The organism is Cellulosimicrobium arenosum (genome assembly GCF_014837295.1).
Lineage (GTDB): Bacteria > Actinomycetota > Actinomycetes > Actinomycetales > Cellulomonadaceae > Cellulosimicrobium > Cellulosimicrobium arenosum.
Map to the genome: position 1 here is coordinate 57,672 of NZ_JACYHB010000011.1, position 57,671 is coordinate 115,342.

A 57,671-nucleotide genomic window follows, 5' to 3' on the forward strand; every position below is an offset into this window, starting at 1 on the left:
CCCGCCGCCCGCGAGGTTTCAGACGTCCGCCACGCCGCTGAGAGCGCCGGGGACTCGTGCGAGGATGGTCCTCATGTTCGCAACCCTTCACACGTCCGCCGGTGACATTCGTGTCGAGCTCCTGCCGAACCACGCCCCGAAGACGGTGGCGAACTTCGCCGGTCTCGCCTCGGGCTCCAAGGCCTGGACGGACCCCCGCACGGGCGCCGAGCACTCCGAGCCGTTCTTCGACGGCCTGATCTTCCACCGCGTGATCAAGGACTTCATGATCCAGGGCGGATGCCCCCTCGGTACCGGCACCGGCGGTCCCGGGTACACGTTCGACGACGAGATCCACCCCGAACTGCAGTTCGACCAGCCCTACCTGCTGGCCATGGCGAACGCCGGCCTGCGCCGCAACCCCGTGACGGGCGCGTCCGAGGGGACGAACGGGTCGCAGTTCTTCATCTCGACCATCCCCACCCCGTGGTTGAACGGCAAGCACACGATCTTCGGTCGTGTCGCCGACGACGAGTCGCGCGCGGTCGTGGACGTGATCAACGAGACGCCGACCCGCCCGGGCGACCGTCCCGTCGAGGACGTCGTCATCAGCTCGGTGACCGTCGAGGACTGACCATCTCCCAGCCACCGTCGCAACCGCCCTACGGATCGGCGGGGCCGCAGGGCGGTCCCGCCGCCGCGCCCGTGTGCCCCCGGCACCCGGACCGTGTGTCGTACGTGCGGTGCCAGCGCTGCGGTCGTCCGGTGTGCCCGGAGTGCCAGCGACCCGCCGCGGTGGGGGTGCAGTGCGTCGACTGCGTGCACGACGCCGCACGCCGCGTCCCGCAGCAGCGCACCTCCCTGGGGGGCGTGGTCCGGGGCGGCCCGCCGGTCGTGACCTACACGATCATCGGGCTGTGCGTCGTGAGCTGGGTGCTGCAGCTCGTCACGGGCGGCGACTGGACCCGGCTCTGGTGGTTCGCGCCGGTGATCGGTGAGCAGGAGCCGTACCGGTTCCTGACGTCGGCGTTCCTGCACTCACCGAGCCCGCTGCACATCCTGTTCAACATGTACGCCCTGTGGATCACGGGGCCGTTCCTCGAGCAGATGCTCGGCCGGTGGCGCTTCGTCGCGCTCTACCTGCTGTCGGCGATCGGCGGCTCCGTCGGCTACCTGCTGCTCGCGGGCGGGCCGCTGAGCGAGACCTGGTACCAGCCGGTGGTGGGCGCCTCGGGTGCGGTCTTCGGTCTGTTCGGCGCGATCCTGCTCGTGCTGCGGCGTACCGGCCGCAACGCCATGCAGATCGTCGTGCTCATCGCGATCAACTTCGCGATCGGCTTCTTCTTCTCCGGCATCGCGTGGCAGGCCCACCTCGGCGGGCTCGTCGTCGGGCTCGTGCTGGGGGCGGCCTACGCCTACGCGCCGCGAGAGCGGCGCACGCTGGTGTCTGTCGCGGTGACGAGCGTCGTCGCCATCGGCCTGGTGGCCGCGACCTGGCTCACGTACGCGACCGTGCCCCAGGTCCTCGGCGGCTGAACGCCCGCCGACCGACGCCCGCCCCCACACTTATCCCCAGGGTTACTCACAGGTGTGGAACTACACCGGTGGAACTCGGGTCACTTCCAGCGGGTGGTGAGCACGAACCCCGCGATGATGAGGGCGAACCCGACGGCCAGGTTCCAGTACTCCAGCGCCGGGATCGGCAGCTGCCTGGACCCGCTGAGGTAGAACAGGACGATCCAGGCGAGCCCGAGCAGCATGAGCGTGAGCATGGTGGGCACCAGCCAGCGCGGGTTGCCGGTCTCCGCCCTGGGCTCGCGGGGGGCGCGGGCGGCCTTGGCCGGCTTCTTGCGGGACTTCGACTCGGGCACGAGTAGGGGCTCCTGTCCTGGTGAGGTCCCTGCCGCCGTCTCCCGCGGTCGCGGGACTGCCGTCGTCGTGCAGGAACCGTGCATGGTGTGGGTACGTCGCGGGCGGCCCGGGGAGGGTTGTCCGCCAACGACATTCGTCGTCTAGCGTAGTGGGCGCAGAGACTACGCTGTACATCCGCGTGCGCGCACGCGCACGCGCGCCCCGATCCGCGGGGTCGTGGGCACAGGATCGTCGGGAAGGAGACCGCACCGTGAGCGAGACGGATCCGGTCCCCGCCGGCCCGCGGCAGCGACCGCGTCGCCTCCGATCGACCCTCACGGTGGCCCTGGTGCTCGCCCTCGCCGGTCTCATGTTCACCGCGAACGCGCGGCTCGCTCGGGGCGAGGAGTCCCGGCACCCGGAGAATCTCGCCCAGCTGGTCGACCGCGAGTCGGGTCGCGTCGAACGGCTCTCGGGCACCGTTGACTCGCTGAACGACGAGATCGAGACGCTCTCCGCGCCGTCGGGGCCGGTACCGGCCGTCGACAGCGACCAGATCATGCGCACCGCGGTCGCCGCCGGCACGGTGCCGGTGAGCGGCCCCGGCCTGTCGGTCGCGCTCGACGACGCGCCGCGGGACGGGAGCCACCCCGAGGGGCTTAGCGCCGACGCGCTCGTCGTCCACCAGCAGGACGTGCAGGCCGTCGTCAACGCCCTGTGGGCCGGCGGGGCCGAGGCGATGACGCTGCAGGGCCAGCGCGTCACCGCGACGTCGGCGTTCCGCTGCGCGGGCAACATCCTGCTCCTGCACGGACGCGTGTACTCGCCGCCGTACGTGGTCGAGGCCCTCGGCGACCCGAGCGCGATGCGGGCGGCGCTGGACCGGTCGGAGAACATCCAGATCTACCAGCAGTACGTGGACGCGGTAGGCCTCGGCTGGTCCGTCCAGGACGACGACGACATCGACATGCCACGGTACGAGGGGGCGCTCGAGCTCACGTACGCGCGTCCGGCCACCGGGACGCCGTCGTGACCACCGCTCCCCTGCCCACGGTGCGCCACCGGGCGCCGTCGGGCCGCCGCGGCGGGGGTGCGTCCGCGGTCGTCGGGGTGCTGGGCGAGATCCTCATCACCCTCGGTGTCCTGCTGGGGCTCTACGTCGTCTGGCAGCTGTGGTGGACGGACGTGCAGGCGGACCGGGTCCAGGCCCAGACGCTCCAGGAGCTGGACGCGCCGACGCCCGACGCGGCCGACGTCGCGGTGCAGGTGCGCCGGGACGACCCTCCCGTCATGGAACCTCCCGCGGCGGGCGAGGTCTTCGGCACGCTGCAGGTCCCGCGCTGGGACGACGCGGTGATGCCGATCGCCGAGGGCACGGACAAGCGCGAGGTCCTCGACAAGGCGGAGGCCGGGCACTACCCGGAGACCGTCATGCCGGGCGACGTCGGGAACTTCGCTCTCGCGGGCCACCGCATGACGTACGGCGCGATCTTCCACCGCGTCGAAGAGCTGGAGCCGGACGACCCCCTCGTCGTGCAGGCGGGCGACGTCTGGTACGTGTATCGGGTGACCGACATGCGCGCCGTCCAGCCGTCACAGGTCGAGGCCGTGGCGCCCGTCCCGTGGGAGCCCGGCGTCGAGCCCACCGAGCGTCTCCTGACGCTGACCACGTGCCACCCGATCGGCCTCAACTCGTTGCAGCAGCGGTTCATCGTCAACGCGCGGCTCGACTACTGGCTCCCCGTCGCGGACGGGACCCCGCCCGACCTCGTCGGGCAGACCGCACCGCCGGCAGACGAGGAGGCGAGCTGATGTACGGCGCCCTGTGGCGTGCGCTGCCCGGCCCGGCCTGGCTCCGGGTCCTGCTGCTCCTGGCCCTCGCGGCGGCCGTCGTGCTCGCGTGCTTCGAGTGGCTGTTCCCCGTCGTGGCCGAGCACATGCCCTTCAACGACCCGAACGTCCGCCAGGCGGCCCACGTGGTCCCGTCCTCACCCCCATCCCTCCAGGAGGTCCTGAGGTGACCCGCATCCTCGTCGTCGACAACTACGACTCGTTCGTCTACACGATCGTCGGCTACCTCGACCAGCTCGGGGCGCAGACGGTCGTGGTGCGCAACGACGCCGTGTCGGAGCCGGACGCCGACGGCCGCTTCCACGACACGGACGGCACGCCGTTCGACGGCGTCCTCGTCTCCCCCGGCCCCGGCACGCCGAAGGAGGCCGGGCAGAGCGAGCAGGTCATCCGGGCGTGCGCCGCGTCCGCGACGCCCATGCTCGGGGTGTGCCTGGGCCACCAGGCCCTCGCGGAGGTGTACGGCGCGACGGTCACCCACGCCCCCGAGCTCATGCACGGCAAGACGAGCCTCGTCGAGCACTCCGGTGCGAGCGTCCTCGCCGGACTGCCCACGCCGTTCACCGCGACGCGCTACCACTCGCTCGCCGTGGTGACCGGTACCGTCCCTGCCGTGCTCGAGGTGACGGCCGAGACGTCGACCGGCGTGATCATGGCCGTGCAGCACCGCGAGCTGCCGCTCCACGGCGTCCAGTTCCACCCCGAGTCCGTGCTCACCGAGGGTGGGCACCGGCTGCTCGCCAACTGGCTCGAGGCCTGCGGCCTCGAAGGGGCCGTCGAGCGTTCGGCGGGCATGGCTCCCCTCGTGCGCCAGTAGGCGGACCCGCACGCCCCACGATCAGCTCCACGCCCCACGATCAGCTCCACGCCCCACGATCAGCCCAGGGGCGTCCGAGACGCGGCGTCAGCCGTTGCCCCCTCCGTTGCCGCCGCCGCCGTTCCCCCCGCCGTTCCCCCCGCCGTCGTCGTCTCCGTCGTCGTCGCCGGGCGCGGGCCCGGTCGACACGATGAGCGAGACGGGCGACCCGACCTCGAGCTCGGCGCCGCCGCCCGGGTCCGACCCGATGACGACGCCGGCCGGCCACTCGTCGGAGGGCTGTGTCTGGCGCGTGCCCTCCGTGAGGTTCGCGCCGCCGAGCATCTGCTTCGCCTGGTCCTCGGTCTTCCCGACGAGGTCGGACGGGACGTTGGTCGTCTCGACGGCCGGTGGGATGGCGACATCGATCGCGACGCTCGACCCCTGCGCGACCTTCCCGGCCTCCGGCCGTTGCGCGATGACCGTGCCCTCGTCCTCGTCCGACTCGACCTCCTTGACGTCCGCGGTCAGCCCGAGGTCCGAGATCTGGCCCTCGGCGTCCTCACGCGTGGATCCCACCAGGTCGGGCAGGGACACGTTCCCGGACGACACGAAGAGCGTCACGGTCGACCCGGTGCTGACGCTCTCGTCCGCGGCCGGCTCGGTCTTCGTCACGAGGTCCTGCTCGACGTCGACGGAGTCCTCGCGCTCGACGTTGCCGGCGGTCAGGTCCAGCTCCTCGAGCGCCGCCCGTGCCTCTTCCTGCGTCTTGCCCTGCAGGTCGGGGACCCGGACCGAGTCCGGTCCGCCGGAGAAGTAGACCGACACCGTGGACTCGAGCTCGGCCTCCTCACCGCCCTCCGGGCTCTGCCGCGTGAACGTGTCCTCGGGCTGGTCGGAGTCGGGGTCGACGAGCTGCTCGTACTCGAAGCCCTCGGCCTCGATCTGCTGCTTCGCCTGCTCGGGCGTGACGTCGGCCGCGAGGGTCGGGACCGTGCCCGTCGTGGGCTCGTCCGGCTCCTGGTTCAGCAGGATCATGGCGATGATCGCCGCGATCGCGAGCACCGCGACCGCGATGAGGGTCCACATCAGGCCCTTGCGGCTCTTGCCCTGCTCCTCGTCCTCGCCGGGTTCCTCGCCCGGCGGGACGGCCGGGGCCGCCGTCGTCTCCCACGGGTTGGCCGGGCCCATCACCTGCGTGGCCTGGACCGCGGTCGGCTGCATGTCCGCCGCCGCGACGGCGCCCAGGCCGGCCGCGGCCATGGCGACACCGAGCGCCGGTGCGTTGACGTAGCCGCCGCGCACCGCGCTCTCGAGGTCGGCCCGGAACTCCGCGGCGTTGGAGTAGCGGTCCGTGCGGTCCTTCGCGAGGGCCTTGAGCGTGATGCGGTCGAGGACCTCGGGGACGTCGGGCGCGAGGGCGCTCGGCGTCGCGGGCGCCTCGCGCACGTGCTGGTAGGCGACCGCGACCGGGGAGTCCCCGATGAAAGGCGGCCGACCGGTGAGCAGCTCGTACAGCAGGCAGCCGGTCGAGTACAGGTCGCTGCGTGCGTCGACGGTCTCCCCGCGCGCCTGCTCGGGCGACAGGTACTGCGCGGTGCCGATCACGGCCTGGGTCTGCGTCATGGTCGCCGCGGAGTCCGCGACCGCCCGCGCGATGCCGAAGTCCATGACCTTGACAGCGCCCGTGGGGGTGATCATGACGTTCGCGGGCTTGATGTCGCGGTGCACGATCCCGGCGTGGTGCGAGTACTCGAGCGCCGCAAGCACGCCCGCGGTGATCTCGACGGCCTCGTCGATCGGCACCGCCTGGCCGTCGCGCAGGATCTCGCGCACCGTGTGGCCCTCGACGTACTCCATGACGATGAACGGCACGTGCACGGGGGTGCCGGCCGCGTCGGTGTGCACGTCCTCGCCCGTGTCGTACACCGCGACGATCGCCGGGTGGTTCAGCGACGCCGCGGCCTGGGCCTCGCGCCGGAACCGGGCGAGGAACGACGGGTCGCGCGCGAGGTCCGAGCGCAGGATCTTGATCGCGACGGTGCGACCGAGACGGGTGTCGTGACCGATGTGTACCTCGGCCATGCCACCACGGCCGATGAGGTCACCGACCTCGTAACGCCCGGAAAGCACTCGGGGAGCGTTGTCCACAGCTCATTCGTCCTTCGGAATAGTCGGAACCGCACGCGCGTCCGCGCGCGGCACGTCTGGCGATATCATCCCATCCGCGTGCGCGTCCCCCGCCCACGCAGGCAACGATGTCGTCACGATCCCGGCTCCGTACGATGCGTCGGGAGCGGCCGAGAGGGCGGAGTCGGAGCCGCCGCGGGCCGTGAGGGTCGCGACGACGAGCACGACCAGCAGGCCGAGGAGCGCCACGAGTGGCCAGGTCAGGCCACGCGGGAGCCCGCCGAGCCCGCCGAGCCTGCGCCCCGTCGTGGTCGACGTGCGCCCGCCGTCCTGCCGGGCCCGCCCCGAACCGGCCTCCGCCCGGCGCCGCTCCGCGCGTGTCTTCGGGACCGCGGGGGCGGTCGTCGGGCCTCGTTCGCCCCTGGCTCCTGACGCCGGCCCGGCGCCGCGAGGTGCGGATCGGGCCGGCGCCGGGCGCCGGGTGCGCGACGGCCCGTGCATCTCCCGGCGCGGCGGATAGCTGCGCGGTCCCGCTGCGGAGCCGCTCTCGTCGTCCCCGTGCCGTTCGCCCGGGGTGGGACGTTCCCAGGGCAGCGCGGGGCCGTGGGTGGTCTCGTGCGGAGACGGCGGAGCCGAGGTCTCGTCCTCGTCCTCCTGCTCGGGCGTCGCGCGGACCGTGGTCGGGATGACGATCGGCGTGATGACGGGGGCGACGTCGTCGGCGGGACCCGGCCGGGCGTGCAGACCGGCCGGACCGGCCGCTCCGGCCGGACCGGGAGGTGCGGGAGGCGGTGGCGGGCTGCTCTCGGTGCGGGCCCGACGGGCGCGGCGACCGCCGACGGCGACCGTGGCGGACCACGGGTCGCTCGTCAGGCGCTCCGCGATGGTGTCGAGCACCTGCGCGAGCGCCGCTGCCGTGCGCGGGCGCTTCGTCGGGTCCTTCTCGAGCATCGCCATGATGAGCTCGGCGAGCTCGTGGTCCACGGAGGACGGCAGCGCGGGCACCTGCTCGTTCACGTGCGCGACGGCGATGTCCACCGGCGTGGAGCCCGTGAACGGGCGGTGCCCGACGACCGACTCGTACGCCACGATGCCGAGCGCGTAGACGTCCGAAGCACCCGTCGCAGCCTGACCGACGGCCTGCTCGGGCGACAGGTACTGGGCCGTGCCCATGACCATGCCCGTCGCGGTCATGGGGACCTGGTTCGCGGCGAGCGAGACCCCGAAGTCGGTGATCTTCACCGTCCCGGACCGGTCGATGAGGATGTTGCCCGGCTTGATGTCGCGGTGCACGACGCCCGCGACGTGCGCGGCGTGCAGACCGCGTGCCGTCTGCGACAGCAGCGGCAGCAGCCGCGCGGGCGGCAGGACGGGCTCACGCTCGAGCAGGTCCGCCATGGGCTCGCCGAGCACGAGCTCCATGACGAGGTAGCCGGAGCCCTGCCGCTCGCCGTAGTCGTACATCTGCGCGATGTTCGGGTGCGACAGCGCCGCGCTGTTCCGCGCCTCGGTGCGCAGCCGGTTGAGGAAGTCCTCGTTGCCCGCGTACTCGGCGCGCAGCACCTTGACCGCGACCTCGCGACCGAGCGCGTCGTCGGCCGCGACCCAGACCTCGCCCATGCCGCCCACGGCGATGCGGCGGACCAGGCGGTACCGGTCCCCCAGCGTCAGCCCCCTCACCGGCTTCATCCGTTCAGCACCGCTTCCATGACGGCCTTCGCGATGGGGGCGGCGACCGCACCCCCGGTGGCCTCGCTGCCGCTCGAGCCGCCGTTCTCGACGATCACCGCGACCGCGACCTGCGGGTCGTCCGCGGGGGCGAAGGACGTGAACCACGCGTGCGGCGCCTCCCCGGGCACGTTCTCTGCGGTGCCGGTCTTCCCAGCCACCTGTACACCAGGCATCTGAGCAGACGTACCAGAGCCGTTCTGGACCACGCCGAGCATCATCTGGGTGAGGTCCTCGGCCGTCGAGCTCGACACCGACGTGCGCAGCCGGCGGGGGTCGGTCTTGCGGACCACGTCGAGGTCGGGGTTGCGGACGGTCTCCACGGTGTACGGCGCCATCTGGACGCCGTCGTTCGCGATCGCCGCCGAGACCATCGCCATCTGGAGCGGGGTCGCACGCACCGCGCCCTGACCGATCCCGGCGCGCAGCGTGCCGCCCTCGTCGGACTCCTCGGTGTCGTTCGTGGGGAAGTGGCTCGCCGTCACGCGCATGGGGATCGTCAGGCCGTCGTCGTCGAACCCGAAGTCCTCGGCCTGGTCGCGCAGCGCGTCGTCGCCCAGCGTGACGCCCAGGTCCGCGAACGCGGTGTTGCACGAGATGCGCAGCGCGTCCGCGAGCGTCATCTCACCCGACGGCGAGCAGCTGATGCCACCGAAGTTCTGCATCGACTGCGACGACTGCGGGTAGGGGATCGTGTCCGGCGCGGGGATCACCGTCTCCGGTGTGTAGTCCCCGCTCTCGAGCGCCGCGGCGGACGTCACGAGCTTGAACGTCGACCCCGGCGGGTACGTCTTGCCGCGGATCGCGCGGTTCGACATCGGGTCGCCGTCTGCGTTCGACAGCTCCTGGAACGCCGCGCTGGCCTCGCCGCTGTCGTGCGACGCGAGGGTGTTCGGGTCGTAGCTCGGCTTCGAGACCAGCGCGAGCACACGACCGGTCGCGGGCTCGATCGCGACGACCGCACCGCGCTGGTCCCCCAGCGCGTCCCACGCCGCCTGCTGCGCGGCGGGATCGATCGTCAGCTCGACCGACGCGCCCTGCGGCTGCTCGCCCGTGACGAGGCCGGTGAGCCGGTCGAGCCACAGCGAGCTCGCCTCGCCGCTGAGGTAGTCGTTCTCCGCCGACTCGATCTCCGACGTGCCGTTGACGACCGAGAAGTAGCCCGTGACCGGCGCGTACAGGGGGCCGTCGGTGTATGAGCGCTGGAAGCCGAACGGGTCGTCCACCGGAGCGGACGACGCGACCGCGTCGCCCGCCACGACGATCGGGCCGCGGTAGTTGTCGTACTCGCGGTAGATCGTCCGGACGTTGCGGGGGTCGTTGTCCAGCGTCTCCGCACGGAAGAACTGGATCCACGTCGTGGAGACCATGAGCGCGAGGAACATGACGAGCACGACCGTCGCGACGCGACGCAAGGGGTGGTTCACCGCGCACCCCCGGGCTGGTCGTCGTCGGACGGGCGGGCCACGACCTCGGTCGGCTGGTCGGTCGCGTGCCCGTGGCCCGTGTCCGTGCCTCCGCCGTCCACGGAACCGACACGTCCCCCGACGGCGGTGGGTGCGTCGTCGGGCATCGCCCCGGCGTGGACGGCGCCCCCGCCGGGGACCGCGACCGGCTCGTGCGCGCGGACTCCGCCGGGCGCTACCTGGCCGCGCACGGGCAGGGACGACGGGCGGCGGGCGTTGTCGGAGATGCGCAGCAGCAGGGCGACCACGATCCAGTTCGCCAGGAGGGACGAGCCGCCCTGCGCGATGAACGGCATGGTCAGGCCGGTGAGCGGGATGATGCGCGTGATCCCGCCGACGACGACGAAGAGCTGCCACGCCATGACGAACGCGAGGCCGCCGGCGAGCAGCTTGCCGAACCCGTCGCGCACCGCGACCGCGGTCCGCAGGCCGCGCTCGACCAGGATGAGGTAGGCCAGCAGGATCGCGAGCAGGCCGGTCAGGCCCAGCTCCTCGCCGAGCGAGGCGTAGATGAAGTCCGACTGCGCGAACGGGACGAGTCGCGGGTAGCCCGCACCCCAGCCGGTGCCGAACAGGCCGCCGTTCGCGAGCCCGAACAGGCCGCCCACGAGCTGGCCTGAACCGCCGGGGTCGCGCCCGTAGACCTCCGCGTCGAACGGGTGCAGCCACACCTCGACGCGGGCCTCGACGTGCCCGAACATGACCGTCGCCGCGACCGCTCCGACCGCGAACAGCAGGAGGCCGATGACGACCCAGCTCACGCGCTCCGTCGCGATGTACAGCATCGCGACGAACAGGCCGAAGAACAGCAGCGAGGTGCCGAGGTCGCGCTCGAACACGAGGATCGCGAGGGACACGAGCCAGACGATGATGATCGGACCCAGGTCGCGCAGGCGGGGGAGCTGCAGCCCGAGGATCTTCGGACCGGCGAGCGCGAGGGTGTCCCGGTTCGTCACGAGGTACCCGGCGAAGAAGATCGCGAACGCGATCTTCGCGAACTCGGCGGGCTGGAGCGAGTAGCCGAAGAGGTTGATCCAGATCTCCGCGCCGTGGATGTTGACGCCCAGACCGGGAACCAGCGGGAGCGCGACGAGCACGATGCCCACCACCATCGCGGTGTACGTGTACCGGCGCAGCAGCCGGTGGTCCCGCACGAGCCAGATCACGACGAACGCGACGACCATGCTGATCGCCGTGAACTGGAGCTGGCCCGGCGCGAGGTTCTGGTCGCCCCCGGTGACCTGGGACCCGAGGTCGAGCCGGTAGATCATGGCGAGGCCGATGCCGTTGAGCGCGATGACGACCGGCAGCATGACCTGGTCGGCGTACGGCGCGAGGACCCGCAGCAGCACGTGGGCGGTGAGGCCGAACGCGGCGATCGCGCCCCCCACGAGGTAGAAGTGCTCGGGGAGCGCGTCCGTGAGCTGCAGGCCCACGACCGCGTACGCACCGATCCCGATCGCGAGCGCGAGGACGAGCAGGCCGAGCTCGGCCCCCCGTCGCGGCCGTCGTTCGTCGGTGTCCACCGTGGTCATCAAGAGCTCTCGTCGTCGGCAGCGTCCGCGACGAGCCGCTCGGCCCGCGCCCGGGCGTCGTCGAGCGAGTCGGCGGGGATCGTCGTCTCGAGGCGGTCGACGACGTACCCGGGCAGGTCGTCGACGAGCGTGCCGGAGAGCTCGATCGGTGTCGAGAGCGTGACCGGTCCCGCGCTCTCGGGGATGCCTCGGAACACGGCGACCTGGCCGTCGGACACGCCCACGTAGTACTGCTGCTGCGTCCACCGGTAGCCGGCCCACCCGGCCGCGCCGAGCCCGAGGACGATGAGCAGCACCGCGACGACGGTGACCCAGCGGCGTGGCGGACGCCCCGGCCGCACGTCGTCGTCGACTCCCCCGGCAACCGTCTCGTCCATGTCGCCGGGCTCCGTGCCGTCGGCGGAGCCGCCGGGGACCTCGTCCGTGCCCTCGCCGGGTTCGGGGGCGGACGCGCTCGCCGCCCCCGCCGCGACGGGGACCGTGGGCAGGTCGTGGTCGGTCGTCGCCGCGGACCCGACGATCTCGATCTCGACGGCCGGCTCCGCGCCGTCGGGCACCGCGTCGAGGTCCACGACGTCCGCCACTACGACGGTGACGTTGTCCGTGCTGCCGGCGTGCAGAGCGAGCCGCAGCAGGAGGTCGGCGCACTCGTCGACGTCCGGCGTGCCCGTCATGGTCTGGGCGATCGTGTCGGTGCCGACGAACCCGGAGAGCCCGTCCGAGCACAGCATCCAGCGGTCGCCGACCTTGGCCTCGCGGACCGACATGTCGGGGGTGAGATCGATGTCGAAGTCGCCGAGGACCCGCATGACGACGTTGCGCTGCGGGTGGGTGTCGGCCTCGTCCGGCGAGATGCGACCCGTGTCGACGAGGTGCTGGACGAACGTGTGGTCCGTCGTGACCTGGGCCAGCTCGCCGTCGTGCAGCAGGTACGCGCGAGAGTCGCCCAGGTGCGCCATCACGAGCGTGCTGCCCGTGCGCAGGATCGCCGTCACCGTCGTCCCCATGCCGGCGAGCTGCGGGTCGGCCTCGCTGGCCCGGACCAGGTCCTGGCGGGCCTGGTCGATGGAGTGCTCGAGGTCGGTCAGGGCGTCGTCGGGACCGTGGTCGGTCGTGTCGAGCGGCGCGATCGCCGCGATCGCGAGCGAGGACGCGACGTCTCCCCCGGCGTGCCCGCCCATGCCGTCCGCGACGACGAGCAGGTTGGGCCCGGCGTACCCGGAGTCCTGGTTGTTGGACCGCACGAGCCCGACGTCGGAGCGCGCGGCGTAGCGCAGGGCGATGTTCACGTGCGGCTACCTCTGCAGCTCGACGACGGACTGACCGATGCGGACCTGCGTGCCGGGACCGAGCGCGACCGCCTGGCCGATCCGCTGCTCGTCGACGTACGTGCCGTTCGTCGAGCCCAGGTCCTCGACGTACCAGCCGCCGTTCTGCGGGAAGATGCGGGCGTGCCGGGACGACGAGTAGTCGTCGTCCAGCACGAGCGTGCAGCTCGGGGCGCGGCCCATGAGGATGGCCGACCCGCCGAGCGGGATCGTCGTGCCCGTCAACGGCCCGGCGGTCACCACGAGCCGGGTGGGGCCGGCCGGCTGCTTGCCGCGCTGCGGCTCCGGGGCGGGACGCGGAGCCGGTGCCGGGGTCGCAGCGCCCTTGTCGGCCCGCTTGTCGCGACGCGACGCCGTGCGCGTCCCGTAGAGGTCACGGCGCAGCACCCCGATCGCCGAGAGCACGAACACCCACAGCAGCACCAGGTAGCCCAGCCGCAGCAGGGTGAACGTGAGATCGGTCATGCCGGCCGGATCACCACTCCTCGTCGTTGGACGCCCCGGTCCAGAACATGATGCGTGTACGCCCGATGGTCAAGGAGTTCCCGTCCAGCAACGTCGCGGCCGGTACCTGGTGGCCCTCGACGAAGAGACCGTTCGTCGAGCCCATGTCGCTCGCGATCACGCCGTGCGCCGTCACGCGGATCTCCAGGTGGCGGCGCGAGACGCCCGGGTCGTCGACGACGATGTCCGCCTCCGAGCCGCGGCCGATCACCGTGACCGGGCCCGTCAGGAGGTAGCGCTGGCCGTCGATGTCCACCAGCGGGTGCCGCGCGCTCGGGGCTGACGACGTCGCGGGGGCCACGTTGCCCCGCACGCTCGACGACCGGAGCTGGAAGCGGCCCACCGCGAGCGTGTCGACCTGCTCGAAGCTCACGCTCACCGGGCCGACGAACGCGTAGTGCTGCGACGCCGCGTACTGCGTGACGTTCGACGCGAGCTCGTCGGCGAGGGTCTCCGCACCCCACGCGTCGACCTGGCCGAAGTCGTCCGGCGACAGCTCGATCGTGAACTCGTTGGGGACGACCGTGCGGTCGCGGTCGACGACGGCGGCGCGGTCGTCGACCTCGCGACGCAGCGCGCTCGCCAGCTCGACCGGCTTGACCTCGCTGCGACCGACCTTGGCGAACGCGTTGTTGACGACGCGCTCGACGCCCTTCTCGAAGCGGTCCAGGACTCCCATGCCACCTCCTCCCGATCGTGCTCGCGCGGAACCTGCAGACACACGTGCAGGCAGACTACCTAGATCGTAACGATCCCGTCGGCGGCGGTGGGGCGATTCGTGGCGGGATCCGGGTCCGATCCGGGGCTCGACGTGGCGAACCGGCGGTGAGGTTGTGAACGCTCGCGCCCGGCCCGGACGATTCCGACCCGGGTGGCCGTGCATGCTAGTCTTCTGCGGCACGCGCGAGTGGCGGAATAGGCAGACGCGCACGGTTCAGGTCCGTGTGCCCGAAAGGGCGTGGGGGTTCAACTCCCCCCTCGCGCACGTGAAGAGGGTTTCGACTTCTGAGTCGGAAGACCTTCGGAAAGTCCCGGTCAGGTTCTCCTGGCCGGGACTTTCTGCGTCCCAAGGCCTGTGCGGAGCGGTGGACGACGACGTTCGACGGCTCTGGGCGGGGCCGGCCAGGGTCCAGGGGGTGCTTGGGGTGGGTTGGGCGGTGCGCGGAGGCGTCTGAGGGCACGTCAGAGCGTTGCGCGGGCTGTGGTTCGGTGCTTGGTGTCGCTGCCGCGTGTGCGCGAACCTGTCGTGGTGTTCAGTGCGAAGCGGATTGATCCCCTTCGCCTGGTGGGCCGCGGCGGTGTCGCCGCAGTGACCGGGTACTTCTGCCGAGGGGTCGGCTGTCCGCGGGTTCGTTCAGCTGTTTTGCCCAGGGGCCGGGTTCGTCGTGGCTGGTGTGCCAGCGGTGGAGCTCGATGGTGTTGTGGCGGTGCGGTAGATCGCGAGGAGCAGCGCGGTGGCGTGGTGGTCGAGGATCTGGGACTGCTGCATGGATAGGTGACCGGGCGTCTCACTGAGCTACAGTGATCATCACTGAACTACAGTGATGGCTGCACTGACGTGAGAGTGATGGTGCTCAATTGGAGACGAGTCAGGGCCCGCTCGACGAGGTGGTGGCGCGACTGCGCGTAACATCGACCGACCTGGCGCAGATCGAGGTGAAGGCTGCCGGCGGCGGGCTTCCCAAGGACATCTGGCCGACGGTCAGCGCGTTCTCGAACGCGGAAGGCGGGCTCATCATCCTGGGCCTGGACGAGAAGCATCGTTTCGCCGTGGTCGACGGCTTCGACGCGACCGCGATTCGGGAGGCGGTCTCGAACGGCTTTCGGCCGCGCCGGAGTGACGAGGGTGCTGGCCCGGTCACTCCACGTCCCATCGGTTCTGTCGACATCGCCGTCGTCGACGATGCTCCGGTGGTCGTAGTCGATGTCGAAGCGCTGCCAGCGGGGCAGAGGCCCGCGTTCGTGACAAGTCAGGGCAAAGAGGCCGGAACCTACGAACGGGTCGGCGACGGCGACCGGCGCATGAGCACGTACGGGGTCTTCCTCCTCTCGACGAATGTCGAGCAACCGCGCGTCGACTCCGAGCCGGTACCGGGTGCCACCCTTGGCGACCTCGAGGGCGCTCTGGTCGAACGCTTCGTTGCCAGACTTCGTCGTCGTCGTCCGCGGTCGGTGGCTGGCCTGGCTTCGGTCGAGGACATTCTCGAGCGCCACAACGTCCTGGCCAGCGACGGTGCAACGCCGACGTTGGCTGGGCTGCTCGCCCTGGGGCGTTACCCCCAACACTTCGTGCCGCAGGCCATGGTGACGTTCGCCGTCTATCCGGGAACTGCCAAGGACGTGTTCGTCGGTGAACAACGCATGCTCGACCGGCGGGTCATCGAAGGACCGATTCCTGCCATGGTGGAAGACGTCGTGCGCGCCGTGCTGCAGAACATCCAGGTCCGACGGGTCGTCGCCGGCGCGGGTGCCCGTGACGAACCGGAGATCCCTGAGCTGGCGATCCGTGAGGCGATCGCCAATGCTCTGACGCACCGCGACTACAGCCCGTGGGCGCTCGGTGACCAGGTCCGCGTCGAACTGTTCCCGGACCGCCTCGAGATCGCCAACCCCGGCGGGATCTGGGGTGGGCGCCGCGTAGTCGACCTCTTCAGCGGAACCTCGCGCTCCCGCAACGCGGTCCTGTCGGCGCTGCTTGCGGACGTGCCCATGCTCAACTCCGAGGAGGCAGTGTCGGAGAACGCCGGCTCGGGGATTCCTGCCATGACTGGTGCGCTCGGCCGCTCTGGCTTGGCGGCACCGCGCTATGTCGCACACGTCACGGACTTGACTGTCGTTCTCGATCGGCACGGACTCCTCAGCCCCGAGACAGGCGATTGGCTCGCCTCCGTCGGCGCGACGGACCTCGACGCAGATCTGCGTCGCACGCTGGTCCTCGTCCACCGCGGCTATGCCGTCGACGACCAGGTGCTGCGTGCGCAGTTGGCGATGGACTCGGCGGACGCCAAGCAGGTCCTTCGACGCCTGGTCGACGACGGTTGGCTGCAGTTTCCGCGTCGTACGGACGGGGCCTACCGACCTGGACGCCGCCTCGACGGTGTGCTGCGCGACCAAGTTGCCCTTTTCCCCCACGCTGACGTGCGTGGGCATGCGCCGGGAAGCATCGACGACAGAATCGTCAACGCCCTTGTCAACGAGGGCCAGCTCTCTGTGCGCGCGATCGCGGAACGCCTCGACACTACGGTCGGGGCGTTGCGACCGAGGCTACGAGTCCTCGTCGCAGAAGGCGTACTCATTGCGACGGCGCCGCCCACCAGTCGAAACCGCGAGTATCGGCTCTCGTCCCGCCGCTGAAGGTGTGCCTGGACGATCGATCTGGGTGTGCCTGGCACTGCGGCCCTCCGAGTGGAGCCACTGGCCAGCGAGTTTCAGGAACCATCCACGTGAGGCTGTTCTCGGTTTCGAGAGCAGCGAACTTCGACAAGTCCCGGCCGGGATGCTCCGGCCGGGGCTTTCGTCGTTTCTGGGTGGTTCGTGCGGTCCTGCGTGGTCTCGCGGCGAGGTGATGCGGCCACCTGCTCGAGTCCTTCGTCGTCCAGGAGGCGATCCGGCAGACGACTTGGATGGATGACCCAGTCTCGGCCGGGTACTGGCGCACCAGGGACGACATCGAGGTCGATCTGGTCCTGGAGCGGCACGACGGTGCGGTCGTCGCCATCGAGGTCAAGGCAGGCGATCACGTCAAGCGGACGCAGCTCTCGCCGCTGGTCGCCCTGCGGGATCGCCTGGGATCTTCCTTCGTCGCCGGGATCACGTTCTACACGGGCGCTACGGGATACGAGGTGGACGACCGGATCCACGTGCTTCCGATCGAGCGACTCTGGACCTGACCTCTCTGCGGCGATCACGGCGGTACGCGCGAAGCGGGTGTGCGTGGCCGTCCCTCGGAGGTGTGCCCGGACTCTCCTTGGTGGTCATCTGGCCGAGGGGTCCACGCCACTGCCAGAGAGGCCCGGACCTCGCTGCGAACCATCGAAGGACGGCACGCCCCACGGCCTGTGCTCGGAGCACGTTCCGCCTGATGGGGTCAGTGCTGGGCGGCGACCATGTTCTCGATCTCCTCCAGCACGAGGTCTGGGCGGTCCTTCGCGACATCGTGCGAGCTGCCGTCGGCGGTGACCAGCGTGCGGCGGGGTCCGTCCTGCACGAACGACGCCGCGGCGTCCTTCCAGCGCTGGACGTCCTCCGGGGATCCGTCGAACGGAGTCTTCTCCGAGACGATGACCGTCGCCGGGACCGCGTCCGGCCAGGTCGCCTGGTGGAATGCGGTGCTCGTCGCGACGAAGCTCTCCGCGGTGGACAGGAGCTGGCGGTTCTGCGGGTTGTCCGGGTCCTCCTGGGCCGCGTCGAGCTGAGGCTGGCTGAAGGCCACCAGGCGTTCGATCTGCTCGTCGGTGAAGAAGGGAGGCAGGTTGGCGTCGACCAGGACCGCACCGGAGAGCAGCGCCGGGTTGTCCTGCGCGAGGTACGTCGCGATCTGGCCGGCCTGGGAGTGGGATACCAGGGTCACATCGTCAGTGACCCCCAGCTGCTCGAGGCCGGACTCGAGATCGCTGACGGCGCTCTCGACCTGCCAAGGGCCGGGCACGACCTCGCTCTGGCCGAGCCCGGCCCGGTCGTAGGTGATGACCGTGGCGCCTGTGGCCTCGTGCAGCTCTGGGACGAGGTCCTTCCAGTAGGAGGAGTCCTCGCCGCCGCCGGAGTCGAGGACGACGGTAGGGCCGGTTCCCTCCGTGACGTAGAACGCGAGGTGGTGACCGTCGTTGTCGATCATGTGCCGCGTCGCCTCCACCGGCTGGCCGGTCTCGTGCGAGGCGGACTGCGAAGCCGCAGATTCGGACGCCGCCCCCGGACCCGTGCAGGCGGTGACGGTGCCCGCGGTCAGAGCCAGGAGGGCGAGGGCGGACAGGGGCAAGGCCAGCGACCGGTGAGAGATGGTGCGGGACATGAGGATCCTTCGTTTCAAGGGAAGTCAGCGATATCCATCCTTCGGTGTGTCGCTCCGGCACGGAATCCGGCTGGCACACGAGTCGGCAGTGGGGCGGTCACGGGTGCGATCGGGGGGTTGTCCGCCGTCGTGCCAGGTCAGGCATGCACCGTCGAGAGGCGATTCCCGGTGCTCGTCCCTACGGCAGGTCCCTGGGCTGAAGAACCCCGTCCCCGCCGCCGAACATGCCATGGCGGCCCGTCCGGTCGTCCGGACGGGCGCTCACCGCATGTTCGACGGGCACGATGGCATGTTCGACGTGCCGGCAGATCGCCGTTCGGTGAGCCAGATCGTGGCCAGCCAGGTCTCGACCCCGGCCAGCACCACGAGGGCATCGGGATCGTGTCGACCCAGCCCATCGACGGCGAACGCCTGCGGTTCACCGACCTGCAGCGGCGCATCGCCGGCATCTCGCAGCGCATGCAGACCCGGACCGTGCGAAACCTCGAACGGGACGCGCTCGTCACCCGGACCGCGCCTCAGTCCTCACCGTGACGTGACGGAGATCCCCAGGTCGACGGCCCGCGAAGGTCCCTGCATGGCCACGAGGGGCACCTCGCGCGTCGCGAGCCGCAGGTCGTGGAGCTCCCCGTCCTGACCGACCTCGAGGCTGGTGGTCGAGCCGTCGGGCCGCGACACGGTCACCGTGTCGCCGGGGGACACCACGGTGCGTCGGACGGAGGCGTCCGGGGGAGCGTCGTGGCTCTCCCACCAGGTCGACGGGTGCCAGGTGCTGGTGACCGGCGGCAGTCTGGGGACGTCGGAGACTCCCACGATGCCGACCCCCTTCGTCGTGATGGTCGCTCTCGGTACGACCGCTGTATCAGGAGAGTGGTTCTGGAGGCCCGATCTGTGACAGGCCGAGCGTCATTCACCCCGGGGGAGAAGGATCGTGCATACATAGCACCACTAGGACTGGTGCTGCTATGGTCGTCATACCTAGCGGAACAAGGTATGGAGCTGCCGTGCACATCGACAAAGACCTCGTGGCCGCCTCGGCCACCCCGCTCGTCCTCGGGATCCTGGCCGACGGCGAGTCGTACGGCTACGCCATCCTCAAGCGCGTCGACGCGCTGTCCGGTGGCCGCATGCAGTGGACGGACGGGATGCTCTACCCGCTGCTCCACCGCCTGGAGCGGCTGGGGCACGTGGAGTCGTCCTGGGGGACGTCCGACGTCGGGCGGCGGCGCAAGCACTACGCGCTCACCGCCGCCGGTCGTGCGGCGCTCGCGGAGCGCCAGCTGCAGTGGAGCGTCGTCGCCGACGCGCTGCGACAGGTCTGGCAGGCCACCGAGGACGGGCTGCGGCCGCCGCGCCCCGCCGAGGGACTCGCCTGATGGCCGCGTCGACCCCGGGCGCCGTGCCGCACGCGGAGCTGGAGGTCCAGATCGGCCGGTGGCGCGACTACGTGCGGCGGCGCGAGGCCATCTCCGCGGCCGACGTCGACGAGATGGAGGACCACCTGCGCGAGCGGGTCGCCGACCTCACCGCGTCCGGGCTCGACGACGAGGAGGCGTTCCTCGTCGCCGTGCGACGCATGGGCAACCTCGACGCCGTCTCGCGGGAGTTCGCCGTCGAGCACTCCGAGCGGCTGTGGAAGCAGCTCGTCCTCGTCGCGGAGCCCGCGGACGGTGGGACGCGGTCCTGGCGTGAGCTCGCGGTCGTCCTCGGGTGCGCGGTCGGGGCCGGGGTGGCGGTCAAGGTCGGGAGCTTCCTGCTCGGCGACGACACGGCCTTCCTGCGCAACGTCGCACTGCTCGTCCTGCCGTTCCTCGCCGGCTACCTCGCCTGGAAGCGACGCGTGACCTGGCAGGTCGGCGTGGCGCTGCTCGTCCCGGTGGCGGTGCTCGCGACCGTGCTGAACGTCTACCCGTTCGCGCCGGACGGGTCGACCGCGCTGCTCGCCGCGATCCACGCCCCGGTCGTCCTGTGGGCGGCGCTGGTCGGCGTCGCGTACGTCGGCGGGAGGTGGCGGTCGGACGGGCGCCGCATGGACTTCGTCCGCTTCACCGGCGAGCTCGCGATCTACTTCGCGCTGCTCGCCCTCGGTGGGGGAGTGCTGCTCGGGCTGACTGCCGGCGTCTTCACGCTCGCCGACCTCGACCTCCAGCCCGCCCTCGAGAGCTGGATCCTGCCGTTCTGCGTGCCGGGCGCCTTCGTCGTCGCGGCCTGGCTCGTCGAGGCCAAGCAGGACGTCGTGGAGAACATCGCCCCCGTCCTGACGCGAGTCTTCACGCCGTTGACTATCGTCATGCTCGTCGCCGTGCTCGGGGTGCTCCTGAGCGGCGGGTGGGTCGTCGACGCGGACCGCGAGCTCCTCATCCTCATGGACGCGATCCTCGTGCTCGTCGTGTGCCTGCTGCTCTACTCGATCTCGGCACGGGACCCGCTCGCACCGCCCGCCTCCTTCGACGTGCTGCAGCTCGGCCTCGTCGCCGTGGCGCTCGCGGTGGACGCGGTCGCGCTCGTGGCCATGTTCTCCCGCATCGCCGAGTTCGGCGTCAGTCCCAACAAGGCCGTGGCCCTCGGCCTCAACCTCCTCCTGCTGGTGCACCTGGTCCGGTCGGCGGCGCTCGCGACCGCCTTCGTCCGACGGCGGCGCCCGTTCGACCCGCTCGCGCGCTGGCAGACGCGGTTCCTGCCGGTCTATGCGGTGTGGGCGGGGGCGGTGGTCCTCGTCGTCCCGCCGGTCTTCGGGTTCGCCTGAGCTCGGTCGACGACGCCGCACGGGCGGAGCGTCGACGGCGGGATGGGCACACGCCGCCGGACGACACCCGTTGTGGCGTCGTTCTGTGAGCGTTAACATCGCAACGGTGGACCGTTGCGGACGATGACTGTCCGCGGCACGGCCACCGGAGGCCGAAGGCCCTGACCACTCACGAATCCCCGACGACGAGGACGGCGATCGAGTTGAGAACAGGCAGCACCCAGAAGCGTGCGCGAGACGCACGGAAGCCCGGCCGGCCGCGCCGTGCGACGGCCGCGGTGGCAGTCGCCGGCCTGGTGGTCATCGGGCTCGCGATCAGCTTCGTGCCGGCGGCCGGCGCGGCTGAGGACGCGGACGACGACCGTGGCGCGAGCGAGATCCTCGCGACGATCGAGATCCCTGGCGCAGACGACGTCCGCGGGAACGTCTCCTTGCCGACGTCGGTCGACGGAGCCACCGTGACGTGGACGTCGTCGGACCCGTCGGTGGTGTCCGACGAACCGGAGGGACAGATCGCCGCCGGTGCGGTGACGCGGCCCCCCGCGGGGAGCGACACGGTCGACGTGACGCTGACCGCTTGCGCGACGGTCGACGGCGAGGAGGGTTGCCGCGACATCGTCCTGGCGGTCAGACCGTCACCGGGAGAGCTCGCCGAGACCACGGGTTACGGGATGGTGACCTTCCAGAACTCGGACTCCGAGAAGATCTACGGTGCGGCGAGCGTCGGTAACGACGCCTTCACCTGGGACGCGGTGAACGAGGGCGAGCCGCTGTTCACCTCCGACCAGGGCTCGACCGGTCTGCGCGACCCGTCGATCGTGCGCTCGCCCGACGGTGACCGGTTCTACCTCGTCGCGACGGACCTGTGGACGCAGGACCCGAACTTCAAGGGGTGGGGCTGGGCGCAGACGGGCGGCAGCAGGTCCATCGAGATCTGGGAGTCGGACGACCTGATCCACTGGTCCGACCAGCGGCACGTGCAGGTCAACACGTCGCCCGAGACCGGGATGACGTTCGCGCCCGAAGCCATCTGGGACCCGGAGATCGGCGCGTACGTCGTCTACTGGAGCTCCGCCATCTACGCCGACGGCACGTACTACACCGAGGACCTGGACGACCCGAACCGTCGTGACACCGACATCGAGTGGTGGGGGAGGAACGTCACCTACTACGCGACGACGCGCGACTTCGTGAACTTCTCCGAGTCGAAGGTGATGTACGACCGCGGCGGCAGCGACGGCGCCTCCTGGGACTACGGGTACGGGAACCTGGACCCCGTCATCACCTACGACCCTGACGACGACTACTACTACCGCGTCGTCCAGGACCGGTCGGACCACCGGTTCGAGAAGCTCTACGACGACTGCGCCCAGGACACGACCGACCTCTACATGGAACGCGCACGGTCGATCCTCGCCGAGGCTCAGGACTGGGAGCTCATCAAGGGCTGCTTGACCATCGACGCGGTCAACGGCGCGGGCCTGGGTACCGCGCGCTACAACGAGGGCGCGAACCTGATCAAGACCAACCCCGACGACGTCAACGGTCAGGGCTTCTACATGATGGCCGACGGCGGCTGGACCGAGACCGACGGGACCCGGCACACCGACCTGCAGCCGTACTTCGCGACGGACATCGCGAGCGGGAACTTCGAGGTCGCGACCGACCGCTGGAGCCCGCCGAGCCTGCAGGGAGACCGGAGAGCCCCGCGGGCCTCGCACGGAAACGTCTTCGCGCTCACGGCTGCCGAGCACGCCGCCTTCCGAGGAGCGGAGCTCGACTCGCTCGCCCTCACGTCCTTGCCCGACCGGACCACGTACGAGCCCGGCGAGGCTCTCGACACGACGGGTCTCGAGGTCGAGGCGACCTACGCCGACGGGTCGACGGGGGTGGACGTCGCCGAGGGGTTCGGTGGCTACACCGTCTCCGGCTACGACCGCGACGCCGTCGGGAAGCAGGAGCTCGTCGTCTCCTACACGGTGGGTGACGTGACCCGGACGACGAGCTTCGAGGTGCTGGTCGGCGAGGCCGGATCCATCGACCTCGCGGTCCAGGCCTCGGCACGCTGCCTCGCGGGGAGGGCCTACGTCGCGGTACGCGCGACCAACGGCGAGGACGTGCCCGTCGACGTGCGGCTCGCCACGCCGTACGGCGAGAGGACCTTTGCCGACGTCGGACCCGGGCGGAACGCGTACCAGTCGTTCGCGGTGCGTGCGGACTCCGTTCCTGCGGGCACCGTCACCGTGGACGGCGCGGCGACGATCGCCGGCGAGGAGGTGACGACGACGTCCGAGGTCGAGCTCGACGGGCTGGACTGCGCCTGACACCTCTGTCGAACCGTGAGGCCCCGCTCAGGTGGGCTTTCCCCTGGGCGGGGCCCGCGACGGTCCGTCTCCGGTCGTGCGTGCTGCTGGTGCCGGGCCTCAGTTGATCGGCGCGCTCGACGCGCGGGTCACGACGCGGCAGGGGAGGTCCTCGATGCCGGGGCGGACCGTGCCGTCGATCGCCGCGAACAGGCGCTGCGCCGCGACGCGCCCCAGGCGCTCGAGGTTCATGTCCACGCTCGAGAGCTGGGGGCGCGCGTTCGTGCTGAGCACTTCCCAGTTGTCGAACCCGATCACGGACACGTCGCCGGGCACGTCCCGGCCGAGCTCGCGGAGCGCGTCGAGCACGCCGCGTGCGATCTGGTCGCTGCCGCAGAAGAACCCGTCGACGTCGGGATGCTGCTCGACGACCATGCGGGCCGCGCCGCGCCCCCAGCCCTCGCTCCACGAGCCGAGGTACGCCTGCCCGCCGGCCATCTCCAGCCCGGCGGCGTCGAGCGCCGCGCGAGCGCCGGCGGCGCGGTCCTGTGCCGCCTTGTAGCCCGGGTCGCCGGAGACGTGGGCGATGTTCCGCCGCCCGCACGCCAGCAGGTGCTCGACGGCGAGCCGTCCCGCCCCGACGTTGTCCGCGGTGATCGAGTGGTCCGCCGGGTTCTCGGACGGCGCGTAGGCGTAGACCACGGGGACGGGGATCTCGGAGCTGAGGGGCGGCCGCGGATCGGTCCGGGAGCCCACCACGATCAGCCCGTCCACCCGGCGCGAGAGGAGCGCCTGCACGTGGTGCTGCTCGCGGATCGCGTCGCCCCGCGCGTCGCAGAGGAACACGGAGACCCGGCCGGCACCGAACGCGTCCTCGGCACCCATGAGGACAGGGATGGAGAAGCGACCCTCGAGGTCGCTGGTGAGCAGCCCGACGGTGCCCGTGCGGCCCTTCAGCAGCCCGCGGGCGAGGGCGTTGGGGGCGAACGAGAGCCGCTCGGCGGCCTCCAGCACGCGCAGCCGCGTCTCCGCCTTGACCTGCGCGCGCCCGTTGATCGCCTTGGACGCGGTCGCGATCGAGACGCCGGCGAGGCGCGCCACGTCGGTCAGCGTCGCGGTGCGCGGCGTCGCGCTCCCGCCCTGGGTGGTCATGAGGTCCTGCCCCCTCCTCGTCCGCGAGCGCGGACGCGCCGGAACCGGTCTGGCGTGATGGAACTGTAACCCGTCGTAGCGCTTGACGGCGTGCGCAATCCTGCCATACATTCAGAAAACCTTTTCGGTGGGTTTCAGCGATGACAGCCGCGGAAGGGTAGGGAGGCCGGGTGCACCGGCCGAGCTACGACAGGTGGACCGAAAGCAATTCGGCCGCTCGGCACGGATGCCGGGTGGGGCGCAGAAGGCTCGACGACGAGTGCGAGGAGACGCAAGATGACACACCACCGCAGGACGTCGGCGACGAAGGCCGTGGCCTCGACGCTGGTGATCGGCCTGACCACCCTCGGGCTCGCCGCGTGCGGCGGCTCCGGGGACGACGGCGACGGCGGCGACGACGGCGGTGGCAGCACCGCCAGCAGCCCCGAGGGGGTCGACGACGGCAGCACCCTGACGATGTGGACGCGCGCGCCCCTGGAGAAGCAGGCCAACCTGCTCGTCGACGCCTACAACGCGAGCCACGAGAACCAGGTAGACCTCACCATCGTCCCCAACGACGACTACGTCGCGAAGGTCGGCGCCGCGGCGGGCAGCGACGGTCTCCCGGACCTCTTCGCGGCCGACATCGTGTACGTGCCGAACTGGGTGCAGCAGGGCCTGTTCCAGGACATCACCGGCAACATCGACGGGCTCGACTACGCCGACACGATCAACCAGGGCCACCTCGACGCGGGCACGTACGAGGACGCGGAGTACGTGCTGCCGTTCGTCCTCGACGTGTCGATGATGTTCTACAACAAGGACCTCTACGAGCAGGCGGGTCTCGACCCGGAGCAGGGGCCGACGACGCTCGAGGAGTTCGGCGAGCAGGCCAAGGCGGTCGACGAGATCGGCGGCGGGGTCGACGGGACCTTCTTCGGCGGCAACTGCGGTGGCTGCCTCGTCTTCACGTGGTTCCCCTCGATCTGGGCCGCGGACGAGGACGTCATGAACGCCGAGGGGACCGAGTCGCTCCTCGCGAGCGACACGGCCAAGGACGTCTACGCGGTCTACAAGGACCTCGTGGACTCCGACGCCGTCGGTGCCGGCACGCGCGACGAGACCGGTGCGACGTGGGTCGCTCCGTTCCAGGAGGGCAAGGTCGGCGTCATGCCGTACCCGGCGACGCTCCTGTCCACGGCCGACGAGACGATCGACGTCGGCGTGGTCCCGATCCCCGGCCCGGGTGGCGGCGGCTCGACGTTCGTCGGCGGTGACGGTATCGGCGTCTCCAAGGACTCCGAGCAGTCCGACCAGGCATGGAACTTCCTGCAGTGGATGATGTCGGAGGAGGCGCAGGTCGATGTCCTGGCCAAGGACGGGAACGTCGTCTCCCGCTCGGACCTCACCGACAACGAGTACGCGGCGGCCGACCCGCGGGTCCAGCTCATCAACGAGACCGCGGCCGAGGGTCGTACCCCGGTGGCGCTCAACTTCCAGCAGGCGTTCAACGCGCCGAGCAGCCCCTGGCTGACGCTGGTGCGCAACGCGGTGTTCGAGGACGGCTCGAGCATCGACGCGGACAACGAGGAGATCACCGCGATCCTCTCGCAGTAGACGACCGCAGCTCCGGCGCCCGCCGTCGCCCGCCGCACAGCGGCGACGGCGGGCGCCGCGCAGGCAGTCCCCGCCACGTCCTCGTCCCGTTCCTGGAGTCCGTCATGTCCGTGCAGCTCCCGCTCTCGAGCGTCGCCACCGCGGCGGGGACGCCCCCGCCGTCGGCCCGTCGCCGACGCCGGCCCGGCCGCCACCACGCCCTGAGCGGCTGGGCGTACGCCGCCCCCACCGCCTTGTTCGTCCTCGTCCTGTTCGTCCTGCCGGTCCTGCTCGTCGGGCAGATGTCGGCCTCCGACTGGCCGCTGCTGTCGGGCAACCAGGGCGTGAACTTCCCCGACAACTTCCGCGACGCCGTCGACAACAGGTTCTTCTGGGACTCCGTCGTCTTCACGATCAAGTACACGGTCATCGCGACCGTCCTGCTCATCGGCCTGGGCCTCGGGCTCGCGCTGCTCGTGCAGGAGTCGACGCACTGGAAGAGCTTCCTGCGCACGGCCGTGCTCGTGCCGAGCGCGCTCGGTCTCGCCTCGGCGTCGCTGCTCTTCTACGCGCTGTACTCCCCGCAGGTGGGGCCGATCTCGCCGTTCCTGGAGCGTCTCGGCATCGTCGACGGCCCGGTCTCCTTCCTCGGCTCGCCGGACGGCGCGCTGTGGTCGACCGTGTTCCTCGTCGTCTGGCGGTTCGCGGGCTTCTACATGCTCCTGCTCATGGTGGGCCTGCAGGGGATCCCGCACGAGGTGTACGAGGCCGCGCGCATGGACGGCGCGAGCCGCTGGCAGACCTTCTCCCGCGTGACCCTCCCGCTGCTGCGCCCGTCGCTCGCGCTGTGCACGATCCTGTGCGTCACCGGCTCGCTGCTCGCGTTCGACCAGTTCTACATCCTCACCAAGGGCGGGCCCGACAACAGCACGATCACCGTGGTCCAGCTCATCTACAACGTCGCGTTCCAGGGCCAAAACGACCTCGGCGTCGCCGCCGCGCTGTCGATCATCGTGCTCGGCGCCCTCGTGCTCATCAACATCGCGCAGATCCGTGGCATGCGCGCACCCGAGGAGAAGTGACATGACCCTCGCCCCCAACGCACCCAGCGCCTCCGGCGCGCCCGACAGCTCGTCGTCGGGCACCGGGACCCCGACGGCCCCGCCTGCGGTCCGGCGCCGGGCCCCCGCCCCGCGCGCCCGCATCGCGGGCATCGCGACCCGCACGCCCTTCTGGGTGCTGACCACCGGTCTCGCGCTCGTGTTCCTGTTCCCGCTGATCTGGGCCGGGGTCGCGTCGTTCTCGCCGCAGGCCGGGTCGAACCAGGTGGACGGCTGGGGCTTCGGCAACTACGTGACGCTCGCCAACTACCAGGCGGGGATCGCGCAGTACCTGTGGAACTCGACCGTCGTCTCCGGGCTGACGGTCCTGTTCACGCTCGTCGTCTCCACGCTCGGCGGCTACGCGTTCGCGCGCTTCAGGTTCCCGGGCCGCAACCTGCTGTTCCTCCTGACCCTCGCGATCCTCATGGTCCCGTACGCGACGCTGCTGATCCCGCTGTACGTGCTGCTCAACGAGATCGGCCTGCAGAACTCGCTGCTCGGCCTGTCGCTCGTGCTCGCCATGTTCCAGCTCCCGTTCGCGACGTTCATGATGCGCATCTCGTTCGAGTCGGTCCCGCGCGAGCTCGACGAGGCCGCGCTGGTCGACGGGTGCTCGTCGTTCGGTGCGTTGCGTCGCGTGCTCCTGCCGGCGGTCAAGCCGGGACTCATCACGGTCGGGCTCTTCGCCTTCCTCACCGCGTGGAACGACTTCGTGGCACCCCTCATCCTCATCACGGACTCGGACAAGGCGCCCCTGCCGCTGGCCGTCGCGAACATGCGCCAGCAGGTCATGGGGATCGTCGACTACGGCGCGACCGAGGCCGGCGTCGTCGTCCTGGCCGTGCCGTGCGTCGTCCTGTTCCTCGTGCTCCAGCGCCACTACGTGCGCGGGTTCATGTCCGGGGCGCTGAAGGGATGACGACCGACCGTGCGGCGCAGCCGCCGACCCCCTCCACCCACCCTGCGGCGGCCACCGCCGACCTCGACGACCGGAGCGGCCAGCCCGCCTCCGGAGGTGATCCCATGACCATGACCCCGACCGCCCCTCCCCGCGGGCGTTCCTCCTCCCGGCCGGCCCCGGACGTGACGACTGGCCGCCCCGTCGTCCCGTCGTCCGGCCGGCTCGCGCCGCTCGGGCTCGCCGAGGTGCGCATCACCGACGGGTTCTGGGCCCGCCGGCAGGAGACCAACCGCACCGCGACGCTCGCGCACATCGAGCACTGGCTCGACCGGGAGGGCTGGCTGGCGAACTTCGACGCCGCCGCCCAGGGCGGGCTGCCGGCCTCCCGCCGGGGCCGGGAGTTCTCCGACTCCGAGATCTACAAGCTCCTCGAGGCCATGTCGTGGGAGCTCGGCCGCAGCCCGGACGCGGAGCTCGAGGCCCGGTTCCACGCGATCGTGCGCCGCGTCGCGAACGCCCAGGAGCCCGACGGGTACCTCAGCACCATGTTCGGGCGACCGGGCCAGGGGGCGCGCTACAGCGACCTCGAGTGGGGGCACGAGCTGTACTGCCAGGGCCACCTCATGCAGGCAGCGGTCGCTCGGGCCCGCACCGGTCACGCGGACGACCTCCTCGTGCAGGTGGCCCGGCGGTCCGCCGACCACGTGTGCGAGACGTTCGGGCCCGACGGGAACCAGGGCGTGTGCGGGCACGCCGAGATCGAGGTCGCCCTCGTCGAGCTCGGGCGCGCGCTCGACGAGCCGCGGTACGTCCGCCAGGCGGCGCTGTTCGTCGAGCGCCGGGGGCACGGGACGCTCGCGGACATCGAGTGGGGCCGCTCCTACTACCAGGACGACGTGCCCGTGCGGGACGCGACCGTGTTCCGCGGCCACGCGGTCCGCGCCAACTACCTCGCCGCCGGCGCGGTCGACGTGGGCGTCGAGCAGCACGACGACGACCTCCTCGTCGCGGTCGCACGTCAGTGGGAGCGCACGACGGCGGCCCGGACCTACATCACGGGAGGCCAGGGCTCGCACCACCAGGACGAGGCGTTCGGCGAGGACTTCGTGCTGCCGCCGGACCGTGCCTACTCGGAGACGTGCGCGTCGATCGGGTCCGTCATGGTGGCGTGGCGCCTGCTCCTCGCGGAGGGAGAGCCGCGCTACGCCGACGCGATCGAGCGGGCGCTCTTCAACGTCGTCGCGACGTCCCCGGCACCCGACGGGCACGCGTTCTACTACGCGAACACCCTCCACCAGCGCGTCCCCGGCGAGACCGCGTCGCCGGACGTGGCGAGCCGCCGCGCCGAGTCGTCGCTGCGCGCCCCGTGGTTCGAGGTGTCGTGCTGCCCGCCGAACGTGGCGCGGACGTTCGCCAGCCTCGCGGCGTACGTCGCCACGGTGGACGACGGCGGCGTGCAGGTCCACCAGTACGCGACGGGCGAGATCCGGGCGTCGCTCCCGTCGGGCGCGCCCGTCCACCTCGACGTGCTGACCGGGTACCCGGTCGACGGCCGGGTGCGGGTCCGGATCGTCGAGGCGCCGTCCGACCGCTGGGCGCTGACGCTGCGCGTCCCGTCGTGGTCGCCGACGGCGGTGCTGTCCGTCGACGGGCGTGAGCGGCGGGTGCCCGCCGGATCGGTGGCCGTCCCGGACCTGCGGTCCGGGAGCGTCGTCGAGCTGGAGCTCGACATGACGCCGCGCTTCGTGCAGCCCGACGACCGGATCGACGCGATCCGAGGGTGCGTCGCGGTCCAGCGCGGGCCGGAGGTCCTGTGCCTGGAGTCGGTCGACCTGCCGGGCGGCCGCGACGTCGCGGACCTGCGCGTCGATGCCTCGGTGCCTCCGCGCGAGGAGGACGGTCGCGTGACGGTGCGGGGCGTCGTCGTCGACCACCCTGCGCGCGACGCGTGGCCGTACGTCCCGGCAGACGACGCGGGGCGCACGAACGGGCGTGCCGGTACGGCGGGTACGCCCGCGGTCGAGATCGACGTGCCGCTGGTCCGCTACCACGACTGGGCGAACCGTGGCCCCTCGACGATGCGCATCTGGATGCCGGTGCGCTGAGGCCCGCCGCTGTCTCGTGCCCGGCCCTGCCGGCGGCGGTGCAGGCGCGGTACGTCGGAGTCTGGTTTCGTTGGAAACTGAGCGGAACTGTGCGGTGGAAAGGCGACTTCTGCCTTGCGCACAGCAGAAGTAGGCGTAGCGTCGACGGCAGTGCGCAATGGGGCGACTGCTGTCCGCACGGCGCACTCGGCCGCTTCTCGGAGCGTCCGTTTTCACGACCGGGGCTGGTCGGAACCCGTGGCTCACGGATGCCGGCCCGGCGTACCGACGCCGTTACGGGGGAGTCCTGGTCCTCGACAGACGTCAAGGAGGACACATTGTTCAGACGTGCCAAGGTCGGCCGCAGGCTGACCCGAGGTGCCGCCGCAGCGTTGTCCGCTGTGGTGCTGGTACCACTCACCTTCAGCGCGGCAAGCGCTCACCCCGGACACGACGAGGCCGACGGCGAGGTGGCCGCGGCCGCAGCCGAGGACGTGGACTGGAACGACTACGAGAAGACCCTGCTCAGCAAGAACACGGGCGAGCCGATCGACCTGGCCGTGCTGCCCGACACGCGGGTCCTGCACACCGCGCGCGACGGCGTCGTGCGCCTGACGGACACCGCGACGGGTCGCACCACCCAGATCGCCGACATCGACGTCTACGCGAACTCCGAGGACGGGCTGCAGGGCATCTCCCTCGACCCGGACTTCGAGGAGAACAACTGGGTGTACATGGTGTACGCCCCGCGCGTCATGTCGGGCACGTCGCCGTCCGGGGTCGAGTACCCGGAGACGACCCCGCAGGGCAGCGCGCCGAACTCCCTGCCTGCGGGCGAGGACGCCAGCTACTGGGACCAGTGGCTGGGCTACAACCAGCTCTCCCGCTTCACGTGGGACCCGACGACCGACGCGATCGACCTCTCCACCGAGCGCGAGATCCTCAAGGTCGACGCCCAGCGCGGGCAGTGCTGCCACGTGGGTGCCGACATGGCGTGGGACGACGAGGGCAACCTCTTCCTGTCCGCCGGTGACAACACCCCGGCCAGCACGCCCGGAGCCAACGGCTACGCCCCGAACAACAACGCCCCCGGCATGAACCCCGGGTTCGACTCGCGCCGCGGTGCCGGCAACAGCAACGACCTGCGCGGCTCGATCATGCGGATCAACCCGATCGAGGACCTCGATCCGGACACCGAGGTCGGACCGGGGAGCTCGTACACGATCCCCGAGGGCAACCTCTTCGACGGCACGGATGCCGACCCGGAGCTGGTGCGCGAAGAGCTCTACGTGATGGGTCTGCGCAACCCCTTCCGGATCGACTACGACACCGAGGCGGGCGCGCTGGTCTGGGGCGACTACGGTCCCGACGCCGGCTCCGCGAACCCCGACCGTGGCCCGATGGGCCTGGTCGAGTGGCAGCTGACGACCGAGCCGATGAACGGTGGCTGGCCGTACTGCACGGGCCCGAACGCGAACTACAACGAGTGGAACTTCGAGACCCAGGAGCCGGGACCGTTCTTCGACTGCGACGCCGGACCGGAGAACAACTCCACCTGGAACACCGGTCTCGAGCAGCTCCCGCCCGTCACGCCGCCGCAGGTCTACTACGGCGACAACCCGGGCGACCAGCCCGAGCTGCTCGACCCGCTGGTGACGCTGGGCGGCGGCGGTCAGGCACCCATGGGTGGCCCGATCTACCGCTACGACGAGAGCCTCGACTCGGACGTCAAGTTCCCCGAGTACTGGGACGGCCACCCGCTGATGGCGGAGTTCTCGCAGGACTACGTCGCGGCGTTCACGCTGGACGAGCTCTCGTCCGACGGTGAGGTCACCGCGGTGGAGGACTTCCTGCCGAACAGCCACCTCCAGACGGTCAACCAGCCCATCTGGGACAACGTCATGGACATGGAGTTCGGTCCGGACGGTGCCCTGTACGTCCTGGAGTACGGCGACGGATTCTTCCGCCAGAACCCCGACGCGGGTCTGTACAAGGTCACCTACGGGTCCGAGAACACCACGCCTCGTGCGTTCGTCTCGGCCGACCCGATCTCGGGAAGCACGGCACCGCTCGAGGTGACGTTCGACGCGTCGGCCACCACCGACGCCGAGACCCCGAACTCGGAGCTCACGTTCGACTGGGACTTCGACGCCGACGGTGAGTACGACGCCCAGGGCGAGACGGTGACGCACACGTTCACCGACCTCGGTCAGTACAACGTGCAGCTGCGCGTCACCGACCCGGGCGGCAACTTCGGCCTGGCGATCCAGCGCATCACGGTCGGCAACACCGCCCCCGAGATCACGCTGAGCCAGCCGAACGGCGCCATCTTCAACTGGGGCGACGCCGTCCCGTACACCGTCTCGGTGGAGGACGCCGAGGACGGCGACGACCCGACGTGCCGCAACATCCAGTACACGTTCGGCCTGGGCCACAACACGCACGCGCACCCCGAGGTGAGCGGCCGAGCCGCTGACACCGCCGACGGCTGCGGGTTCACGATCCAGACGAGCGCGGACGCCGTGGAGCACGGCGAGGGCGAGAAGATCTTCGGCACCCTCGTCGTCACCTACGCCGACCAGGCGCAGGGCGAGGTTCCCTCCATCACCGGCGAGGCCACGAACGTCCTCAAGCCGGAGGAGCAGCAGGCCGAGTGGTTCGACGCCTCCGAGGGCATCGAGACCGCGGCCGACGCCGAGGCCGACGCCGGGTACTACGTGACGTCCCTCGACGAGGGCGACTCGTTCTCCTACGAGCCGCTGGCCCTCGTGCACGCCCCGACGGGTGACCCGATCAACAGCGTGACCATGATCGGTCGCGGCGAGGGCACCGTCTCGCTCGGTTGGACGGGCGCCGACGGCGAGACCGTCGACTCGCTCGCCGAGTTCCGGTTCACCGGCGACGAGTGGAGCGACGCCACGCGCACGCTCACCGAGGTGCCCGAGGGCACGGGGACGCTCGTCGTGACCAGCACCGGCGGCGTGGACGTCGACAACCTGACCTTCGGGCAGAACGTCATCGTCCCGGCCGAGCAGGTGTCGATCCAGCTGTACTCGCTGATCCCCTGGGTCGCGGCTGACGGCCAGGAGGCCGTGCTCGACCGTCTGGGCGAGATCGGGCTCCAGAACGTCGAGCCCTATGGCGGCAACTACAACGGCCTCACGGCCGAGGAGTTCCGCGCGCAGGCCGAGGCCGCGGGCCTGAAGGCGCCGTCGTCGCACTACAACGTGGGCGAGGCGGACTTCGACACGACCCTCGAGTACGTCGGCGAGGTGGGTCAGCAGTACGTGGGCTCGGGCGGGTTCCCGTCGCCGGGGATCGGCACGTACGAGAACACGCTGGCCACGGCCGAGGCGATGAACCGTCTCGGTGAGCGGGCCGTGGAGGCCGGGTTCGAGAAGTTCTTCGGCCACAACCACGACCGCGAGTTCACCACGATGTACGAGCACGACGGTGAGCAGATGTCCGCGTGGGAGATCCTCGTCGCGGAGACCAACCCGGACTGGGTGACGTTCGAGGTGGACGTCGCCTGGGCCGCTCACGCGGGTGTCGACGTCGCGGCGCTGATCGAGCAGTACGGCGACCGGATCGAGCTCCTGCACATCAAGGACGCGACCGGTCTCGGTTCGAGCATCCAGTTCACGAACCTCGGCGACGGCGACGTGCCGCTGCAGGACATCCTGGCCGCCGCGGCGGACGCGGGTGTCGTGTACTACGTCATGGAGTACGACCAGGCACCGGACGGCGAGGACTTCGCCACGACCGGGTACGAGTACCTCACCGGCCTCCCGGCCGGCGGTTCGGACGAGCCGACCGAGCCGGTCGTCATCCCGACCGACCGGGTCTCGATGCAGCTCTTCTCGCTCGGTGCGTGGAGCCGCGACATCGGCTGGGAAGGCGTCTACGACCGCCTGGGCGAGATCGGCTTCGAGAACGTCGAGCCCTACGGCAGCAACTACTCCGGCCGCACGGCCGAGGAGGTGCGCGCCCAGTTCGACGCTGCCGGCCTGAGGGCCCCGTCCTCGCACTACAACGTGAACGAGGGCAGCTTCGACCAGACCCTGGAGTACGTGGGGACGGTCGGCCAGGAGTACGTGGGTTCGGGCGGCTGGCCGAGCCCGGGCATCGGCAGCCTGGAGGACACTCTCGCGACTGCTGAGGCGATGAACCGCCTCGGTGAGCGCAGCGTGGAGGCCGGGTTCGAGAAGTTCTTCGGCCACAACCACGACCGTGAGTTCAACACCACCTACGAGTACAACGGTGTGGAGACCTCGGCGTGGGAGATCCTCGTGGCGGAGACGGACCCTGAGTACGTCACGTTCGAGCTGGACACGGCCTGGGCCGCCAACGCGGGCGTCGACGTTCCCGCTCTCATCAACGAGTACGCGGACCGTATCGAGCTCCTGCACATCAAGGACGCGACGAACCTCAACGAGGGTGGGCGTCCGACGTTCACCAATCTCGGTGAGGGTGACATGCCGCTGCAGGAGGTCCTGCAGGCCGGTCTCGACGCCGACGTGGCGTACTTCGTCATGGAGTACGACGGCTCGCCGGCGAACGACGAGTTCTCCGCCGAGGGCTTCGAGTACCTCACCGGCATCCCCGCCGGCGAGGACACCCCGGACGTCGACGTGACGGTCGAGCCCCGCTGCCTGGCGGGCAAGACCTACGTCGCGGTCCGTGCGCTCAACGTCAACGACGGCGCGGTGGAGATCACGCTCGAGACGCCCTTCGGCAGCAAGACGTTCGCCGACGTGGCAGCGGGTAAGAACGCCTACCAGGCGTTCAACGCCCGTGCGGCGGAGATCGACGGTGGTACCACGACCGTCACCGTGACGGACTCCGAGGGGAGGACGGAGACGGTCGAGACCGAGTACGCCGCGTCGTCGTGCGGCTGATGCACGGCTGAGATCCGGATGAGGCGGGGTCCGACCCGCCTCATCCGGACGCGGTGAAGACCTTCGCACGACCACGAGTGGCCGGGCCCCTGCGGGGACCCGGCCACTCGTGCTTCGTCGCCCGGACCACGACTCGTGGAGACGGCGCTGGGCGACATGCTTTCGGCACGGTCAGCGGGACGAACGGAACCGACCCGTGCCCGGCCCCGTCCCGAAACTTCCGCCCGACCGACGGCGCACGTCAGAGCCGTTTTCCGCCCTCACCTGCGATCCCGCCCGACGTGGTCGAAATGAGACCGAAAAGCATTGCGGCTTTTCGGTTGTGGTGATTCACTGACTGCGGTCGGCGATCTCGCTGATGAGAGAGACGGTCGTGGACGCAGTGGTCACACGTAGCCAGGGGGCGCACTCCTGACGGAGCTGCGCAGCTGTTCAGGTTCCCGATGGAGAGGACTTGGTGATGTCGGGAAGAACGTTGAGAAAGGTCGTCGCAACGGCGACGACGAGCGCGTTGGCGCTCACCGGACTGGCACTCGCACCGATGTCGGCGCAGGCGGACGTCCTGCCGGGGCACGAGGACGACGTCGGGGTGTACACGAACGGCGAGACCGACTCGATGGACATCGGTGACCCGACCTACGGGAGCGTCGCCGCGACCGCGGCGGCGCTCGAGCCCGGTGTCCCGTGGACCGCCGGGTCGATGAACGGGTCGATCTTCGAGAAGGACCTCGCGGCCGGCGGGACGGACTACTACCTCGACCGCGTGCTCGGGGTCAGCGGGACGTCGCAGAACAACGTCCTCCAGACGCGCGGCAGGTCCCTGTACATGCGGGGCGGCAGCAACTGGGGCGTCATGGGCTTCGCGGGCTCGACGTTCGCGGGCGGGCCGAACAACCTGGGCAACCTCTACACGGTGACGGTGCCGGGGCAGACGGTGACCGAGGTCGGCGCGCAGCGCTTCAACGCCCCGAGCCACGCGAAGGCGCGGTACACGATCGGGTCGACCGGGGTCACGGCCGACCTCAAGAAGCTCATCACGTACGACAACATCGCCGTCACGGCGCTGACGTTCACCAACCCCGGTGGCTCCGACGCGACGTTCACCGTCCGGGCCGCCTCGCCGCTCGCCACCACGTCGACCGACGCCGACGACGAGCTGACCGGCACCAGGACCCTGACGAGCGGATCGAACAACGGTCTCGTCGACACGCCGTGGTCGACCGTGACGGTCGGCCTCAAGGCGGACGGGTTCGAGCGTGCGGGCACGAACCTCGACCGGGAGATCACCGTCCCCGCGGGTGGTTCGGTCGACCTGTCCGTCGTCGGCTCGCTGTACAGCGACACGATGCCGCAGTCCCGGGAGAGCTTCGAGGACTACGCGGCCATGGACCCGGCCGACGCGTTCCGTACGGGCGTGACGGCGTTCAACCGGCAGTGGGCGCAGGACATCCCGTTCATCGACGTGCCGAGCGCGCCGATCGAGAAGGCGATCGTCTACCGCTGGTGGGGCGAGCGCTACAACAGCCTGGACACCAACGAGCCGGGCTACGTCTACCAGTACCCGACGACGGTCGAGGGCTCGAACCTCTACCAGAACTCGATCGCGCTCACGCAGCCGATGCACCTGCAGGACACGAAGTGGATGCGGACCCCGTACCTCGGCTACGGGCAGATCCTCAACATCGGTGAGCTCTCCGGGTCGTCGGCATTCCTCGACAGCCCGGGTCACACGAGCTGGAACAACCACTACTCGCAGTACCTCGGCACCGCGGGGCTCGAGGCGTACAACGTGCACGGCGGCGGCGCCGACCTGGCCGAGCGCTTCGGCTACTACTTCGAGTCCGACGGCGTCGGCCAGCTCGAGCACTACGACGGCAACGACGACAAGCTCATCGCGTACGACACCAACTACATGCCGGGCAACGACGCCGACGCCATCAGCTTCGGCTACCCGAAGGTGAACGCGGGAGCGCCCGGTGCGCGGACGATCGAGCGTCCGGAGTCGGCGTACGTGTGGGGCGACTTCGACGCCGCGCGCCAGCTCTACGAGATGGCCGGCGCGGACGCCGGCAAGGTCGAGGAGATGGGTACCACCGCCGACGAGATCCAGGGCGCGATCCTCGACCGGCTGTGGAGCGACGAGATGGGCATGTTCCTCGCCGGGACGTCGCACGGTGCGACGTCGGGCGGGGCCCAGAACCCCCTGTCCGCCGCCGAGCGCGACCTCATCCCGGCGAAGGAGTCCAACCTCTACGACATCTACGCCGAGAACCTCATCCCCGTGGAGGACGCCGACCAGTACGCGGAGGGCTTCCGGTTCCTGCGCTACGGCGACAACTTCCCGATCTTCCCGTTCTACACGGCCAACCAGTACGACCGCGCCAAGTTCGGGATCGGGGGGTCGAACAACTTCTCCAACATCAACTTCACGGTCCAGTACCGCGCCGTGCGGGCTGCGCTGCGGCACTACGACCCCGACCACACGTACATCACGCCCGAGTACGCCGCGAAGCTGCTCGACTGGATGGCGTGGAGCGTCTACCCGGGCGGCGACACGCGGGCCCCGAACCAGGCCGAGTACTACTCGAACTGGAACGAGAGCGCGCAGACGTTCAACCGCAACAACCCGAACCACGTGATGCTCGGCAACATGAACTACATCTACGTCGAGGACATGGGCGGCATCCAGCCGCGCTCGGACGACAAGGTCGAGCTCTGGCCGATCGACCTCGGCTACGACCACTTCATGGTCAACAACCTGCGCTACCACGGCCACGACCTCACGATCGTGTGGGACGAGGACGGTTCGCACTACGGTCTCGGCGAGGGCTACAGCCTGTTCGTCGACGGCGAGCGCAAGGCCACGGCCGACGCGCTGGGCCGGTTCGTCTACGACCCGGCGGCCAACGAGGTCGTCGAGTCCGACGACGGGCTGGACGTCACCGTCGTCGCCGACGAGGGTGCCGACCTGCCGACCGCGGTGGGCACGCCCATCGAGGACGAGCGCGTGGTCTCCTACCTCAAGACGGCGGGCATCGACCTGACCGAGGACGCGACGAACCTCGCGGCCGGGGCCGAGCTCTCGTCGTCGGACATGCAGGACGGACCGCGCCCGACGCCGTGGCGCCAGTTCCACACCCCGGGCTGGAGCACGGGGTCGATGAACTACACGCCCGGCGCGATCAGCGAGACCGAGCGTCCGGTGTCCCTCGACGCGGTGACCGACGGCAACACCGTCAACGAGCCGTACTGGGGCAACTACGGGACCGAGGGCGACACCGGGTACGTCGAGCTCGACCTCGGCGAGGAGACGACGGTCGACAACGTCAAGGTGTGGTTCGTCAGCGACCGGCAGGCCGGTGGCTACCACGAGCCGATGAAGTACTCGATCCAGGTTCCCGACGGCGACGGCGGCTGGGCCACCGTGCCGGACACGTTCAAGGCGCCGAAGATCCCGGCGGCCAAGTTCAACGAGGCCCTGTTCGACGCCGTGACGACGGACCGCGTGCGGGTCGCCTTCACGAATACGCCGTCGTACTGGACGGCGATCTCGGAGATCCAGGTGTTCGACTCCGGGCGCGACGTGCCCGAGGTCGTCAACGACGCACCGACGGTCACCGTGTCCGCCGACCGGTCCAAGGACGGCAACCTCTCGACGACCCTCGTCGGTACGGTCACCGACGACGGCATCCCGGAGGACGGCGAGCTCACCTACGGGTGGTCGGTCGTCTCCGCACCGGAGGGCGGCAACGTCATCTTCGGTGACGCCGACGCCCTGACCACCACGGTCACGGGGACCGTGGCGGGGGAGTACGTCTTCCGGCTCACGGCCGACGACGGCGAGCTCACGACCGAGCGCGACGTCGAGGTCGAGCTCACCGAGAAGGCGACGTCCGCCGAGTTCGGCGCCTCCGCGACGATCACGACGAGCGGTTCGGCGTCGTGGGAGAACGCGCAGCGCGTCAACGAGTCGACCACCCCGGCGAGCTCTGCCCCGGGGACCGGTCAGGGCTGGGGCACGTGGGGCCAGCCCAACAACGGGACGAGCGCCCAGAACGCCGCGTGGATCCAGTACGCCTGGGACTCCTCGGTGCTGGTCGCCTCCACCGACCTCTACTGGTACGACGACAACGGCGGGACGCGCATGCCGCGCGCGGACACGTACACGGTCGAGTACTCGCAGGACGGCACCGACTGGACGCCCGTGACGCTCACGGACGACTCGACGTACGCGGGCGCGCTCCAGCGCAACGCGTACAACCACCTCGAGTTCGAGCCGGTCGAGGCCAGCTACCTGCGGGTCCGGATCACGGGCGTGCAGGGCAGCGGCGCCGGGACCGGCGTCCTGCGGTGGCGCGTCAACGGCGACACGGTGGACTCGGTCGCGAGCCCCGTGATCATGCGGACGGTCACCGGGGTCGTGCCGACGCTCCCGACGTCCCTGGACGTCGTCTACTCGAGCGGTGGTCGCGGCACGGTCGACTTCACGTGGCAGCCGATCACCCCCGAGATGGTGGCCCAGGCCAACGTGGACCCGTTCACGGTGTACGGGACGAACTCGACCTACGGGCTGATCGTCGAGGCGCAGATCTACGTGCGTCCCGAGGACTCGCAGGGCGGCATCTCGATCCAGGGCGCCGAGCAGTTCGAGCAGACCGTCGAGGTCGGTGAGCAGCCCTGGCTGCCGACCACCGTCGAGGTGTCGTACAACGACGGCTCGCGCGACAACCAGGCGATCGGCGTCGAGTGGGACTACGACGAGTCGGTGGTCGAGACCGCGGGCGTGTACGTCATCCGTGGTGACCTGGTCCTGCCGGACTACGTGAGCTCGTCGGGCACGACGACGACGACGCTCACGCTCACGGTGGGCGACGGCGTCCCGGCCGGTCCCGAGGTGTCGGCGACCGCGCAGACGCGGTGCCTCGCGGGGAAGGTCTACGTCGCCGTCCGCGCCACGAACGACGACGACGGACCCGTGGCGATCACGCTCGACACGCCGTTCGGCTCCAAGGAGTTCGCGGACGTGCAGCCCGGCAAGAACGCGTACCAGTCGTTCGCCGTCCGGGCCACGTCGGTCGACGCCGGTGAGGTGACCGTCGTCGCGACGGACGCCGACGGCTCGACCACCGTCACGCAGGAGTTCGACGCCGCGTCCTGCGGCTGACCTGCACGACGGCGGTGCCGCAGCAGCGGCGGTGACGCGTCCGATCCCCGGGCCTCGTGCCCGGGGGCGTCACCGCCGCTCGTCGGCCGCCCGCGCCGCCGCACCCCGGCGGTTCCGACATCCCCGCGCCGCCGAGCGCGGACCACGACCAGGAGACGCAGATGTGCAACCCCCGCAGGAGAGCGGCCCTCGCCGGCACGCTGGCCTCGACGCTCGCGCTCGGCGCGTTCGTCGTGACGGCCGCACCGGCGTCCGCGGCCGACTCGTCCACGTTCACGAGCACGCAGAACCCGATCCTCGACGACGGCAGCTACTACTCCGCCGACCCGGCGCCGCTCGTCGTCCCGGCCGGTGCGCCCGGCAACGAGACCGACGGCGACCAGCTGTACATCTACACGGGCCACGACGAGGCGGGCCCGACGCGAAACGACTTCGTCATGAACGAGTGGGGCGCGTTCTCGACGTCCGACGTCGACGCCGGCGAGTGGACGCACTACCCGTCGCTCATGCGGCCCGAGGAGGTCTTCGACTGGGCGACCCCCGGCCGCGCGTACGCGGGGCAGGTCGTGCAGGGCCTGGACGACCGCTACTACTGGTACGTCCCGGTGGCGGAGGCCGAGACGACGGCGTCCGACGCGTTCGGCATCGGCATCGCGGTCGCGGACTCGCCGACCGGCCCGTGGACCGACTACGTCGGGGCACCGATCATCTCGCAGCGCGTCCCGACGCCGAACACGATCCACAACATCGACCCGACGATCCTGATCGACGGTGAGGGCGAGGACGCCCGCGTCTACGTGTGGTGGGGCAGCTTCGGCAACCTGCGCATGCTCGAGCTCGAGCAGGACATGAGGACGCCGGTCGGGACGGTCCGGACGGTCACCGGGCTGACGGGGTACTTCGAGGCCCCGTGGGCGTTCGAGCGCAACGGGACGTACTACATGGCGTACGCCGGCAACAACGCCGGTCCGACGTCGCAGTGCACGCCGGCGAACTACCACGCGTGCATCGCGTACGCGACGGCGACCTCGCCCCAGGGCCCGTGGACGTACCGCGGGACGGTCCTCGCGCCGGTCTCGTCCACGACGAGCCACCCGGGCATCCTCGAGTTCGACGGCGAGTGGTGGATCGCCTACCACACGGCCGACGCCGAGGGTGGGAACCACTTCCGCCGCTCGGTCGCGATCGACCGCGTGAAGTGGGACGACACCCAGACCCCGCCGCGCATGGAGCGGGTCGTGACGACGCCGGCCACGACCCAGGACGTGACCCCGCGCGCGAACGTCGCGCAGGAGGCGACGGTCACCGTCTCGAACGAGCCGGTGCCCACGCAGTACTGGAAGAAGGCGCTCAACGACGAGCTCGTGCGCCCCAACCCGCTGCCCCCGGACATGTGGGGCACGTGGACGGGCAGCAACCCGCCGCAGCAGTGGGTCCAGTACACGTGGGACCAGCCGATGCGCCTGACCGGCTCGCAGATCGAGTTCTGGAACGACCAACCTCAGGGCACCGGTGTCGGCGTCGCGGCGCCCGCGTCGTGGCGCATCCAGTACTGGGACGCGTCCGACGGCGGCGCCTGGGTCGACGTGGCGAACCCCAGCGCGTACGGGACGGGCACGAGCGGCTACCAGGACACGACGTTCGACGCCGTCACGACCACCCAGGTCCGTGCCGTCTTCGACGCGTCGACCAACGGCAGCACGTACTCGGCCGTCGCGGTCGAGGAGTGGAAGGTCCTCGCGGCCCAGCCCGACGCCGTCGAGCCGCCCGAGGTGACCGTCGAGGTCGGTGAGACCGACCTGCCCGGCACGGTCGAGGTGACCTACCCCGGCGGCGAGACCCTGCAGGTCCCGGCGTTCTGGGACGAGGTCGCCGCCGCCGACGTCGCCGCGCCCGGCTCGTTCGCCGTCGAGGGGTCCGTGCTCGGGTACGCGGGAGGCCGCGTGTCCGCGGACGTCACGGTTCTCGCCGCCGAGGCGGCGCCCGGCGACGAGACCGCGCCGACCGTCGCGCTGACCGCGCTCGGCAGCGCGGGCAGCGACGGCTGGTTCCGCTCCGACGTGCGGGTGCGCGTCGACGGGACCGACGACTCGGGCGGCCGCGTGGTCCTGGCCACGGCGGTCGACGACGGCGAGCCGGTCACGACCGAGCACGTCCGCACGACCGAGGTCGCGGTCACGGGCGACGGCGAGCACACGGTGGTCGCGACCGCGACCGACCGTGCGGGCAACGTCTCCGGCGAGGAGTCGCTCGACGTCCGGATCGACCGGGTCGCACCGGTGAGCACCGGCACGCTCGATCCCGACGCCCGGACCGTGGCCGTGGCCGCGACGGACGCCACGTCCGGCGTCGTGCGCGTCGAGTACGCGATCGGCACGGGGGAGTGGGCGACGTACGACGGCCCGGTCGCAGCCCCCGACACGAACCAGCACCGCGTGTCGTTCCGCGCGGTCGACGCGGCCGGGAACGTCGAGACGCCGAAGAGCGTGACCATCCCCGCCGACGTGTCGGGGCCGCTCACGGGCAACGTCGCACCGATCGCCACGGTGAGCGCGTCCTACACGGCGGGCTGGAACAGCCTCGGGGCGCTCAACGACGGCGCGGACCCGACGAACCCGAGCCAGGCGCAGATCTGGGGCACGTGGTCGGGCAGCCGTCCGGCGAGCCTGTGGACCCGCTACGACTGGTCGCGGCCGATCCGGCTGACGGGCGCCGAGCTCAAGTTCTGGCGGGACTCGAACCAGGGCACCGGGGACGGCGTCGCCGCGCCGGACTCGTGGGTCCTGGAGTACTGGGACGACGAGGCCGAGACGTGGCAGCCGGTCACGAACCCGTCCGCGTACGGCACGAGCACCACGGCGTTCAACACCGTGACGTTCGACCCGGTCACCACCTCCCGCCTGCGCGCGACGTTCGCGGCGAACGGAAACGGCACGACGTACTCGGCCGTCGCGGTCACCGAGTGGCGCGTGGTCGCGGACGACCCGGGCACCGTGGACCCCGGTCCGGAGCTGGACCTGACCACGACCGTGCAGGCCCGGTGCCTCGCGGGCAGGGCGTACGTCGCGGTGCGGGCGACGAACACCTCGAACGGTGCTGCGGAGGTGCCCGTCGACGTGACCCTGTCCACGCCGTACGGCGAGAAGTCGTTCGCCGCCGTCGCCCCGGGCAAGAACGCCTACCAGTCCTTCGCGGTGCGAGCCCCGTCCGTGCCGGCCGGGTCGGTCACGGTGACCGGCACGGCGACGGTCGACGGCGAGGAGGTGACCGTGGACCGCGACGTCCAGCACGACGCGGTCGACTGCGCGTGACGAGGACCCGAACACCGCTCGACGACGAGTGCCAAGGAGCAACACACATGCCTGACTCGACCTACTCACGACGCTCTCTGCTGCGCCTGGGCGCGATGGCAGCCGGCGCGACCGCCGGTGCCGTCGCGCTCGCGGGCAGCGGCAGCGCCCTCGCGGCGCCGTCCGCGCCCGTCCCGGCGTCCGTGCCGTCCGGACCACCGGTGAGCCGCGGCTTCCTGCGGTCCCTGGACCGCTCGCTCACGCTCGACGGCTGGACCGCCGAACCGTTCTCGATGTCCGACGTGACCCTCGCGGAGAGCGTCGCGACCCGCTCGCAGGACCAGATGCTGCACCTGGCCCGCGTCTACCCGGTCGACCGCATCCTCGCGGTGTTCCGGCGCAACGCGGGCCTGGACACCAAGGGTGCGAACGCGCCGGGCGGCTGGGAGGGCTTCGGCCACGCGAACGAGCAGCCGTGGGGCCCGGACGACTACCCGGGGCGTGCGAACACCCAGACGGCGAACCTGCTGCGCGGGCACTACGGCGGCCACTTCCTGTCGAGCGTCTCGCTCGCGTACGCGAGCACCGGCGAGACGGTGTTCCAGGACAAGGTGAACCAGATCGTCGAGGGTCTCGGCGAGGTCCAGGCCGCGCTCGCCGCGATGGACCGGTTCAGCCACCCGGGCTTCCTCGCGGCGTACGGTGAGTGGCAGTTCAGCCAGCTCGAGCAGTACGCGCCCTACGGCGAGATCTGGGCGCCGTACTACACGTGCCACAAGATCATGGCCGGTCTGCTCGAGGCGTACCGTCTCGCGGGCTCGGACCAGGCGCTCGAGATCGCGACGTCCATGGCCGAGTGGGTCCACGGGCGCCTGTCCGTGCTGCCCCAGGCTCAGCTCGACCGCATGTGGGGCATCTACATCGCGGGCGAGTACGGCGGCATGAACGAGGTGCTCGCGGACATCACGTCGATCACGGGCGACGACAAGCACATCGAGACGGCGAAGCTGTTCGACCTCAACACGCTCGTGGACGCGTGCGCCGCGGGGACGGACACCCTCAACGGCAAGCACGCGAACCAGCACATCCCGCAGTTCCCGGGCTACCTCAAGGTGCACGACCTCACGGGCGAGCAGCGGTACCTCGACGCCGTCGAGGGCTTCTGGGGGATGGTCGTCCCGGGCCGGACGTACGCGCACGGCGGGCACGGCGAGGGCGAGCTGTTCGGCCCGCCGAACACCGTCGCGGGCGACATCGGGCAGCGCAACGCGGAGACGTGCGGCACGTACAACATGCTCAAGCTCTCGCGGCTGCTGTTCTTCCACACGCTCGACCCGAAGTACATGGAGTTCTACGAGCGCGGCGTGCTCAACCACATCGTGGGGTCGAAGAAGAACACGCAGTCCAGCACGTCTCCCGACGTGACGTACATGTACGGGGTGAACCCTGGTACACGTCGCGAGTACGGCAACACGGGGACCTGCTGCGGCGGGACCGGGCTCGAGAACCACGTCAAGTACCGGGACTCCATCTACTTCCGCACGGTCGAGGGCGACGCGGTGTACGTCAACCTCTACCTGGCGTCGACCCTCGAGTGGGCGGACAAGGGCTTCGAGATCGTCCAGCAGACGGAGTACCCCAAGGCAGGGTCGACCCGGCTCACCGTCAACGGCTCCGGCCGGCTCGACCTGCGGCTGCGCGTGCCCGGCTGGGTGCGCAAGGGCTTCACCGTCGCGGTCAACGGCACCGAGCAGGAGCTCGACGCCGTGCCCGGCAGGTATGTGAGCGTGTCCCGCTCGTGGTCGCCGGGCGACGTGGTCGACGTGACGATGCCGCTGAGCATCCGCGCGGTGCCGACGGTCGACAACCCCGCGATCCAGAGCATCGAGAACGGCCCGACCGTCCTGCTCGCCCGCAGCGCGTCGCGCGAGTACCTCAAGCTCTCCCTGTACTCTCACCTGGGCCTGGACGGGACGCTCGACGGCGCGTTCACGGACCTGGGTGACGGGTACTTCCGACTGGGGAGCCTGACGTTCGAGCCCGCGTGGTCGGGCGACGACACCCAGTACTCGATGTACATCGAGCGCTCCGAGCCGCGCGTGGTCTTCGCGGGCCGGGACAGCGGCGTCGCGAACGCGGTGCGGCCCAACGGCACGTCGTTCCTCGACGTGGTCTGGGGCGACGGCGGGTTCGGCGACCGTGCCGCGTTCCTGTCGAAGGTGCAGCGCACGGTCGAGCAGTTCACCGCCGACGGCCTGCTGAGCCGTCGCGACGGTCAGAGGATCCTGATCACGGCAGGGAAGGCGAGGCTCGCATGAGCGCACGGAACTCGGACCGGACGGTCCTCATCCCCCTCGACACCGCGGAGGGACGCACCGGGACCGGTGCCCGACGCCGCGGCGTCGTCGCCGGGGTCACCGCCCTCGCGCTCGCCGTCGCGGGCGCGGGTGCGGGTGCGCTCGCGTGGTCCGCGTCGGGGTCCGCTCCCGACGCGGTGACGGCGGCGGCCGAGGCCGAGTCCTCGAACGTCGCCCTGATCGGAACGCCGGAGGCGAGCTACACGGCCTCCTGGAACAGGATCGACGCGGTGAACGACGGCGCGGGCGTCAGCTCGGGCGGTGGGCACGACGCGGTCTGGGCCACGTGGAGCGGCGACCGCCCGGCGACGCAGTGGCTCGAGTACTCGTGGCCGGCGCCGGTCACGGTGGACCGTTCGGTCATCCGGTTCTGGTCCGACGGCACCGACGCGAACGGCGACAACGTCCGCGTCCCCGCGTCCTGGACCATCCAGTACTGGGACGCGGACGCCGAGGCCTTCGTCGACCTGCCGGACCCGAGCGGGTACCCGACCGAGCGCCTCGAGCTCAACGAGACGACGTTCGAGCCCGTGACCACCACGCGGCTCCGGGCGACGTTCGACGCCCTGCAGGGCTCGGAGTCGACGAGCTACTCGGGTGTCGGCGTGTCCGAGTGGGAGGTGTGGGGGACCGGCGGCGTCGAGGAGCCCGACCCGGTCGACCCGAACGGCCCGATCGACTACTCGCCCGTGCACATCCCGACGGACGTGGGCGTGCTGCCCGACCTCCCGGCGGACATCGACGCGATCTTCACCGACGGTCGCGTCGAGACCGTCGAGGTCGACTGGGACGACGTCACCGCGGACGACGTGGCCGAGGCCGGGTCGTTCGACGTCGCGGGCACGTCGCCCGACCTGGTCGAGCCCGTCGGCGCCACGGTGCACGTCCGCGACGGCGAGCCCGGCGAGATCGCGGCCGTGGACTACGTGAGCGTCGTGACGCTCGCGGGCGTCGCCCCCGTGCTGCCCGGGACCGTGGTCGCGGAGTACGAGGACGGCTCGATGGACAGCCGTATCCCGGTGACCTGGGACGACGTCGACCCGGCGGACTACGCCGAGCCCGACGGCCTGTTCTTCGTCGCGGGTGACGTCGAGGGGACCGACATCGACGCCGAGGCCACGGTCTTCGTCGTCGAGCCGGACGACGGCCCCGACACCACGGCGCCGACCGTCACGGTCTCCGCCGAGCCCGGCCCCGCGACGTCGGGCTGGTACGTCCAGCACCCGACGGTCACGGTCACCGCGATCGACAACCGGGACAACGCACCCGCGGTCGAGGTGTCCGTCGACGACGGGGAGTGGGCCGCGTACGACGGCCCGTTCGCGATCGCCGAGGACGGCGAGCACACGGTGAGCGTGCGCGCGACGGACGCGGACGGCAACGTCGGCGAGGGCTCGCGCGACCTGCGGGTCGACGCGACCGCGCCGGTCACGACCGCGACCGTGCGGGACCTGGGGACGAGCGTGGAGATCACGCTCGAGTCCACCGACGCGGGGTCCGGCGTGGACAAGATCCAGTGGGAGGGACCCGGGACGTTCTGGGGCACCTACACGGAACCGTTCACGCGCGCCCTGACCGACGAGGAGCAGGTCATCGAGTTCGCCGCGACCGACGCGGCGGGCAACGAGGAGGAGCGGCAGCAGGTCGTCCTCCCGGCGCTCGGCGGTGGCGACCCGGAGCTCGACCTCGCGGTCGAGGTGTCGCCGCGGTGCCTGGCTGGCAAGGCGTACGTCGCGGTCCGCGCCACGAACGGCGAGGACGTGCCGGTCGACGTGACCCTCTCGACGCCGCTCGGGGAGAAGTCGTTCGACGGTGTCGCGCCGGGCAAGAACGCCTACCAGTCGTTCGCGGCGCGGGCGACGTCCGTCCCGGCGGGCTCGGTGACGGTGACGGGGGTCGCGACGGTCGACGGTGGCGAGGTGACGTCGAGCACGGACGTCGCGTTCGACACCCTCGACTGCTCCTGACGCCGAGGTAGTACCGCAGTCCGCGAGGTAGTACCGGGGTCATCCACCCCGGTACTACCTCGCGGAGCCCTGGTACTACCTCGCGGACCGCGGTACTACCTCGTGGCTCGTCCGACAGGTCACGAGCCTCTTCAGCAGCTGTCTCTCGACGACGAAAGGCACGACCCATGACCTTGCAGGACTCCAGACACCCCGGACCCCGCCGGCGCGCGGTCGCCGGCGTCGCGGCGGCGGCCGTCGTCGTGAGCGGGATCGCGCTGGCCCCCGGGGCCGGCGCGGCCCCGAACTCCGACGTCGGGCTGCCGGTCTTCTCCGGCTCCGACCACCCGGTCCCCGACCAGGGGACGGGGTTCCACCCGCAGGGCCAACTCCGCGCGATCTTCGACGCCGACGTCGCGGCCGGGGCGGGCACGGACACCGACCACGACTTCTGGGTCGACCGGATGCTGGCGCGGACGGGCACGGCGCCGGGCGGCTCGAACGGCGACGGCAACCAGTGGCTGTTCAGCCGCGGTCGCGCCGTCTTCATGAAGACGCACGACCCCGCGAAGCTCGGGTTCGGCGGCGAGGTCGCCTACTGGGAGTCCATCGCGGGCGGACAGGGCGCCTACACGCTCGACGTGCTCGTGGACGGCGAGCCGCTGACGCTCACGGAGGTGAGGGCGGAGCGCAAGCAGACGCCGTCGTACTGGCGCTCGACGTTCACGGACGGGGCGGGCGGGCTGCGCGTCGTGCAGACGAAGTACATCACCCACGACAACGTCGCGGTCACCCAGCTCGCCGTCTCGGCGGCCGACGGCACGGCGCACGACGTGACGCTGCGCGCCACGTCGTCGTTCGCGACCCAGGCCGACGGTGACGAGCTGACCGGCTCGGTGCGTGCGTTCAACGACATCACCACGGTCTTCCCGCGGTTCTCCGGCGACGGGTTCGTGCCCGACGACGGCGCGCTGAGCCGCGCGGTCGAGGTCCCGGCCGAGGGGGCGGTCACCACCAAGGTGCAGCTCGGCTTCGTCACGCACGAGCTGCCCGGCTCGCTGGCCGAGTACGAGGAGTTCCGCGACCTCGACCCCGCCGCCGCCTACACCGAGCACGTCACCGCGTACAACGCGTGGTGGGCGGACAACATCCCGTTCCTCGACACCCCCGAGGACAACATCGACAAGACGCTCTTCTACCGCTGGTGGCTCATGCGGTTCAACTTCCTCGACGCCGACGTCCCGGGCAACGACTACCAGTTCCCCACGACGATGGAGGGCGTCCTCGGGTACAACAACGCGATCGACCTGACGATCGGCATGTTCCTCGACGACCTCAAGTACCTGCGCGACCCGGCGTGGTCGTACGGGACGTGGGTGTCGGCGGGCGAGACGGCCGGCGCGCAGGGGCAGTACCGGGACAACCCGGGCGACCCGGCGAACTGGAGCGCGAGCCACACGCAGTACATCTCGGAGTCGGCGTGGCAGTCGTACCAGATCCACGGCGGGCCGTCGTCCGTCGCGAAGACGCTCGGCACGTACGCCGAGCGGGACACCGCGGGCGAGCTCGCGACCCTCGACACGAACGACAACTTCCTGCTCGACACCAACTGGAACGCCTGGACGGGCAACGACGCCGACGCGGTGTCGTTCGACTGGGCGGACGGGCGCCTGGACCGGGCCGAGACCGCCTACGTGTACAGCGGCGCGATGGCCGGGGCCGAGGCGCTCGACGTCGCGGGCGAGACCGACCGCGCCGACGCGCTCCGGGACACTGCGCAGGACGTCAAGGACGCCGTCCTCGACGTCCTGTGGGACCCCGAGGACGACCTGCTGCTGCACGCCGTCGCCTCGACGGGCGAGCAGGTGCCGTGGAAGGAGATCAACAACTACTACCCGTACAGCGTCGGGCTGATGCCCAAGCCGGGCGACGCGGACTACGACGACGACTACGTCGAGGCGCTGCGGCTGTTCGCGGACGACGACGAGTTCCCGATCTTCCCGTTCTTCACCGCCAACCAGGCGGACAAGGCCGAGGCGGCCGCGGCGGGGAACCCGGGCAGCAACAACTTCTCGGTCATCAACTCGACGGTGACGTTCCGGATGCTCTCGAGCGTCCTGCGCGACTACCCGACGGACTACGTCACGGCCGACTGGTACAAGAAGCTCCTCTACTGGAACGCGTGGTCGCACTACCAGGACGACGGTGACAACCGGTACCCGGACCAGAACGAGTTCTGGGCCGACGGATCCGCCGACCCGCAGGGCATCGGGTACCGGTCGTGGATCCACCACACGATGCTCGGCACGACGAACTGGACCGTCGTCGAGGACGCGATGGGCCTGCGTCCCCGCACCGACGCGAAGATCGAGCTCGACCCGATCGACATCGACTGGGACCACTTCGCGGCGACCGACCTGAGCTACCGCGACAAGGACCTGGCGATCACCTGGGACGCTCCCGGCGGCGAGCGCTACTACGGCGACGACGTGCCCGAGGGCTACTCGGTGTTCCTCGACGGCGAGCTCGCGTTCACCGCCGACCAGCTGTCCCACGTCGTGTACGACCCGGCGACCGGCGACGTCCAGGTCGACGACGGCGTGCAGGTGTCCGACGCCGCGGCGCTCGGCCTCGCCGAGGCCACCGACGTGCACTTCGCGGCGGGCTCGCGCGTCGCGGACGTCCTCGCCAAGGCGGGCACGCCCGCGACGGACGCCGACCACGACGCCGTCGACGTCGCCGCCGGGAAGCCGGTCGCGGCATCGTTCGCGGCGAACGGGCGCGCTGCCGCCCAGGCCGTCGACGGCCGGACCGCGATGGAGTCGTTCTGGGGCACGGCGGGCTCGCCGAACGCCACGGACTCCGTGACGGTCGACCTCGCCGACGGCGGGGACGCGGTCCCGGTCGACGACGTGCGCGTGTACTTCTACCGGGCGTCGTCGAGCGCGACGGCGCAGGGCTACGCGGCACCGTCGCAGTATCTCGTCGAGTACGACGACGGCTCGGGCTGGCAGCCCGTGCCCGACCAGGCCCGCACCCCCGCCTACCCGCGGGGCAACCTCAACCACGTGCAGTTCCCGCAGGTCGAGGCCGAGCGGCTGCGCGTCACCGTGCAGCACGCGGCCGGTGCGCGCACCGGCATCAAGGAGGTCCAGGCCTTCGCGACCGGGGCGAGCGCACCCGAGCCGACCGACGTCGGGCCGCACGCCGACGCCTGGGTCGACTCCGGCTCCAACCAGGCGGGGGCTGCCCGCCTGGTCGGGCTCGCGCAGGGCGACGGCTCGTCGTCGGACGCGGTCTCGGCCCGCTGGTCGGTCGTCGACGCCCCCGAGGGCGGCAGCGTCCTGTTCGACGACGAGAGCGCCGCGACCACGATCGCGCGGTTCGGCGTGACGGGTCGCTACACGCTGCGCCTGACCGCGACGGAGGGCGACGCCACGGCGACGGCCGACGTCGTCGTCGACGCCACGGCGCTCGCGGAGGGGGAGATCGACCTCGCCCCGGGGGCGACCCCGACGGCGAGCTACACGGCCGGCTGGAACGACGTCGACGCCGTCAACGACGGCAAGGACCCGTTCTTCTCCGGCGGCAACCAGACCGACCTGTGGGGGACGTGGACGGGCAGCGAGCCGGCGACGCGCTGGCTGCAGTACACGTTCGACGAGCCCGTGCGGGTCGACCGGACGTCGATCGACTTCTGGTACGACAGCACCTCCGGCGGCTCCGGCGTGTCCGTGCCGCAGGGGTGGCACCTGCAGTACTGGGACGCCGCCGCGGGTGACGGCGAGGGAGGCTGGGCCGACGTGCCCGACCCCTCGGCCTTCGGCACCGAGCGGGACGCGACGAACGAGGTCACGTTCGGCGCGGTCACGACGACGCGGCTGCGCGCCACGTTCGACGCGCTCGCCGGTGGTGGGCGGTACTCCGCGGTCGGTGTGTCGGAGTGGCGGGTGTTCGCGGCAGCGGCGGCCTCGGTCGACCCGGTCGACGTGCGCACGACGGTCGGCGAGCTGCCGGAGCTGCCCGCGACCGTCGACGTCGTCTACCCCGACGGCGCCCGGCTGGCCACCCCCGTCACGTGGGGCGCCGTGACCGCGCAGGACGTGGCGCAGGAGGGTGACGTCTCCGTCGTCGGCGTCCTGGGCACGACGTCCCTCACGGCGCAGGCGACCGTCTGGGTGCGCGCGCAGCTCGCGAGCACCGTCACGACGGTCGACCCGGTCGAGGTGTCGACGTTCGTCGGCGTCGTACCGGTGCTGCCGACGACCGTCACCGTGCAGTACAACGACGGGACGCGGGCGAGCGGGACCGACGTCGTGTGGGACGACGTCGACCCGGCGGACTTCGCCGCCGAGGGGACGTTCGACGTCGGCGGGACGGTCGCGGGGTCCCAGATCCGGGCCCGGGCCACGGTGGTCGTCGGGTCGGGCGGCGAGCCCGACCCGGAGCTCGACCTCGCGGTCGAGGTGTCCCCGCGGTGCCTGGCTGGCAAGGCGTATGTCGCGGTCCGCGCCACGAACGGCGAGGACGTGCCGGTCGACGTGACCCTCTCGACTCCGTTCGGGGAGAAGTCGTTCGACGGTGTCGCGCCGGGCAAGAACGCCTACCAGTCGTTCGCGGCGCGGGCCGTGACCGTGCCGGCGGGCGAGGCCGCGGTGACGGCGTCGGGCACGGTCGGCGGCGAGCAGGTCACGACCACCCTGTCCGCCCCCTACGACGCCCTGGACTGCTCCTGACGCCGAAGTAGTACCGCAGTTCAGCGAGGTAGTACCGGGGTCACCACCCCGGTACTACCTCGCTTAGCAGTGGTACTACTTCGCGGGGCCGCGGCGGGCGGAGGAGTGAAGGTCAGAGGCGCGCCGTGTGCTCGGCCGGCGCCGGCGCCGGCGCCGGCGGGAGCGGGAGCTCTGCGCCGGCGGTGGCGAACATGCGCTTCACGAGGGGGCGCAGGGCGCGGGACATCATGACCCCGGTCGTCGCGCGCAGCACGGCGGCCTCTGCGCGGCTGCCCGGCACCATGCGCTTGATGCCGCCGCCCGGCACCTTCTTGCCCTGCTCGACGAACGGTGCGACGTCGTCGGCGTAGCGTCGCGTCGCGCCCGTCAGGTCGTCCGGCGTCGCGGCGAGGTGCTCGGCGAGCAGGTACGCGCCGACGAGCGCCGTCGCCGTGCCCATGCCGGTCATCGGTGAGCCGCACGACGCGGCATCGCCGAGGAGGACGACGCGGCCCGCGACGACGTCGGGCACGTCGATCCGCACGAGCTCGTCGAAGTACAGGTCAGACGCCGTGGTCATCGCGTCGATGATCGTCCGCGCGTGCCAGCCTGCGTCCGCGATGCTGCGGCGGATCAGCGCCTCCTGCTTCGCTCGGTCACCGCGCAGCGCGGGGTCGTGGTCGACCCGCAGCGTGATGAGCGACTTCGACGTCGCGGGGTCGCGGTCGGGGCGGATCCCGAACGTCGCCCCCGGGACGAACCTCATGGCGAACCAGCCCGGCTCGACGTCGTCGGGCGTCGGCAGCGTGAAGAACGCGGCGTATCCCCCGAGGTACGTCGCGAACTGCTCCTCCGGGCCGAACGCGAGCCGGCGCGTCGCGGAGTGCACGCCGTCGGCGCCGACCACGAGGTCGAAGCGCGCGGGGTCGGCGTGCTCGAACGTCACGTCGACGCCGTCGGCGTCCTGCGCCAGCGCGACGATGCGGTCGCCGAACCGCAGGTCGAGCAGCCCGGGCGCAGCCTCGCCCGCGGCCGCGAGCTCGTCGAGGAGCACGCCGCTGAGGTCGCCGCGCGCGATCTCGACCTCGGCCACGGCACCCTCGCCGTCGAAGTCCGCCATCGACATCCGGCCGAAGACCTGGCCGCGCGCGTCGACGTACGCGAGGCCCAGCTCGTGCACCTGGTGACGCTCGATGCCGGGCATCAGGCCCATGCGGGCGGCGACCTCGCGGCTCGCACCACGAAGGTCGACCGACTGGCCGCCGGGACGCGGTGCGGCGGCGCGCTCGACGACGGTGGTGCGGATGCCGTGCCGGACGAGCTGGAGCGCGAGCCCGAGACCGGCGATCCCTCCGCCGGAGACGAGGACGTGCGGGGTGGTGTCGATGCTGGTCATGTCGGGTGCCCTCCGTTGAGACGATCGTCTTGGACATATGTCTAACACAGGTCTGAGACGCTTGTCTAGCACGTTTGTCCTAGGTCGTGCGACGATGGCGTCATGGGCAATCGCGAAGACCTTCTCGCCGGTGCGCGTCAGGTGATCCTCGAGCGCGGGGTGGCCAGGGCCACCGCCCGCGACATCGCATCCACGGCGGGGGTGAGCCTGGCCGCGATCGGCTACCACTTCGGCTCGAAGGAGAAGCTCATCACCGCGGCGCTCGTCGAGTCGCTGGGGGGCGGCGTCGGTGACGCGATGGAGTCCGTCGTGCAGGAGACCGCGTCGCTGCCGCTCATCGACGGATTCGCCGCGCTGTGGAACCGCATGCCGGAGGTCTTCGCCGAGAACAGGGAGGCGCTGCTCGCGAGCCTCGAGAACGCCGTGCGCGTCCTGCGCGACAGCGAGGCCGGCCGGGAGATGGCCGAGGCGACGAGCCACGGCTACCTCGGGACCCTGGAGCATCTGCGCGCGGCCCGACCCGAGCTCGACGAGGCGGACCTCGAGGCGGTCGCCAAGCTCGACTTCGTGCTAGTGCAGAGCCTCGGCATGCTCTGGCTGCTGAACCCGGACGCCGTACCGAGCGGTGACGACCTCGCCCGCGCCGTCGCCGTGATCGCGACGACCCCGGCCGCCACACCGTAGGACTGCGGTACTACTTCGCGGGACTGCGGTACTACTTCGCGGGGTTCGGGTCGGGATAGTCGGTCAGGGAGTAGGTGCGGCGGCGGCGGGACTCGGGGACGACGAGCGGGGTGCCGGTCACGGGGTCGTCGATGATCCGGCACGGCAGGCCGAACACGTCCTCGACGAGCTGCGCCGTCACGATGTCCGACGGCGCCCCCTCCGCCACGATCGCGCCGTCCTTCATCGCGATGAGGTGGGTCGCGTAGCGGCACGCGTGGTTGAGGTCGTGCAGGACGGCCACGAGCGTGTGGCCGCGCTCGTGGTGCAGGTCGGAGCACAGGTCGAGCAGCTCGACCTGGTGGGCGATGTCGAGGAACGTCGTGGGTTCGTCGAGTAGGAGGATCGGCGTCTCCTGCGCGAGGACCATCGCGACCCAGACGCGCTGGCGCTGGCCGCCGGAGAGCTCGTCGACGAGCCGGTCGGACAGGTCGGTCACCCCGGTGGCGGCCATGGCCTCGACGACGGCTGCCTCGTCGTCGGCCGACCACTGGCGCAGCAGGCTCTGGTGCGGGTAGCGCCCACGGGCGACGAGGTCGACGACCGAGATCCCCTCGGGCGCGATCGACGACTGGGGGAGCAGCCCGAGCCGGCGCGCGACCTCCTTCGCCGGGATCGACGTGATCGCACGCCCGTCGAGCACGACCTGGCCCTGCGACGGCTTCAGCAGGCGCGAGAGCGCGCGCAGGAGGGTGGACTTGCCGCACGCGTTCGGTCCGACGATCACCGTGAACGAGCCGTCGGGGATCGAGACGTCCAGGTCGGCCGAGATGACCCGATCGTCGTAACCGATCGTGATCGCCTCGGTGTACAGGCGGTCGCCACCGAGATGTACGTCGTCCGTGGTGCGCGACGGCGCGGCGCCCGACGACGCGGTGCGGGCCGGCGCATCCGTCGTGCCGGTGCGGTCGGTCGGGGTCACGGGCGTCCTCCGAGGGTGCGGGTCAGGGGAGCGGGACGGGGGCGAGGCGGGGAGCCGGGGCAGGCGCGTCATCGGCGCGCCTCCCGGACGAGGAGCCAGATCAGGTACGCGCCGCCGACCACGACGGTCACGACACCCACCGGGAGCTGGGTCGGGGCGAACAACCGCTGCGCGACGAGGTCGCTCGCCGCCAGCAGGACCGCGCCCATCGCGGCGGCGGGCAGCACCTGCACGCCGGCCCCCCGGGTGAGTCGGCGCGCGAGCTGCGGGGCAGCGAGCGCCACGAACGAGATCGGACCGGCCACGGCCGTCGCGACGGCCACGAGTGCGACACCGACGACGACGAGGGCCAGGCGCGTCCGCTCGGCGTGCAGACCGAGGGCGGTCGCGGCGTCGTCCCCCAGCTCGAGCAGGTGCATGCGCGGCGCGAGCGCGGCCATGGGGACCAGCAGCACGACGACGAGGACGGTCGCGGGGCCCGCCTGCGCCCACGACGTCCCGTTGAGCGACCCAGCACCCCACAGGGTCGCGGCCATCGCGGACTCCAGGTCCGCGGTCACGATGAGCCAGGCGTTGACCGCGGCGAGCATCGCGGAGATCGCGATGCCCACGACGACGAACCGGAACCCCTGCACGCCGCGCCGGTAGGCGAGGAAGTACACGAGCACGGCCGACCCGATGCCGCCGACGAGCGCGCCGGCGGTCACGCCCCCGTACCCGCCGCCGATCACCATGAGGACCACGAGCGCGCCGGTGTACGCGCCGGTGTTGAAGCCGATGATGTCGGGGCTGCCGAGCGGGTTGCGGGTGATGGACTGGAAGATCGCGCCGCTCGCGCCGAGCGCGACGCCCACGACGAGCGCGAGCAGCGCGCGCGGGAGGCGCCACTCGACGACGATCGTGCGCACGGGCCCGTCCTCGACGCCGGTGAGCGCTCCGAGCACCTGCCCGACGCTCAGCGGGTAGTCCCCGGTGGTCAGCGCGACCACCGTCACACCGAGAGCGACGACGAGCAGCGCGAGGCACACGACCACGGTGCGCAGGTCGATCCGCCCGCTGAGCGTCCCGCCGCGGCTGCGCACGACGCGGACGGCACGCCCGAGACGGACGTCGGGCGGCGTCGGGCGCGTCGGCGCGCTCACAGGCCGCTCATCCGGGTCCGGCGCACGAGCGCGATGAGCACCGGCGCACCGACGAACGCCGTGATGATGCCCACGGGCACCTCGCCCGGACGGGCCACGACGCGGCCGAGCACGTCCGACACCAGGACGAGGACCGCCCCGAGCAGCGCCGAGTACGGCACGATCCAGCGCTGCACGGGTCCCACGGTCCACCGTGCGACGTGCGGGACCATGAGCCCGACGAACGCGACGGGCCCGGCGCCGGCCGTGGCCGCGCCGCACATCAGCGTGATGGCGACGCCCACGAGCAGGCGGGTGCGCCCGACGTGCGCGCCGAGGGACGCGGCGAGGTCGTCGCCGAGCGCGACGGCGTCGAGCGGCCGCGAGATCAGGAGCGCGAGGAGGAGCCCGCAGAGGATGAAGGGAGCGACGTCGCCCACGGTCGCCGGCGTCGCACCGGCGATCGACCCCGAGCCCCAGGCGCCCGAGGTGCCGCCCCACGCGCGCAGCCGGTCGAACGCGCTCGGGTCGAGCAGCGTCACGCCGAGCGTGAGGCCACCGAGGAACGCGCCGAGCGCGATCCCCGCGAGGGTGAGACGCACCGGCGTCGCTCCGCCGCGGCCCTGCGACCCGACGAGGTAGACCGCCACCGTCGCGACGATCGCGCCGGCGAACGCGAACCACACGAACGTCGACGCCTGCGTCGCCCCGAGCAGCGCGACGGAGAGCACGACCCCGAACCCTGCACCGGCGTTCACGCCGAGGATGCCCGGGTCGGCGAGCGGGTTGCGCGTCATGCCCTGGATGAGCGCACCCGAGACACCGAGCGCGGCGCCCACGAGCAGGCCCAGCAGCGTGCGGGGCACGCGCAGGTCGTGCACGACGACGTGGTCCGCGCTGCCGTCGTACGCGGTGAGCGCGTCCACGACCGTGCCGAGCGGGATCTGCTTGGACCCGACCGCGAGGCTGAGAGCGACCGCGGCGACCACGACCACCAGGGCGACGAGCAGCCCGAGCGAACGCCCACCGAAGGTGTGGACGAGCCCGGGGCGCCGGTCGGCGCGCGCCGGGGCGGCGGGGGTCGTGGTGCTCATGGGGA

Annotated in this window: 38 protein-coding genes and 1 tRNA gene; 24 read left to right on the forward strand and 15 right to left on the reverse strand. The window is 71.2% G+C overall.

Annotated features, from left to right (window positions below; translation table 11 throughout):
- The first annotated feature begins 73 nt into the window (after positions 1 to 73).
- Together IF651_RS13120 and IF651_RS13125 are read left to right on the forward strand one after the other, a co-directional pair.
- The gene (locus tag IF651_RS13120; RefSeq protein WP_191829576.1) at positions 74 to 613 is read left to right on the forward strand and encodes a peptidylprolyl isomerase; all 540 of its coding nucleotides are present in this window, start codon (positions 74 to 76) and stop codon (positions 611 to 613) included.
- 185 nt (positions 614 to 798) lie between these two features.
- Entirely contained in the window at positions 799 to 1,515 is a 717-nt protein-coding gene (locus tag IF651_RS13125) for a rhomboid family intramembrane serine protease (protein ID WP_338403953.1), read from the forward strand.
- Positions 1,516 to 1,595: 80 nt separating this feature from the next.
- On the opposite strand, the gene IF651_RS13130 is transcribed toward IF651_RS13125, so the two are convergent.
- Positions 1,596 to 1,850 carry a cell division protein CrgA gene (locus tag IF651_RS13130; RefSeq protein WP_191829577.1) on the reverse strand — a complete coding sequence of 85 codons (255 nt, stop codon included), beginning with the start codon at positions 1,848 to 1,850 and terminating at the stop codon, positions 1,596 to 1,598.
- A 251-nt stretch (positions 1,851 to 2,101) separates the two neighbouring features.
- Here IF651_RS13130 and IF651_RS13135 point away from each other — a divergent pair, with 251 nt between their 5' ends.
- From IF651_RS13135 to IF651_RS13150, 4 genes are read left to right on the forward strand one after another with little or no spacing between them, the layout of a single operon-like run.
- On the forward strand, positions 2,102 to 2,863 hold the full coding sequence (locus tag IF651_RS13135; RefSeq protein WP_338403954.1) for a DUF881 domain-containing protein: 762 nt from the start codon (positions 2,102 to 2,104) through the stop codon (positions 2,861 to 2,863).
- Positions 2,860 to 3,642 (forward strand): class E sortase, encoded by a 783-nt coding sequence (locus tag IF651_RS13140; protein ID WP_338403955.1) that lies wholly within the window; start codon positions 2,860 to 2,862, stop codon positions 3,640 to 3,642. The genes IF651_RS13135 and IF651_RS13140 overlap by 4 nt, the downstream gene beginning before the upstream one ends.
- Positions 3,642 to 3,851, forward strand: coding sequence for a hypothetical protein (locus IF651_RS13145; protein WP_191829578.1), 210 nt, complete (start codon positions 3,642 to 3,644; stop codon positions 3,849 to 3,851). The genes IF651_RS13140 and IF651_RS13145 overlap by 1 nt, the downstream gene beginning before the upstream one ends.
- Positions 3,848 to 4,498 (forward strand): aminodeoxychorismate/anthranilate synthase component II, encoded by a 651-nt coding sequence (locus tag IF651_RS13150; protein WP_191829579.1) that lies wholly within the window; start codon positions 3,848 to 3,850, stop codon positions 4,496 to 4,498. The genes IF651_RS13145 and IF651_RS13150 overlap by 4 nt, the downstream gene beginning before the upstream one ends.
- Positions 4,499 to 4,585: 87 nt before the next feature.
- On the opposite strand, the gene pknB is transcribed toward IF651_RS13150, so the two are convergent.
- From pknB to IF651_RS13185, 7 genes are read right to left on the reverse strand one after another with little or no spacing between them, the layout of a single operon-like run.
- The gene (gene pknB, locus IF651_RS13155) at positions 4,586 to 6,628 is read right to left on the reverse strand and encodes a Stk1 family PASTA domain-containing Ser/Thr kinase (RefSeq protein WP_191829580.1); all 2,043 of its coding nucleotides are present in this window, start codon (positions 6,626 to 6,628) and stop codon (positions 4,586 to 4,588) included.
- Between the two features lie 3 nt (positions 6,629 to 6,631).
- On the reverse strand, positions 6,632 to 8,296 hold the full coding sequence (locus IF651_RS13160; protein ID WP_191829581.1) for a serine/threonine-protein kinase: 1,665 nt from the start codon (positions 8,294 to 8,296) through the stop codon (positions 6,632 to 6,634).
- Positions 8,293 to 9,762 (reverse strand): penicillin-binding transpeptidase domain-containing protein, encoded by a 1,470-nt coding sequence (locus IF651_RS13165; protein ID WP_191829582.1) that lies wholly within the window; start codon positions 9,760 to 9,762, stop codon positions 8,293 to 8,295. Before IF651_RS13165 ends, IF651_RS13160 begins: the two co-directional genes overlap by 4 nt.
- Complete coding sequence (locus IF651_RS13170) at positions 9,759 to 11,336, reverse strand: FtsW/RodA/SpoVE family cell cycle protein (protein WP_191829583.1); 1,578 nt, start codon at positions 11,334 to 11,336, stop codon at positions 9,759 to 9,761. The genes IF651_RS13165 and IF651_RS13170 overlap by 4 nt, the downstream gene beginning before the upstream one ends.
- Positions 11,336 to 12,625, reverse strand: a complete 1,290-nt coding sequence (locus IF651_RS13175) for a protein phosphatase 2C domain-containing protein (protein WP_191829584.1) — start codon at positions 12,623 to 12,625, stop codon at positions 11,336 to 11,338. Before IF651_RS13175 ends, IF651_RS13170 begins: the two co-directional genes overlap by 1 nt.
- A 6-nt stretch (positions 12,626 to 12,631) precedes the next feature.
- Positions 12,632 to 13,129 (reverse strand): FHA domain-containing protein FhaB/FipA, encoded by a 498-nt coding sequence (locus IF651_RS13180; protein WP_191829585.1) that lies wholly within the window; start codon positions 13,127 to 13,129, stop codon positions 12,632 to 12,634.
- Between the two features lie 10 nt (positions 13,130 to 13,139).
- The gene (locus tag IF651_RS13185; RefSeq protein WP_191829586.1) at positions 13,140 to 13,847 is read right to left on the reverse strand and encodes an FhaA domain-containing protein; all 708 of its coding nucleotides are present in this window, start codon (positions 13,845 to 13,847) and stop codon (positions 13,140 to 13,142) included.
- A gap of 222 nt (positions 13,848 to 14,069) precedes the next feature.
- Between IF651_RS13185 and IF651_RS13190 the strand changes: the two genes are divergently transcribed.
- From IF651_RS13190 to IF651_RS13200, 3 genes are all read left to right on the forward strand, one after another.
- Positions 14,070 to 14,153 (forward strand) — tRNA-Leu (locus IF651_RS13190).
- Between the two features lie 593 nt (positions 14,154 to 14,746).
- Entirely contained in the window at positions 14,747 to 16,522 is a 1,776-nt protein-coding gene (locus IF651_RS13195) for an ATP-binding protein (RefSeq protein ID WP_191829587.1), read from the forward strand.
- Positions 16,523 to 16,743: 221 nt separating this feature from the next.
- Positions 16,744 to 17,058 (forward strand): DUF4143 domain-containing protein, encoded by a 315-nt coding sequence (locus IF651_RS13200; RefSeq protein ID WP_191829649.1) that lies wholly within the window; start codon positions 16,744 to 16,746, stop codon positions 17,056 to 17,058.
- Between the two features lie 197 nt (positions 17,059 to 17,255).
- Here IF651_RS13200 and IF651_RS13205 read toward each other — a convergent pair whose 3' ends face one another.
- Complete coding sequence (locus IF651_RS13205) at positions 17,256 to 18,176, reverse strand: alpha/beta fold hydrolase (protein WP_191829588.1); 921 nt, start codon at positions 18,174 to 18,176, stop codon at positions 17,256 to 17,258.
- Between the two features lie 381 nt (positions 18,177 to 18,557).
- Between IF651_RS13205 and IF651_RS18260 the strand changes: the two genes are divergently transcribed.
- Positions 18,558 to 18,710, forward strand: a complete 153-nt coding sequence (locus IF651_RS18260) for a winged helix-turn-helix transcriptional regulator (RefSeq protein WP_338403956.1) — start codon at positions 18,558 to 18,560, stop codon at positions 18,708 to 18,710.
- Here the strand turns inward: IF651_RS18260 and IF651_RS13215 are convergent.
- Positions 18,702 to 18,989, reverse strand: a complete 288-nt coding sequence (locus IF651_RS13215; RefSeq protein WP_191829589.1) for a hypothetical protein — start codon at positions 18,987 to 18,989, stop codon at positions 18,702 to 18,704. The two genes, IF651_RS18260 and IF651_RS13215, sit on opposite strands and share 9 nt — an antisense overlap.
- Positions 18,990 to 19,180: 191 nt before the next feature.
- Here IF651_RS13215 and IF651_RS13220 point away from each other — a divergent pair, with 191 nt between their 5' ends.
- From IF651_RS13220 to IF651_RS18265, 3 genes are all read left to right on the forward strand, one after another.
- Positions 19,181 to 19,552 carry a helix-turn-helix transcriptional regulator gene (locus IF651_RS13220; RefSeq protein ID WP_191829590.1) on the forward strand — a complete coding sequence of 124 codons (372 nt, stop codon included), beginning with the start codon at positions 19,181 to 19,183 and terminating at the stop codon, positions 19,550 to 19,552.
- Positions 19,552 to 20,922 carry a permease prefix domain 1-containing protein gene (locus IF651_RS13225; RefSeq protein WP_191829591.1) on the forward strand — a complete coding sequence of 457 codons (1,371 nt, stop codon included), beginning with the start codon at positions 19,552 to 19,554 and terminating at the stop codon, positions 20,920 to 20,922. Before IF651_RS13220 ends, IF651_RS13225 begins: the two co-directional genes overlap by 1 nt.
- 278 nt (positions 20,923 to 21,200) lie before the next feature.
- On the forward strand, positions 21,201 to 23,246 hold the full coding sequence (locus IF651_RS18265; protein WP_191829592.1) for an immunoglobulin-like domain-containing protein: 2,046 nt from the start codon (positions 21,201 to 21,203) through the stop codon (positions 23,244 to 23,246).
- Between the two features lie 99 nt (positions 23,247 to 23,345).
- Here the strand turns inward: IF651_RS18265 and IF651_RS13235 are convergent, their stop codons facing one another.
- Positions 23,346 to 24,377, reverse strand: coding sequence for a LacI family DNA-binding transcriptional regulator (locus tag IF651_RS13235; protein ID WP_191829593.1), 1,032 nt, complete (start codon positions 24,375 to 24,377; stop codon positions 23,346 to 23,348).
- Between the two features lie 276 nt (positions 24,378 to 24,653).
- Here IF651_RS13235 and IF651_RS13240 point away from each other — a divergent pair, with 276 nt between their 5' ends.
- From IF651_RS13240 to IF651_RS13285, 10 genes are all read left to right on the forward strand, one after another.
- A complete protein-coding gene (locus tag IF651_RS13240) occupies positions 24,654 to 25,973 on the forward strand; it encodes an ABC transporter substrate-binding protein (protein WP_191829594.1) in 1,320 nt (439 codons plus the stop codon).
- 104 nt (positions 25,974 to 26,077) lie between these two features.
- Positions 26,078 to 27,034 carry a carbohydrate ABC transporter permease gene (locus IF651_RS13245; protein ID WP_191829595.1) on the forward strand — a complete coding sequence of 319 codons (957 nt, stop codon included), beginning with the start codon at positions 26,078 to 26,080 and terminating at the stop codon, positions 27,032 to 27,034.
- A 1-nt stretch (position 27,035) separates the two neighbouring features.
- Positions 27,036 to 27,974: a carbohydrate ABC transporter permease gene (locus IF651_RS13250; RefSeq protein WP_191829596.1), complete on the forward strand. Its 939-nt coding sequence runs from the start codon at positions 27,036 to 27,038 to the stop codon at positions 27,972 to 27,974.
- A 104-nt stretch (positions 27,975 to 28,078) separates the two neighbouring features.
- Positions 28,079 to 30,061: a glycoside hydrolase family 127 protein gene (locus tag IF651_RS13255; protein WP_422110484.1), complete on the forward strand. Its 1,983-nt coding sequence runs from the start codon at positions 28,079 to 28,081 to the stop codon at positions 30,059 to 30,061.
- 380 nt (positions 30,062 to 30,441) lie between these two features.
- Positions 30,442 to 34,938, forward strand: coding sequence for a TIM barrel protein (locus tag IF651_RS13260; protein WP_338403957.1), 4,497 nt, complete (start codon positions 30,442 to 30,444; stop codon positions 34,936 to 34,938).
- Positions 34,939 to 35,398: 460 nt separating this feature from the next.
- The gene (locus tag IF651_RS13265; protein ID WP_241744439.1) at positions 35,399 to 40,102 is read left to right on the forward strand and encodes a galactose-binding domain-containing protein; all 4,704 of its coding nucleotides are present in this window, start codon (positions 35,399 to 35,401) and stop codon (positions 40,100 to 40,102) included.
- A gap of 161 nt (positions 40,103 to 40,263) precedes the next feature.
- On the forward strand, positions 40,264 to 43,413 hold the full coding sequence (locus IF651_RS13270; protein WP_191829598.1) for a family 43 glycosylhydrolase: 3,150 nt from the start codon (positions 40,264 to 40,266) through the stop codon (positions 43,411 to 43,413).
- A gap of 47 nt (positions 43,414 to 43,460) precedes the next feature.
- Positions 43,461 to 45,710: a glycoside hydrolase family 127 protein gene (locus IF651_RS13275; protein ID WP_191829599.1), complete on the forward strand. Its 2,250-nt coding sequence runs from the start codon at positions 43,461 to 43,463 to the stop codon at positions 45,708 to 45,710.
- On the forward strand, positions 45,707 to 47,716 hold the full coding sequence (locus IF651_RS13280; protein WP_191829600.1) for an Ig-like domain-containing protein: 2,010 nt from the start codon (positions 45,707 to 45,709) through the stop codon (positions 47,714 to 47,716). The genes IF651_RS13275 and IF651_RS13280 overlap by 4 nt, the downstream gene beginning before the upstream one ends.
- 167 nt (positions 47,717 to 47,883) lie before the next feature.
- A complete protein-coding gene (locus IF651_RS13285; protein ID WP_191829601.1) occupies positions 47,884 to 52,431 on the forward strand; it encodes an Ig-like domain-containing protein in 4,548 nt (1,515 codons plus the stop codon).
- 112 nt (positions 52,432 to 52,543) lie between these two features.
- On the opposite strand, the gene IF651_RS13290 is transcribed toward IF651_RS13285, so the two are convergent.
- On the reverse strand, positions 52,544 to 53,806 hold the full coding sequence (locus IF651_RS13290) for an FAD-dependent monooxygenase (RefSeq protein WP_191829602.1): 1,263 nt from the start codon (positions 53,804 to 53,806) through the stop codon (positions 52,544 to 52,546).
- A gap of 102 nt (positions 53,807 to 53,908) precedes the next feature.
- Between IF651_RS13290 and IF651_RS13295 the strand changes: the two genes are divergently transcribed.
- A complete protein-coding gene (locus IF651_RS13295) occupies positions 53,909 to 54,490 on the forward strand; it encodes a TetR/AcrR family transcriptional regulator (RefSeq protein WP_191829603.1) in 582 nt (193 codons plus the stop codon).
- 31 nt (positions 54,491 to 54,521) lie between these two features.
- Here the strand turns inward: IF651_RS13295 and IF651_RS13300 are convergent, their stop codons facing one another.
- From IF651_RS13300 to IF651_RS13310, 3 genes are all read right to left on the reverse strand, one after another.
- Positions 54,522 to 55,451 carry an ABC transporter ATP-binding protein gene (locus IF651_RS13300; protein ID WP_422110485.1) on the reverse strand — a complete coding sequence of 310 codons (930 nt, stop codon included), beginning with the start codon at positions 55,449 to 55,451 and terminating at the stop codon, positions 54,522 to 54,524.
- A gap of 68 nt (positions 55,452 to 55,519) precedes the next feature.
- Positions 55,520 to 56,593: an iron chelate uptake ABC transporter family permease subunit gene (locus IF651_RS13305; protein ID WP_191829605.1), complete on the reverse strand. Its 1,074-nt coding sequence runs from the start codon at positions 56,591 to 56,593 to the stop codon at positions 55,520 to 55,522.
- A complete protein-coding gene (locus IF651_RS13310) occupies positions 56,590 to 57,666 on the reverse strand; it encodes a FecCD family ABC transporter permease (RefSeq protein WP_191829606.1) in 1,077 nt (358 codons plus the stop codon). The genes IF651_RS13305 and IF651_RS13310 overlap by 4 nt, the downstream gene beginning before the upstream one ends.
- Between the last annotated feature and the right edge of the window lie 5 nt (positions 57,667 to 57,671).

Coding starts and splice junctions, on each gene's coding strand:
- IF651_RS13120 (WP_191829576.1), top strand. CDS start 74: ATGTTCGCAACCCTTCACACGTCCGCCGGTGACATTCGTGTCGAGCTC.
- IF651_RS13145 (WP_191829578.1), top strand. CDS start 3,642: ATGTACGGCGCCCTGTGGCGTGCGCTGCCCGGCCCGGCCTGGCTCCGG.
- IF651_RS13160 (WP_191829581.1), bottom strand. CDS start 8,296: ATGAAGCCGGTGAGGGGGCTGACGCTGGGGGACCGGTACCGCCTGGTC.
- IF651_RS13170 (WP_191829583.1), bottom strand. CDS start 11,336: ATGACCACGGTGGACACCGACGAACGACGGCCGCGACGGGGGGCCGAG.
- IF651_RS13180 (WP_191829585.1), bottom strand. CDS start 13,129: ATGACCGATCTCACGTTCACCCTGCTGCGGCTGGGCTACCTGGTGCTG.
- IF651_RS13185 (WP_191829586.1), bottom strand. CDS start 13,847: ATGGGAGTCCTGGACCGCTTCGAGAAGGGCGTCGAGCGCGTCGTCAAC.
- IF651_RS13205 (WP_191829588.1), bottom strand. CDS start 18,176: ATGTCCCGCACCATCTCTCACCGGTCGCTGGCCTTGCCCCTGTCCGCC.
- IF651_RS13225 (WP_191829591.1), top strand. CDS start 19,552: ATGGCCGCGTCGACCCCGGGCGCCGTGCCGCACGCGGAGCTGGAGGTC.
- IF651_RS13235 (WP_191829593.1), bottom strand. CDS start 24,377: ATGACCACCCAGGGCGGGAGCGCGACGCCGCGCACCGCGACGCTGACC.
- IF651_RS13240 (WP_191829594.1), top strand. CDS start 24,654: ATGACACACCACCGCAGGACGTCGGCGACGAAGGCCGTGGCCTCGACG.
- IF651_RS13245 (WP_191829595.1), top strand. CDS start 26,078: ATGTCCGTGCAGCTCCCGCTCTCGAGCGTCGCCACCGCGGCGGGGACG.
- IF651_RS13250 (WP_191829596.1), top strand. CDS start 27,036: ATGACCCTCGCCCCCAACGCACCCAGCGCCTCCGGCGCGCCCGACAGC.
- IF651_RS13255 (WP_422110484.1), top strand. CDS start 28,079: ATGACCATGACCCCGACCGCCCCTCCCCGCGGGCGTTCCTCCTCCCGG.
- IF651_RS13265 (WP_241744439.1), top strand. CDS start 35,399: ATGTCGGGAAGAACGTTGAGAAAGGTCGTCGCAACGGCGACGACGAGC.
- IF651_RS13270 (WP_191829598.1), top strand. CDS start 40,264: ATGTGCAACCCCCGCAGGAGAGCGGCCCTCGCCGGCACGCTGGCCTCG.
- IF651_RS13275 (WP_191829599.1), top strand. CDS start 43,461: ATGCCTGACTCGACCTACTCACGACGCTCTCTGCTGCGCCTGGGCGCG.
- IF651_RS13280 (WP_191829600.1), top strand. CDS start 45,707: ATGAGCGCACGGAACTCGGACCGGACGGTCCTCATCCCCCTCGACACC.
- IF651_RS13285 (WP_191829601.1), top strand. CDS start 47,884: ATGACCTTGCAGGACTCCAGACACCCCGGACCCCGCCGGCGCGCGGTC.
- IF651_RS13290 (WP_191829602.1), bottom strand. CDS start 53,806: ATGACCAGCATCGACACCACCCCGCACGTCCTCGTCTCCGGCGGAGGG.
- IF651_RS13295 (WP_191829603.1), top strand. CDS start 53,909: ATGGGCAATCGCGAAGACCTTCTCGCCGGTGCGCGTCAGGTGATCCTC.
- IF651_RS13310 (WP_191829606.1), bottom strand. CDS start 57,666: ATGAGCACCACGACCCCCGCCGCCCCGGCGCGCGCCGACCGGCGCCCC.